Raw genomic sequence first — 57,671 nt, 5'->3', positions numbered from 1 at the left:
CTAGGGTCGATCCCCCCAAGGGCCGAGACAGGACTTCCTTGAAAAACCCTAGTCAAGATTGTTTCCAATTGGTCATCACAGGTATGGGCAGTGGCAAGATAACAGGCACCCTTCTCATGGCAAATATCAGTCAAGGCCGAATAACGGAGAGCTCTGGCAGCTTCTTCCGTACCAGAAGAACGAAGAAAGCCTGCTTGCTTCACCGAACCGTACCCCAAGTCCACCACTACCAGAGGGACCCCAAGTTTCTTGCAGTTCGTTTCATTCAGGGCTATCTCGACAGCTAATTCACTGTCACTGCGCAATCGATGGTTCACATACACGGCCAATAACGAATGCTTATCCCGTACAAAAGAAAGTGCGGCAAGCAAGGCAAGCGAATCACTGCCGCCAGAAAAGGCCACCACCATAAGATCTGCAGGGGAAATAGCTTGTTCCTGCAGGAAAAGCCGGATTTTATTGGAGATGGTTTCGTCGATTATAGGCAAAAGATACCTCCTCAAGACTTTTCCCTTCAATCAAATCAATCAGAGCATGTGAAGCAAGGGAAACCCCTTTGTTCAAAAGAGGGTCAGAATCCCGGGACAATACGTGATCCACCACGGAAATACCGGGACAGGGTCTTCCGATACCCACATATATACGTATAAAATCACTACCCTGGAATTCAGAGATTATGCTTTTCAGTCCATTGTGACCAGCCGAGGACCCTCCCCTGCGTATTCGAATCGTTCCAGCAGGCAAATCCATCTGATCACAGACTACTATCATATCCAAGGGTAAAACTCCTGGAAAGTCGGTAGCAATTTTTCCACTATCATTCATGTAAGTCAACGGTTCGACCAAGGTATAACGGACACCCCCAACATCAAGGCTAGCCTGACGGTATAAATGAAAACAGCGTTTCCTCAGGCTGACCTGAAAAAACGCTGCACATTGAGACACAACATCAAAACCGACATTGTGTCTGGTGTGTTCATACTTGGCCCCGGGATTACCTAGGCCAAGGACGAGCTTCATTTCTTTGCCTTGGGTTCCGGGGCAGGAGCTACAACCGCTTCTGGAGCAACGACCGCTTCAGTCACAACAGTAGCTACAGCCTCTTCCTTGATAGACTTGACAGAAGCAACAGTCATGGAAACGTCTTCGAGTACCTTCACTCCCTGAGGAAGTGCAATGTCTTTCAAATGCAGGACCTGATTCAACTTCAAGGCCGAAACATTTGCAGTAATGGTCTGGGGCAAATCCTTGGGCATACATTCAATTTCAATTTCATAGACAACCTGGTCAAGGACACCACCTTCACGAGCACCAACTGGATTCCCTTCCAAAGTAAGGGTAACCATGGTACGAAGCAGATGACCACGGGTAACTTCATAGAAATCAACATGCTTGATTTCACCGCGCATCAGGTTTTCCTGGTAATCTTTCATCAAACATTCATATTTCTTGGCCCCAACAGTGATTTCCAAAAGTGCGGTTTCCGAGAAATGACGCATCTTCATGGAAAATTCCTTGGCATTCAAGACAATATGTACAGGAACTTTCTTTCCATAGATAACGGCAGGGATAAAACCCTGACGAAGAAGACGGCGTGAACCGGCAGAACCAAAATCAGTCGAACGCTCACTAGCGGTAAGCTTTTTGTTATCAACCATACAATACTCCTTGCACTCTCATTGGAACTACCAAACTTTGGTATCCAATTACCATAATTTAGGGATATCGCAGGATACCCACCGGTAGACCATACTAACGTATCAACACACTGTGTTGCAAGTGTATACTATAAAAAAGGCAACCTATTTAAATATAGGTTGCCTCAAACTGGGAAGGAGGGATTCGAACCCCCGCATGCCGGCACCAAAAACCAGAGCCTTAACCGCTTGGCTACTTCCCAACGAACGATTCGACAGTATACGATAATTCAGCCTTTGTCTAGCGGTTATCGCTCTTCATTTGAAAGAACCACAGTATCTTCCTCATTAGCATAGGCATCCATAACCACTTTTTGCAGGTGATCACGGAAATCGCTACTGATAGGATGAGCAACATCCTTGAATTCACCATTGGCTAATTGACGGCTAGGCATAGCAATAAAATCGCCATCCTTTCCCTCGATAATCTTGATATTATGAACAACAAACTGATTGTCAAAAGTAACAGTTACATAGGCCTTTAGTTTTCCAACTTGATTAACTTTTCGAACACGTACTTCTGAGATGTCCACTTCAACCTCCAAAATGCAAGCAATCCCCATTCAGAGGAAAGCTTAATGCATCAATGCCGTAAGCCACATACGAACAGCAGAACCATAGCAACGATCAATTTTCTCTTTCAGGTTCAGGACCATATCCTTGTTTTCACTGACGAAAAACCAACATGCGCCACTTCCCGTCAAATCACCAAACCCTTCAAAGTCTACCGAAAGAGAATTCAATTCATCATAAAATTCAGTATATCGCGTTACGGACAAGAAATCATTATAAAATATCAATTTCCAATTCTGGCACTTTTCCGGCAAAGCCGAAAGCACCCTGGACAATGATTGACCATCAGGTACATACGTTGCATCCCTTCCCTCGTCGATTGCCCTATACGCTTCAGCTGTAGAGATGGCAAACTGGGTAGGCATCACAAGCAATACACTCTTTGAAGGGATATCCAAAGGTTCGATTAATTCCCCTTTACCCCTCACCAAGGCTGAATCACAGCCAGAAAGAAAAAACGAAACATCACTGCCAACACTTCTTCCAATGGCAAACAGTGTCTTGGAATCCAAGGCCTTAGGTCCCGCCAGCTCTTGTAAAACCATCAAAATAGTTGCGGCATCACTAGACCCGCCACCGAGTCCCGCCTTGACCGGTATAAATTTCTGGCAATCAACCACGAGAGACAACGGGACTCCACTCTGTTCAAACCAAAGCATTGCTGCCTTCGAGATACTATCTGATCCAGCCTTGCAATATTGTTCAAGCCCCCTGACTTCAATGGAAAAAGTAGGGCTCGCTTCCCAAGTCACCTTAAGCAAATCCCAGAATTCGATTTTCGTAAAAATCGATTCCAAGGCATGATACCCTGTAGCATCAGGCAACCCTACGGCAAGGTGTAAATTAATCTTTGCATAGGCCTTACGAAAAAGTTCTCTCTCCATTAGTTTATGGTAACAAACCACTGCAATATTGTCCAGTAAGATAACTGGTAAATATAGTCTATCAGTAGTATTTCATTAAGTATACTACACCCAGAGTTGATATAATGCCAAAAAACTCTACCACAAACCAATGTCAATTAATCTTGATTCTGTTTTTTCAGCCCATCCTTTATTTGCCATTGGGTTTCCAGGACTAGGATGGAGGATGGAATTGATGGAAAACCCTCTCTTTTGGGATTCAGCAATCTTTTCCAATTTTGCCTTGGCATAGTTTCCGATCCCTATCAAATAGGTAGGTTCCAAGATTGCCACCAGATCAAATAAATAACTATCGCAAATGGTTTCCAAGGCAAATCGTTCAATTTTTGGTAACTTATCAGGAGTTATGTTCTTTCCCGTAGGTCCCCTATCCATGAATACCAAGGGGCAATAATTCAATACGGCAATCTGGGAAAAACAACGCTCGGCACTCCCGTAATGATCGGAAAACAGGGACCACAAGCGCTTTCCACTAATCTCGCTTCGTTGAATGTCCATTCCCAGTATCGGTCGCTTGGGATGCTCAAAGGAAGGTTTTCCAACATTCCCTTCAATTTTCAGAAATGAACGAACCGCATTTATCTCTCCAAAAGGGATACCTGTCTGAGCCATTCCAAAAGGACCTGGATTCATTCCCAGAAATATTGCCTCAACCGGATGGCCCTGATAACGAAGGATATACTGCTCATGCAATTCCCAGGCATAATCCAGTGGATCATACACTATATAATCCTGGGAAAAACGCAAAGATTCCACTTGTGATCGTAATAACAGTGTACGGTTCCGTACCTTTTCTGCAAAATCCAACACATTCTCCTCCACTAGTCAGACAACCCAATATTAATTTATCATAGAAACACCATGACACAAAACGACCTTCCCCTCAAGGGAATTATTTTCGACAAGGACGGAACCCTCTTTGATTATGCCCAAGTCTGGGGAGAAGTACTCGTCGAATCAATTAGCGAGGCTTTCATCACTCTTGGCAAACCAGAAAAGGAATCAGCAAAAATTGCCATGCTACGCATGCTTGGAATAGACCATGAGGGAAAAGTCATTCCAAAAGGTCTTGTATTCACCCATAAAAAAGTAACAATAATTCTTAGATTCATACTTTTTTGTCTCAGATATAGAATAAATGCCCTTAAAGCCTTCAAGGCCTACCAAGACAATGTACGAAACAGTGAACCTCTTATCAAGGAAAAACTCAATACCATGGATTTTTCCATTCAACAAGAGTTATTCAGGTTGCTTAAGCAAAAAGAGTATCATATTGGGATCATCACGAGCGACACGACTTCCTCAACCCACCTGTTTCTCTCCATGATGGGACTCAAGGATCAAATTGACTTCATAAGTGCAAGAGACAGCGGATATAAAAGAAAACCAAATGCAGACTCTTTTCAGGTTTTTTGCTCCTTGTTCGGCTTGGACAACAGACAGGTTGCGGTGGTCGGCGATACAGGAACTGACATGAAGTTCGCAAAGAACTGCAAAGCTGGTTATCGCATCGCCCTGTTAAGCGGAAGCAATAATAAAAAATTACTCGAAAAGAAAAGTGATGTGCTCTATGATGACATTTCAGGACTTTTAACTGATAAAAGGTTATTCTTATCAGTATAGTATATATGTACTATATAACTAATCTTCATCTTTAAAACAAATTATAATTTCATTGACAATTTATGCCCTTTCTGTAAAAATCAAATGCGTTTACAGCGTTCAGCGTGAATAGTAGTTTTCTATCATGCTGATTCAAGGAGAATTTGAAGATGGAACACTCATGGGATGCACTTGAGAAATTCAGGGGTTCTTTTTTTAATGGACAATGGCCAACTATATTGGAAATGTTCATGATTAGCTTGAAGCAATTCCCCCAAAGGAACTGTTTTACTGTTTTTACTCCTGAACGGCAAACGCTTACCTACCAAGAGGTGTATGACCATTTTTCAAGGATCGGTTCCTATCTCATACAAGAGGGAGTCCGTAAAGGTGACAAGGTAGTCATCAATGGGAAAAATTCACCCCAATGGGCCATTGCCTATCTTGCTGCCATTTATACAGGTGCAATAGTGGTCCCCTTGGACAACCAGATGCATAATGATAGGGTTTCTACCCTCAGTACTTTCTGCGAAGCTTCGTTTTTCTTTGGGGATAGCTCAGTCATCGATGTTTTGCCTGCAGATACTCCTTGGATAACGAATCTCAAGGGAATGGCCACTCTTCTAGGCACAAGTACCCGTTGCCCCTCCATCCATGATGTCAAGGCGACAAAAGAGCAACCACCGGTTTCTTGCTCCTGTGAAGACGATGCGGCAATCCTCTTTACAAGTGGAACGACAGGAAACGAAAAAGGTGCAATACTTACCCATACCAATATCATCAGTGATGTGTATCAGGCTTGTGACAATATTTTCCTTCATTTGACGGAAGAGGACGTATTATACGCCCTTTTACCTCTCCATCATTCCTATTGCTGCACGGCTGTACTCCTCGAAAGCATACGACATGGTGCAGAGTGCGTATTTGGCCATGAAATTGCAGTATCAAAAATGGTTGTTGATCTTACGAGAGGCAAGGTTACCATCTTCATGGGCATCCCCCTTCTTTACAACAAAGTTCTTGCGGGGATGATGAAACAAGTAAAGAAAAAGGGTCCTCTCATAAATGGACTTGTTCATTCGATGATGTTCCTGAACGGAATCCTGAAAAAATACTTTCATCTGAATCCATTCAGAAAAATATTCAACAAACTGCTCCTCAGCAAAATTGGCCTGGATCACAACCGTATCCTCATTTGTGGAGCAGGCCCACTTTCCCCGAAAGTATTCAAGCAATACCAGCAGTTGGGATTGGATTTCATACAAGGGTACGGATTGACCGAAACAAGTCCTATACTCACCCTCAACCCCATCAGTCATTTTAAAATTGATTCCGTTGGCATGTGTTTCCCCCTTGTTGACATGAAGATAGCAAGCCCTAATGAAAAGGGAGTCGGGGAAATTCTGGTCAAGGGTCCCAATGTCACAAGAGGATATTACAAGGACAAGGAACATACAAAAGAGCTCTTCACCGAAGATGGGTACCTCAAGACTGGTGATATTGGGCGTCTCGACAAGGAAAAGTACCTGTATCTTATGGGAAGAGCAAAAAACCTCATTGTCACTGAGGGAGGAAAAAACGTATATCCTGAGGAGATCGAAGATTTATTCCAGTTGTATACCCAAGTCGAACAGATTTTGATTCGTGGCTATCAAGAAAAGAGAAACATTCCGGCAGAATGCATCGAAGCAGTCATCTATCCCAATGCAGAATATTTTACAAACAAGGAAGAAGACATACAAAGGAACCTTGAGGATGTAATCAAGGAAGTCAACCAGAAACTTTCCGGTTATAAAAAGATTACAAAATTGACAATCTTGAAAAAGCCGATGGCCATGACCAGCACCCAAAAGATACAAAGGGGAAAAGTCAAGTCCTGAAAATTGTGCATAGACTTTCGGGGGGGTACAATGATAGTATATGACCCATGAAAACCGTTATTTTAAATGCATTGATCGTCCCGATGACCTCCCCTGGTCTCTATTTCAAGGGCGATATAGGAATTGAAGGAAAGAAAATCGTTTTTGTGGGAAAGATTCCCCATACTTTTATCGCAGATACCACCATTGATGGCTCATCGTTCATCGCCATGCCTGCCTTGGTCAATGCCCATACTCACCTGAGCATGGGCCTTATGCGAAATTATAAGGATTTTGCGCCAAATCTTCAGGCTTGGCTCAATGAGATTTTCCCCATTGAATCCAAACTCAACGATTCTGACATACTTGCAGCTTCACGTCTGGGAGTCATTGAATCGATTGAAAGTGGAATAACCACCTTCAATGATATGTATTTTTCAAACTGGGCAACAGCTCAGGCCGTAAATGAAGGCAAAATACGTGCTTGCCTGGGTTTGACCCTATTTGGGGATCTTCAGGATTCAAAAACCAGAATGAAGGAGAATCCGGGAAAAGTCAAAAACCAGGTCGAGGCTTCCCAGGGAAGAATTCAACTTACAGTTGCACCCCATGCAATCTATACCTGCTCCGCAGACACATACAAATACGCACATGACTGGGCAAAAGACAATCAAATGCTCTTGCATACCCATTTAGCTGAAACCAAGATAGAATTCGACCAAAGCTTGGCGAATTTTGGAAAGACCCCTGTACAATACCTGCATTCACTGGGAGTTCTTTCCGATATCAAGAGTCTGCTTGCCCATTGCGTATATCTTACCGATGATGATATCACGATCCTTTCTGAATTTGATACTTCCATTGCCCATAACCCCTCGAGCAATTGCAAGCTTGCAAGTGGAATTGCTCCTATCGGCACCTATAGGAAACGCGGTATCAATGTCAGCTTGGGAACCGATGGTTCAAGTAGCAACAACAACCAGAATATGTTCGAGGAAATGCATATCGCGTCACTGCTAAGTACGGTTTCCAGTGGAGATTTTACCAATATGAGTCCCTATCAGGTGTTGGAAATGGCTACCAGCCATGGAGCCAAGGCCTTGGGGCTGGAGACAAAAATTGGAACCTTGGAAGTAGACAAAGAAGCAGATATTTTACTTATTGATACAAACAAAAGCCATCTTACCCCGCTCAATGACCCTTTTAGTGCCCTAGTGTTTTCTTGCCAGGCTGCAGATATAGATTCCGTATTCTGCCAAGGAAATCTTATCATGAAAAACAGAAAGGTACTTGGCTTCGATTTTGATGAAACGATTACACAAACGAAGGCCTGCTGGGCTGATATTCTTTCACGCTAGAGGAGCGAAAAAATGGACGAAACCTTCATTACTTTGGAATATAAAAATGACAAACTCTTGTTGATTGATCAACGAGTTCTGCCTACCACCTTTGCAATCTTCACCTGCAATACATACAAGGATGTCGAATTCGCAATTCGGGATATGGTAGTAAGAGGTGCTCCTGCCATCGGGGCTACGGCAGCCTACGGAGTGTATATGGCGGCCAGAGAGTTTGCCGAGATGGTTGATTTCGAGAATAAATTCAAGGCAGCTTGTGCATTCCTCGCCCTTGCGCGCCCTACCGCAGTAAATTTGAAATGGGCAATCGATCGCATGATCCATACCTATGAAAAAGCAAAAGACCTCCCTAGGGAACAATTGCTTGCACTTCTTAAAAAAGATGCCGACGACATTAGAAGCGAAGATATTGCAACAAACAAGGAAATGGGAAGAATCGGTAACGCTGTCGTCCCTCCCAATGCCACCATATTGACACATTGCAACACAGGAGCACTGGCAACTGCGGGCTGGGGAACTGCCCTGGGTGTAATTAAGACTGCTTTTTATGACAACAAGAACATCTTCGTCTATGCTGATGAGACAAGACCACGGTTCCAAGGGTCTCGTCTTACCGCTTGGGAGTTGATGCAAGCCAAGATACCTTCGAAGCTTATTCCAGATAGTGCTGCTGCAACGTTGATCAGGGATGGCAAGATAGATCTTGTCATTCTTGGAGGAGACCGGGTAGCCGCAAACGGGGATGTAGCGAACAAATTGGGAACCTTTGCTCTTTCTGTCATTTGCAAGGAATATGGAGTCCCCTTCTATAGCGTAGTACCGGTCTCTACCATCGATTTCTCAATAGCAAGCGGGCAAGAAATCCCTATTGAAGAACGTTCAAAGGAAGAAGTAACCCATCCGGGAGGAGTACAGGTTGCCCCCGATGGCATGGATGTCTACAACCCTTGCTTCGATGTTACACCACACCAAAACATCACCGGTATCATAACGGAAAGAGGTATTATAAGACCTCCCTACAAAGTGAATATCGAACGACTGAGAAAAGGCGAATCCTTACTATAGAAAAGTACGATGGCTGGTTTTCCAGCCATCTTTTTTTGACCTTTTTTTACTATTTTTGATATTGACATCATTTTAGGATATTCTCAAACACTTGCCTTCTATTTGCGCATCACCGCAAAATTCTTAATTTTTCTTTTATATTTAGCAATCCATCAATATTATCAACCCATTTTTATGTTTTACATAAATACTGTACCTAAAGTATGAAAAACATTATCATTCCTTCATAATTTTGTATAATCATACATTTTTATAGAAAAAAGAAGGAAAGAGGAGTTTTTTATGCATGAGGTAACCAAAAAGGTTTTGGATCATGTCACCCAAGTCGATCCTGGTCAGATTGAATTCATTCAGGCAGTCACATCATTCATGAATTCAATCGATAAATTGATCGATGATGTACCACAGATTGTATATCATAAGATCCTGGACAGAATTGTTGAACCTGAACGGGTTGTAATGTTCAGGGTTCCCTGGTTTGATGACCACGGTCAAATGCAACTTAACCGTGGTTTTCGAGTCCAAATGAACAGTGCGATTGGTCCTTACAAGGGAGGACTCAGGTTCCACTCATCAGTCAACCTTTCCATTCTAAAATTCCTGGCCTTCGAGCAGACGTTCAAAAACAGCCTGACAGGACTACCCATGGGGGGTGGAAAAGGTGGTAGTGATTTCAATCCGAAAGGAAAGAGCGACGGGGAGGTCATGCGCTTTTGTCAGAGTTTCATGACTGAACTGAGTCGCCACATCGGCGAGGATACCGATGTTCCTGCAGGAGACATCGGTGTTGGGGGAAGGGAAATCGGCTATTTATTTGGCCAGTACAAACGCATGAACAACAAGTTTGTAGGCATCTTGACAGGAAAGGGTATGTCTTTCGGGGGCTCCTTTATCAGGCCAGAAGCTACTGGGTATGGACTGGTTTATCTTTGCGCGGCCATGCTCGAAGCAAAGGGGAAAAGTCTTGAAGGAAAAACCTGCCTTGTCAGCGGCAGCGGAAACGTTGCCCAATATACCGTTGAAAAACTCAACCAAATGGGTGCAAAGATCATTTCCCTGAGCGATTCAAGCGGAGTATTGATTGATCCCTCCGGAATTGACTTGAAAAAACTGGACTATGTAAAAACCTTGAAGAATGTACGCAGGGGACGTATCGCCGAATATGCCCAACAGTATAAGGAAGCAACCTATATTCCCCATAATGGACAAAGGGAATCCAATCCACTTTGGGAAGTCAAGGCGGACTATGCCTTTCCCTCAGCTACCCAGAATGAAATCAATGCCAAGGATGCAAGAAACCTTGTAGCCAATGGGATACAACTTATTGGGGAAGGATCGAATATGCCCACAACCTTGGAAGCTGATGAGATTTTTGGGGATGCAGGAGTCCTGCAGGCTCCATCCAAGGCAGCAAACGCCGGAGGGGTGGCCGTTTCTGGCTTGGAAATGTGCCAGAACAGTGGACGAATTCAATGGTCGGCAAATATGGTCGACCAACAATTGCAGGGTATCATGAAAAACATCTATACCTCGATTGACACTGCGGCGGAAAAATACAGCACCAAGGACAATTTCATCGATGGTGCCAATATTGCCGGTTTCTTGAAGGTTTCCGATGCCATGATTGCCCAAGGATATGTCTAGACACACATCTTTCATTTTTCGAACCAAGCAGGCTCAGGCCTGCTTGTCTTTTTATCCAAGGTCTCTTTTCTGACAAACAGGCCTACAATACTAATGAAATATTTATATATTATAATATTCTCTTTATAACACTTTATAGTATATTATTTAGTAATTTTTACAGTTTATTAATCATTTTTTCCAATTTAAATCTTTTTAATATTCATTCTTTAAAGTTATTTGCAACATATAGCAATATATACTTTACATTTTTTTTACCAATTGTTATCGTAATCATATAACCCAACCAGGTTCAAGGAGTCAAAGACGATGGCAAGAATCATAGGAAGTCCCAGTCGCTATATCCAGCAATGTGGGGCATTTACACAGCTGGCTGCATTTACAGCTCCACTCGGGAAGAAATTACTTATCCTCATCTCGGCAAATGGCAAGAATCGAGTTGGACAAGCTATAGAAGAAAGTACAAAAGACACTGATACATCCATTACTTGGGTCACTTTCAATGGTGAATGTTCAAAAGCCGAAATAGCCAGGATACAAGCAATTGTCAAGGAAAAAGGATCCCAAGTAATAGTGGGAATCGGAGGAGGCAAGATCCTCGACACAGCAAAGGCTGTTGCCCATTATGAAACACTTCCGGTTGTCATAGCTCCTACAGCTGCTTCCACTGACGCACCTTGCAGTGCCTTGTCGGTATTGTACACAGAAGAAGGAGTTTTCGAGGAATATCTCTTCCTTCCATCTAATCCGAATATAGTTTTTATGGATAGCGATGTCATTGCCGCGGCTCCGGCCAGGCTTCTGATAAGTGGCATGGGCGATGCCTTGGCTACTTATTTTGAAGCAAGGGCCTGCAATGCTGCCAATGCAAAGAACTGCTTCGGCGGTAATGTATCGATCACCGCCATGGCACTTGCAAGGCTCTGCTATGATACACTGCTTGCTGATGGTCCCAAGGCAGTCATAGCTATGCAGAACCACATATGCACCCCTGCCGTAGAAAACATCATTGAAGCCAACACCTACCTTTCAGGCGTTGGCTTTGAAAGTGGAGGCCTTGCCGCGGCACATGCAATACACAATGGTTTCACGGCAATCGAGGAAACCCATAAGATGTATCATGGAGAGAAGGTTGCCTTCGGCACCATAGCTCAACTTGTACTGGAGAATGTCCCTACCAAGGAATTGGAGGAAGTCATCGGTTTCTGTCTTGAAGTCGGGCTCCCCGTTTGCCTGGAAGATCTGGGAATCAAGGAAATCAAGAAAGAACAACTGATGGAAGTCGCAACCCTTGCTTGCAGCGTGAATGACACCCTTCACAATATGCCCTTCCCTGTCTCCCCCAAAACCGTATATGCAGCCATCATGGCAGCTGATGCCTTTGGCCATTATTACAAGGATGAATGCGATTGCGAGTGTGATTGCTAGTATTTTACCCTATTGAAAACATGTATAAAGAGGTTGTTTCAAAGTCATGATACAGATCTGACATTGGAACAGCCTCCTTTTATATACCGTATTTGGCAGACACAATATTTACAGATTAAAATATGATAAGGTCAGGTTCTTCAAAGCCTGAAATTACCATAGCTTCGCTTACATGAATTTCAAAGATGTCCAGTCTATCCCCTATAGCCGCGATTGTTTCATCATAACCGGGAATTGCAGATATGAATAAATGTGCTACATCGTCAATGGTATGCTTGCTTTTTTGCACAGTGGCTTTGATCGAGCGAACATGAGGATGCCCTCAGTTGGAACAGATGTAAATGCTATTATATTGTTTCGGGCGAACTCCCTTACCTTACGATTATCGCGATCAGATGCAAAATACAAAATATCAGGCTTCTCCGGATTAAAACAAAAGTTGACAATCCTAACGTTTGGGATATTTTCTGTTGCTGTTGCCAACGCTATTTTGTTAGTGCTTGCCAATACCTCTTGATACTTATTAATGCCATTCATTCAAAGGACCTCCTGTCTATTTGTTTTTATTGTATCACTTATTGTTGCCAGCATTATGGCAACAATATAAAATAAATAAAAAAAAGAAAGGCTGTTACCGTATGAAAATTGACAGACTCGTAAGTATTATCATGGTCCTATTGGAGAAAGAAAGAATTGGAGCGCAAGCGTTATCCGAAATGTTTGAAGTTTCGCTTCGGACGATCTATCGGGATATAGAAACAATCAATCTATCAGGCATACCAATCCGTTCTACTCCGGGCTGGGGTGGAGGTTTTGAAATACTGAGCGAATACAAGGTTGATAGAACAGTTTTTTCCAGCTCTGATCTTGCAACAATACTTATGGGACTTGGCAGTATTTCAACGATGCTGACTGGTGAAGAAATTGTGAATACTCTCGCCAAAGTCAAAAGTATCATCCCTACTGAACAGGCAAAAGAAATAGAATTAAAATCAAGTCAGATTAGTATTGATTTATCGCCATGGAGAGGTAATGCAAATATTCATACATATCTGGGACTAATAAAAACTGCATTGCAAAAGCAAAGATTGTTGTCATTCAATTATTCAGACCGTTATAACAATATCAGCACACGAACAATCGAACCGTATCAACTTGTACTGAAGGATAATCATTGGTACATTCATGGCTATTGCCTTGAAAAGCAAGACTTCCGTTTATTCAAGCTGTCTCGCATCTCCAACCTTGAAATGTTGACGGATAGATTTATACAAAAGGATTTTAACAAACAGCTTTCCGAATTTTCGGACACAATGACACAAAAGCAAAAGAATATAAAACTGCGTATTCATAAATCCATTATGGACAGGGTACTGGAATATTGCAGTTATGACCATTTTTCGCAAGATAGCAACGAGCATTATATCGTTGAATTTCCTTTTATTGATGATGAATTTGGTTACAATATTGTTTTTGGATTTGGAGATAAATGTGAGTGTTTGGCACCTGAAAATATTAGAGCAGGAATTAAACAACGAGTACAAAATATGTCTGATATATACGCAAATGAATTTTAACACGTAAATTGCATCAAGTGCAGGATCCTTTGTTTTCGCTAACCAGCAAGCAGTATAAGGGTTTTGACACTTGCACATTTTTTAAAAAGCTCTCTTCGGACAACGCTTGAAAATTGCTTTGCACTTCATCGCGATTCTTCTCGTTCCTATCTGATCATTACTTGTTGTCAATGAACTGGTTGCAGAATCCCCGGAAGAAGAACTTCTGGGCTTACGGATACACCGTTGTAAAAAAGGAAGTATGCCTAGAGGTTTGAGTACTTTTTCAACGGATTGTTTTTTATTGAACGATTTTCAAAAAACTCCTTTTAGGAATTTAACTATGCGATATGAGGATTTTACAGTATTATATAAACAAGGAGTTAACCATGAAAGAGCAACAATTCTATATCTGTAAGCATTGTGGAAACATTGTCGCAAAAGTAGAGGACCATGGTCCTGCGATTTCTTGCTGTGGTGAAGAAATGATCCTGATTGAAGCCAATACAGTTGATGCGGCAAAAGAAAAACATTTGCCTGCCGTAACTGTTGAAGGAGATAAAATTATCGTCAATGTAGGTTCTGTAGACCATCCAATGACAAAGGAACACCATATCAGCTGGGTATATCTCCAGACAGAACATGGTGGACAAAGAAAGAACCTTGCCATTGATGGCAAACCTCATGTAACGTTTACTGTTGACAGTGATAAGCCAGTTGCCGTATATGCGTATTGCAACTTGCATGGACTTTGGGAAACGAAACTTTAATCCTTGATCAAGGCTTCAACCAACTGGGCCTCATAACCCAGTAATTCTGGATCGCTGATATTCCTCGCTTTGCGGGGAATATTTATTTTTAGAAGCATCTCCGGTTTTTCGCTCTTTCCCAGACAGCAGATCCCATCGCCTACCAGAACAGCTTCCATAGGATCATGGGTAACAAAAATTGTCGTGCGAGGACTTTCATTCCATAGGGCAACAAAAGAATTAAGCAAATTATACCGTAGTTTGATATCCAGGCTCTGAAAAGGCTCATCCATAAGGACAAGATGGGAAGGATGGGCAAAGGAACGGGCAATGGCAACCCTCTGACGCATTCCTCCGGATAACTGACTGGGATAATACCCGATATACTCATGCAACCCTACCAAGTCCAGATAATGCATGGCTAATGAAGCTCTCTCACTTGCATGAGGATAGGCCGAATGAAGAGCTAGCTCCACATTTGAGAATACCGTACATTGAGGCAAGAGACGCGGCTCCTGAAACAAATAACTTACAGACCCAACCTCGGTAGCCTCTTTCAGTACTTCTCCCTCATCAGGAAGCAGAAGTCCTGAGGCCATTTGCAATAAAGTGGTTTTTCCCTTACCGGAAGGACCTACAATGGCCATGATCGTATTGGGCTTTATATCCAAGGAAAAATGGTTGAATACACAATTTTCCCCATAATTCTTCGTTACTTCCCTATATCGCATGGCAACCTCCGAACATCCTGGTATTTCTTCAATTTCCCCAGCAGGATTACCAAACCATCAAAGGCAATATCACCCAAGGCTGTCAGTAAAATTGCAATCAAAGTCCAGGAAAGTACATTCTCTGTTTCAAGTTGGACTTGGGCCAAGTGCATCTGGGCTCCAACGCCATAGCGAGGGACAGTCAGTACCTCGGCAGCAATGACTACTTTCCACACCATTGAAAGAGTGGTACGAGCTCCGGTGACGAAGGAAGGAACCAAGGAGGGAATAACAAAGTAGCGAATCTTCAAGGATGGAGAGAAGTCATAGAGATCGCACATTTGCTCCAAATTCTTGTCCATATGCAAGAAACCTTGCTCGATTTGGACAAACATCACCGGAAATCCCATGAGGAAGGCTGAAAAAAGGGGAACGACCCCGCTGCTGAACCAGATAAATGCCAGCAGTATGATACTCATGACAGGAACAGCTTTCAAAACAGTCACCACAGGTTTGGCAACCATGGAAAAAAAAGGGCTTCTTCCTGCAAGAATGCCAAGAACCGTTGCACTGATCAATATAATAAAAAAACTCTCCAAGGCCCTTGCTACGGTATACCCAACATGCAAGGGAAATGGAGAGGCTTTTGCCAAAGTGAACAAGGCAGAGACGACTGGACCAACTTCGGGAAGCAAAATCTGGCTATCAAGCACCATCGCTCCCAATTGCCATACCAATAGCAAAACCAAGGAGGTACAAAATACAACCAGATGTCGCTTCGTCCGATAGTTCATCGGCTACCTACTACAGATATAGGTCGTCAGAAGGCATGGAACCTCCTATGGAAGCAGGACTGAAGGAATACAGGGATTTGAAATATGCCTGCACCTGCGGTTTTGCTTCCTGTGAAGAAACATAGACCAGATTACAATAGGGAATGGCCGGAGTAGCCAAGGCAGCCTTCATGATTCCGATCTTCTCAATAGCCTGCCCTGCTTCTGCAGGATTGGCATTTACCCATGCAACCGAAGCCTTGTAGGCGTCAAGTATTGACTGGGTGGCAAGTGGGTAAGCCTGGACAAATTTGTCAGTCACGACAAACACGGACATCGGGTAATTATCGACACCCGCAACCTTGGAATACAATTCCTGAATATCAGCAACAATTTTAATCTTGGGATTCTTGGCCATTACCATCGAAACAAAAGGCTGGGGCAGCATTGCAAGGGAAATCTTTCCGGCGATAAGCATCTGGGCTATCTGGATGGGAGAAGCAACAGAATAATCAAGGACTACATCCTTTCCTGCCTCAAGCCCCGCCTTCATGAGCAGAAGTTTTGCAAGTTGATCAGGGGTACTCCCGACATCAGGTATATTCACACTCTTCCCCAACAAACCAGTATAGTCAGACACGGAGCCATCACTGCAAAGAACGCTGAGCATCCCATTACCGACAACTGCGGCAATCTTGACCTTGACACCCTTGTTATACATGTTTGCGGCAACATTGGTTGGAAGACAGGCAAAATCAAGCTCGCCATTGGCTAGACGGGCAATGACTTCATTGGGAGAAGGATAAACTGTCAGGTTTGCCACGACAGAATCATTTATCTTGCCTTCGTCAAAAGAAAGAGCTACGGAAGAAAATCCTGTCGGACCTGCCATTACCGCAATATTTGCCTGTACAGGCTCATTTGCAAGACGCTGCTCATACATAGGTTGGGCACTGGCTACCGTCAAGGCAACCAATGCAATAGTTAAGAACCCTACTACTTTTTTCATTACTCAACTCCCTTTTGCTTACTATCGAATTATTTTATGATAATTCGGTAATAGCGTTTCTTTCCGGCCCTGAGGAGCAACTCATCATGCTCATCAAGGTAGGAACTATCGACAAGGGCTTTCACGTCCTCAATCTTAACATCGTTTATCCAGGCCCCACCACCTTGAACCAATCGTCTTGCATCACTGTTGGTTGCGGCCAAGTCAGTGCTTGCAAACAGCTCAAGTACGGGAACACCCTTCTCAAGTTCAGACCGAAGCATCTCTCTTGAAGGCATACCGTCACGGCTCTCTACACTATGAGCTGTCCCACCAAACATCGCAGTGGCAGCAGTGCGGGCCTTTTCGGCCTCTTCTTCGCCATGGATGATTTTAGTCTGCTCATAGGCAAGTCTTTCTTTCGCCTCGTTGATATTGACCCCTGCTTTCTCATATCCAGCAATTTCCTCGAGAGGAAGGAAGGTAAAAAGCTTAAGGAATCGTATTACATCCGCATCATTTACGTTACGCCAGTATTGATAGAAGTCGTAAGGGGAAAAGAGCGTTGGATCAAGGAAAACCGCACCCTTTTCGCTCTTGCCCATCTTGTGTCCATCAGCTCGGGTGATCAGGTTGAAGGTAAGGCCATAGCACTCGGCCCCTTCGACCTTTCGGATCAACTCAATTCCTGCAACAATATTTCCCCATTGGTCGTCCCCTCCAATCTGGAGACGACAACCTTCGTTTCTATACAGAGTCAAGAAGTCAAAGGATTGCAACAACTGATAATTGAACTCAATGAACGAAAGACCTCTTTCAAGCCGTTGTTTATACGACTCAAACGTAAGCATACGGTTTACCGAGAAATGACGACCGATATCCCGAAGGAAATCAATATAATTCAGGGAAGAAAGCCAATCGGCATTATTGCGCATCACAGCTTTTCCCATACCATCTTCAGGATTCTCACTGAAATCGAGTACAGTACCGAGCTGGGCCTTCAGGGAAATACAGTTCTGGGCAACCTGCTCTGGGGTGAGCATCTTTCTCAGCTCAGTCTTTCCTGAAGGATCCCCGATCATTGCAGTACCACCACCAACCAACGCAACCGGATTATGACCAGCCAACTGAAGATGATGCATGGCAAAAAAAGGAACCATATGACCTATATGAAGAGATTTCCCTGTAGGGTCGACTCCGGCATAAAACGATACTTTCTCTTTGTCCATGAGGTCACTGAGTGCTTCAAGATCAGTACATTGCTTGACAAAGCCCCGATCGACCAAGGTTTGGAGAGCCTGATTCATTCTAATTCCCCCTAGATACGTTTGTAATCTTTCGTTGCCTGATTGATGGCGGCAACAAGATCAGTGATAGCTACGCGTTGCTGTTCCATGGAATCACGGAAACGTAACGTTACGGTATTGTCCTTGAGCGTATCATAGTCAACAGTCACGCAATAAGGAGTTCCGATCTCGTCCATTCTGCGATATCGTCGTCCGATTGCACCGCTTTGGTCAAAGAAAGTCGAGAAATCTTCACGCAACTGGTGCTCAAGGGTATTGGCAAACTCACCGATGCCATCTTTTTTCACCAAGGGCAAAACAGCAACAGTTATAGGAGCAAGCCGTGGATGGAAATGGAGCACTGTGCGGATATCGCCACCTTCCAGTTCCTGTTCATCATACGCATCGCTGAGAGCCATCAAGACATTTCTGGTCAAACCAGCGGAAGTCTCTACGACATAGGGGATGAATCGCTCATTGGTTTCCGGATCGAGGTAATTCATCTCCTTGCCACTGAAAGTCTGGTGCTGGGTAAGATCATAGTCGGTTCTGCTGTGCACGCCTTCCAACTCCTGCCACCCCATGGGGAAGAGGAACTGGATATCATAGGCATCCTTTGCATAGAAAGCAAGTTCATCAGGACCGTGCTGGTGCCAGCGCAGGTTTTCCATCTTTATTCCCATCTTGCCATAGAAAGCCATTCTTTGTTCCCTCCAATAGGGGAACCATTCTTCATCGGTACCAGGTTTGCAGAACCATTGCATCTCCATCTGTTCAAATTCACATGAACGGAAAATGAAGTTTTTGGTAGTAATCTCATTACGAAAGGATTTTCCGATCTGGGCAATACCAAAGGGAATCTTCACCCTGCTCGACTGCACGACATTCTTGAAGTCGACATAGATGCCCTGGGCCGTCTCGGGACGGAGATACAGCGTGGAGCCTGCGTCGGCATTGGCGCCGATATGGGTTGAGAACATTAAATTGAAATTCCGGGGTTCAGTAAAACTACCCTTGGCACCACAGGTAGGACAGGCACCATTGAGATCAATCTGATCTGCCCTGAAACGAGCCTTGCATTGCTTGCAATCGACCATTGGGTCAGTGAAGTTCGAAACGTGACCGCTCGCTTCCCATACCCGGGGGTGCATAAGGATGGAGGCATCGAGACCGACAATACCGTCATGGAGCTGGGTCATTTCCTTCCACCAGAAATCACGGATATTATTCTTCAGCTGGACACCAAGCGGACCGTAATCATAAGCACCGTTCAAGCCACCATAAATCTCGCTTGACTGGAAAATAAAACCACGACGCTTACATAGGGATACAATCTTGTCCATTGTCACTTCTGCCATCTTACCGTACCTCACTTTTCAGTATTGCCAATGCATTTTCAATTCTTGCAAACGTTTTGTCCTGCCCAAGCAGGTGGATTGAATCAAACAAAGGAAGGCTCACCGAACTACCGGTGATGGCCACCCTGATAGGCATAAACACACCATTGACCTTGATTTCCAGCAGACCTGCCAAATCGGCTATCTCTGTCTCGAGGATAGTATCTTCCCTTCCCTCTTCAAGGCCACTTCGAAGAAGCGCATAGGCCTGATCCAAAGCTTTGTAGGTCGTGGGAATATCCACCCCTTTACCACAGAAAACCTGGGCTCCGGCATAAACCGGCTCCTCAAACAAGAACCGTGACAAATCCACGACATCAGAAAGAACTTTCAATCGTTCCTTCACTACGGGAACCAAGGTTGCCAGCAATTGTGCATGGCTATCGTCCAACGGCAAGGTTACAAAGCCCGCTTTCTCCAAATAAGGCAATAATAGAGGTAAAAGCTCTGCATCACTCTTTTGCCTGATATATTGGCCATTGAACCAGTCAAGTTTCTTGTAGTCAAATATTCCGGGAGCCTTATTTATCTTCTCCAGACAAAAGACCTGTTCCAATTCTTCCTTGCTAAAGAATTCCCGCTGTCCATCATAGGACCATCCAACCAGACTGACATAGTTCATGAGAGCTTCGGGTAGATACCCTTTCTCCCTGAAATCCCGAACAGAGGTCGAACCATGCCGCTTGGAAAGCTTCTGGCCATCCTTGCCCATTACCATCGGAAGATGGCAATACACAGGAGGATCCCAACCAAACGCTTCATAGAGCAAAATATGCAAGGGCGCTGAAGGAATCCATTCCTGGGCCCTCATGATATGGGTAATGCCCATCAAGTGGTCATCAATTACATTTGCAAGATGATAGGTAGGAAACCCATCGCTTTTAAGCAAGATTGGATCAGGACTTACGTCCCTGTTTCTGCGGGTTATATCGCCCATCAGGACATCATGGAACGTAGTCTTGCCTTCCATGGGTACCTTGAGACGAATGACCGGCCTAATACCTTGCTTTATATATTCAGCACGTTGCTCATCGGTAAGATTGCGACAATGTCGGTCATAACCTTGCTGTTCGCTCTTTGACACTTGTTGCTCATTACGTACTTGCTCAAGTCTTTCACTGGAACAAAAACAGTAATAGGCTTTCCCATCGGCAACCAACTGTTCGGCATATTTTCGATATAGCTCAAACCGTTCGCTCTGGACATATGGACCACAAGGGCCACCTACCACAGGACCTTCGTCCCAGGCAATGCCCAACCAGGAAAGTGTATCATACAAATCCTGGAGAGACTCGTCGCTATACCGATCTCTGTCGGTATCCTCAACACGCAAAATGAACTTTCCCCCGTTTGCTCGGGCAAAGAAATAATTGAACAAAGCCGTCCTAACACCACCGATATGTTGCAAACCGGTTGGGGAAGGGGCATAACGAACTCGGACTTCCATCAGGATTTACTCCTCTCAATGGTACTGTTGTACCGTAAAAACAGGATTATAGCAACAACGGAGTATCTGGCTTGAAGAGGTTTTGGCAATCATATATTCTAGAAAAAATGAAAACCAAACCAACCTCTTCCCTGTTACTGACCTTTATATTGGTATTTCTGACTTGTACCATTATGTCGTGCACAAGAATCACTCCTTACCAAGGAAAGAACTCTCCTTTTGCAGAGGACCTGACGACCATTGTAAACACACTCGAAGCAAAACATCCCAACCCCTATTCCCAAATCAACAGACAAGAGTTCAGGGCCTTGGCTACCTCGTTGGGTGATACCTACAGTGAAACAGACAGCGCAACGCAATACTTTGCAATGCGAAGCCTCCTTTCAAAACTAGGAGATAGCCACACCAATATCGGGATGTCACAAAAACTACAGGAAAACCTGGAAATTTTCCCGGTAGGTTTTTCCAGATTTGACGGACATTATTATCTTGGTGCCATCGATAAAACCAACGAAGCTCATCTCGGAGAGGAAATTGCTTCCATAAATGGCTACCCTATGGAAAAGATTGAAACAGAGCTTTCCCTTCTCGTAAGTCATGACAACGAGGCTTGGCTTTATAAATCGGTCGTAAATCTCATGAATCTTCCCTTGGCACTTATTTTTGCAGGTCTTGCGAAACAAGGAGAACCGCTTTTGCTGAAAACAAAGGAAGGCACCAATCTTTCCGTACAAGCAATTTTAAGCAAAGACCTTCAAAAGGATAGCTTTGCGACCCTGAAATCACAAAACGTGCCCTTAACCTACCCCGATGGAAAAGCGTATCGATATTTCTCAATCGACAAGAACACCCTGTTTGTGCAATATAACTCCTGCACCGATGACAAGGATTATCCAATCAAGCAATTCATCGCTGAGGTCACAAACTTTCTCAAAACAGAGAAACCTGCCAACGTATTATTTGACCTACGGTTCAATGGTGGAGGGAACTCGGCACTGTTGGAACCACTGATAGATACAATTGCCACACTTCAGAAAAAACAAACCTGCAATCTGTATGTACTCATTGCAGGAGGCACCTTTTCTTCGGCCCTCATGAATGCCGTCCAATTCAAGCAAAGGACTGATTGCACCCTTGTAGGAACACCCACCGGCGGAAGCGTGAATCATTTTGGGGAGTTGAAGACTAAAAAACTCGAAAACAGTGGCAATACCCTCTATTATTCTACAAGGCACTTTGTCATGGATAAAAAATTGAAGGGTTCACTCCAACCAGACATCCTGATCGAGCAAACCCTTGCAGATTATATAACAGGAAAAGATTCAGTCGTTGCTTCACTCACCCACTAGCCAATCTACAACAGCTTTCATCGCCTCATCCTGTGCTGCCTTGTCTTTATCATAGGGGAGCAAATGAGTTGCTGTAGGAATATGAAGATGCTTGTTCTTGCCGAGAGGCTTTTGCACAACCAACAGAGAAGCTTCCTGAGGAATGGCATTATCCAGACCGCCACTTACTGAGAGCGTGTCAGCTTTCAAGTGTTCGATACAGGCGACGGCTTGTCTTCTCACTCGTTCAAGCTCCCATACACCCGAGGGGAACGTGAAGGACCAATACTCACTTCCAAGAAAAGCATCATCATCCTCATCACCCTCGTAGTAGAAACTATACAAGGGATCTCTCTTCCATTCCTTTTTCATTCTTTTTACAAAATGGCGGAGAAATCGCACCTGCAATACAGGAAGGGACGGAATGACAAGCGCCGGGGCAAGAAGAGCCAATCGTTTGGCATCAAAGGCATCAGCGAGGATAGTTGCGATAGCCCCTCCCATGGAATGGCCTACAAGATACACTTGCCCGTACATATCCTTCAATTGGGAATAGGCATCGTACGCGGTACCAATCCAATCCTCTGCCTTACTTTTCAGAAAGTCCTCGCCGGTCGTCCCATGTCCGGGATATCGAACGGCATAGACGTCAAAGCCGACTTCATAGAGGTCTCTGCCTGGCCTTACCAGCTCTCCTGGATATCCCGTATAGCCATGGCAGCAAAGCACAGCTTTTGCAGCTTTCGTCTTGTGTACCATCTTCCAGGGACGTGCACACTTACGAACGGAACCTTTGTCCTGATAATGATTTTTTGTCCAATCAGGAACCTCATAGTTTATCGACATACTTCATCGCTCCTTACCAAGGCTGCTTAAGCAGATTCAGCAAATCAATCCTGCTACGCACCTTTGTCTTGGAAAAAATATTGGCCACATGATTATTTACCGTATTTGCACTGATGCTCAGTTCGCTGGCAATCTCTTTGTTTGTCAAACCCTTGCTGATAAGTTGTATGATTCCGAACTCCCGTTCAGTAATGTGATAGGATTCAAGATCCAAAAGAGTCAAGTCCTTATGTGCATGGAGTATTTCTCTATTTTTCCCGATAAATTCCATAAATAAAAATGTCAGGATGGTTATGGAAAAGGCCAAAAAATAAATACCATACATCAAGGGCTTGATCGGTGGATAGAATAGGGACAATATAATGGCAGGCAACATCGTCGCACTGACAATGATAGTTGCAATGCAGGTAGCCCGTGCACGTTTATCCTCGACGGAATTGAGATTTTTCAACATGACGATCAAACAGAACCCCACGACAAATACGAATATCAAAATCGCGATATCAGAGAGGATCTTCAGTGCAAAAATGGAATTGAGCACTCCACAGGTAAAATATACGGCAGCCAGGCAAAAGAACAGGGCTTTATAAGGATTTCTCCAAGGCTGGGCTATCACCCACGTAGTAAAATACGGAATAAACACCGTCAAGAAGGTTACATCTGCTATGATTACGCCCCCGATGACATAACCAACAACCATGGATGCCGTACCTGAAAGAAAGAGTTGCGAGATAAGTTGCAAGGCCAAGAGCATCATGCATCCCAAAAGGGATGCATGGCACACAATAAAATACTTGGTCCAAGTATGAGGACTTTGAATACAATATACGATTGCCAAGGCCAAGGTCATGCAACCCAAGGCAAAAGCAAGCATATAGATAAGAAGCGTTACACCATTCACACTTTCCTCAGCTTTTTTTCATGCCGAGTTGCTTTTGGTTATGAGTAAGATCGGCAAGTCCGCAAACATCGGTTATATCGTTGAATAAGGTTATAAGGTTGGTAGCCGCCAAACCAAGCTTACCTTCAACCAGACTGTTATAATCGCTCGCGTTGACTGCAGCCTTGGCTTTGTAGGGATAGAGCTTCAGATGCAAGTTCAAGCCATCGGTCAATAAATAGTTGGCATCATCCGAAAATCCTCCCAAAGGACTGACCAAAGCCTTGTTGATAACACTGGCATCAGAGACAAATCCCCGAGGAGATTGCAAATGCAGCAGATACCACAGGGGGAATGAAGGATTTGTCCAAGCAAGCTTGACCTTCTTCTTGGTGGCAAACGGAATCAACTCCTTTACCTGAGTAGGTGAAATTTCCAGGTTGGAGAGGCCAAAAAGCACCCATACACTGGAGAAATTACCACTGTTTCGCATATGAGAGGCAATGGTAATCAAATTTGAAAGATCCTTGAAGGTTTCAACCCATTGCACGGTCATGTTGGAAAATCGACAATCCTTACGCATTTGCGAGAAATAGAGGGCCTCTGCTTCCGTTGCAGTTACGATGAGGATAGTCCTGCGCGGCTCGTCCTTGATTCTTTTTCGTGCCATGGTCAGACCTCCTTGTCCTTGTCTTCGTCAACGAAGCAAAATTCCGAAAGAATAGGCAGGGCTCCGAAGGATCCATTCATATACTGTGATTGTGTACGATCCTTGCTTCGTGAATATTTAAAGTTCGCCAAACTGAAATAGACCGTAGCGCTTTCACTATCCTTTTCGGCGAAATAAACACCATCACGTCTCAATAGTCCTGGACGCAAAAGAGAAGGATTGCAGTCAACGGCTAGCATCTGGGAACCATACCCCGTATTGCAGCTTTCAAAGATTTCCACGATATGGGCAAGAACATATGGATGCAAGAGCATTCCAAAATCATCAATTACCAACGTACGTGGCTTGATAAAACTTTCAAAGAAAGCAACTCCCATGAGACACAGACGCCTGAGACTCAAACTTTCCAAAGAGAAAAAAGATGCATAATGCTGGGTTACATTGGTATGAACAAAAATCAATCTGTCATCTTTTATCCGGATATCACGAATATCGGTGATATCGACACTCCAAAGGAAATTGATAAGTTGGGTCACCCACTGGGGATGCTCACTCAATTGCTGAATCAGGTATTTCTCTGAAACATTGGAGACTCCCATCGGCAACAAATGCAACGATTGTTCGATCCAAGTATAGAGGGGACCAGTGGTCTCACTTCCTTTGTTCCGGGAAGCGGCCAGATAGGTGTGTTTTTCGTCAACTTTATGTACGAGACGCTTTTTCTCACCTCGATACATTTTGCCCCAACGATATTTATAGGTGAGTTCACCTACTTCCCCAAGCAATGGAGCTTCCTCAAGTTTACGTTCAAACATCAGCTTCTTGGATCTGCCCAAAATATAATAGAGGGATTCCTCATGTATCTTCTCCCGATCCGCAACCAAGGTATACTGGGCAATCTCGGCATCCTTGAGCTCATCACCCCGATCAAGCAAGACCCTGATGATTATCGTAGCAGGTTGGCCCTTCGTTTCAGAATAGGCAAACGAAGTACCGGCAAGCATCAACAATGGATTCTCGGTACCCTCGGGAGCAAGCACGACACCTTTCAAAACTTCAAGAGCTCTGACAAACGTGCTTTTTCCTGCACCATTAGGCCCCACAATCGCAGCAGTCTTTATCAACCTTAACTTGGCGTTGACTTCGACCACCTTTGATTCAGAAAACCTATTGTCCTTGATAGCCTCAAACGAAATTGTTTGGGGGGACTTCACGGACTTGAAGTTCGCAATGGTCATATCCAGTAGCATAAGCCACCTCCTTAATCACCCCCATGGGGTAAATATCCATACTCTATATCAAAGACCCATTTGTTCCATTTTTCGGTACACCAAAGGCCAATTTCCCAGAGCTTCCATCAATCGAATCGGAAGGGTTTCATCCCCATGATTATCCGTAGCAATCAAATCAACAAGACCTGCTTGCAAATACGGCAAGGCCTTACCACTCTCCACTGCCTCAACGTTCACTTGAATCAGGCAACCAAGTTTCTGAAACTGTGCAATCACCGGGTCTTCGGGAGTAAGCCATACATATCGTTCAATATGCGCTATGATCAAGGTATAACCAGAATTGGCAAGCACTCCAAGTCTTGGCAAAAGATTGCCAGGAGGAAGACTAAGACCAAATTCCACTAAAAAAAACCGGCGATCAATGGCAATACCCTTCAAAACTTCCTGGGTCCCTACAAACAATTCACTTCCAAGATAGGTTTTCATACCCTTTTCGCTTGCAAGAGCGGAAGCCCATTGAAACGTATCTCTTATCATGGCAATGTTTGTCGTAACATAGGGGTTGTAAACATGTGGGGTAAAGGCAATGGAATTCACCCCACTTTCCTGATACAAACCCAGCATTCGCTCAAAACTTTCCCGCGGAACATAACCATCATCGATTGCAGGCAACAGATGACAATGCAAGTCACAAATTCCCATTGTGCATAACTCCTACCTGAGATTATATCCAGAATAGTCAAATAGGGGAAGAAAAAAGATAACTAACTTACAAATTAGGCTATCATTCATGTTTGATAGCCTAAAATTCAATAAGTGGTTGGGGTTTATGCCCCTCGGTGGTCATATGGTGCTTTATTTCTTGGATTTCACTGACCATGTCAGCAATCGAAAGCAATTTTTCAGGAGCATCCCTTCCTGTAATTACCAGATGAGGAAAGTCTTTCTTGCCTTTATGATCTTCCAACCAAAGACAAATCTGCTCAGTATCAAGATAACCCAAGGAGAGTGTATAGGTGAATTCATCCAGGATAATCATATCGAAGGCTCCCGTTGATATCCACCGCTTGACTTGCTCCCAACCTTTGAAAGCAAGCTGTGCATTCTTTTCGTTATTGTCCCCTATCCAGGTAAATCCACATCCATAGTTCTTCCAGGTAACACCTAAAACCTGTGCAGTATGATATTCACCTGAATCGAGTTTCGCAGGATCATCCTTGATGAATTGGACAACAGCACACCTTGCCCCATGTCCAAGTGCTCTCATCAACTGCCCCATGGCAGCAGTGGTTTTTCCTTTTCCATTCCCTGTATATACCAAAATCAAGGGTTTTCCTGTTCCTTGCATATATTACTCCATAGTAATCAGTTGGGTTTTTGTTATGTAGGTATCTTGTGAGGAGGAATCTCCTGAGATCTGTTTTTCAGCTTGTCCTTGCTGCGCCAAGGCAGTCTTCATTCTGACAAGTTGCGTATAGCAATCTTGATTATGACTGTAATCATATACTTCCTGCATCAAGTCAATGGAATCGTGCAAATTTCCCAAAGCCTCCAGGACAAGAGCTCCATTATAGCCACTGGGTACATGACGATCCTGGTCCCAAAGATTAAGGAACAAGCCATAAGCTGCCTGCAAGGATCCTGACTCAACCAACTTGTAGCCATTCTTTGCAAAGTTATTTTTTGGTTTATTGGACATAAGCGTAAGATACGAAACTTCCAACGAGGGCGCCATCAAGGTTTTGATACCAGACTGGAACGATGAGAGCATCTTGTCGAACAAGGGCACGAAAGATGGGGCAAACCCATAGGAATATGAACGTTCATCAGAATAGGAAGGAGAGTTGGATTTTGCGGGATTATCAACATATATACGCCTTCCTATCAACGTATCGTCGGAATTTTTGGAAGTATAGGAACGAGCTACGACAATTTGCTTGGTATTGATATCCATCAAGGTGAGACTGAAAGTTACCGTGGCATCCTGCCTGAGGTAATAATGCCGCTCAACTATTCTTTCATGGGAAACCATCTTGGTTGCATCATTCGGGTCCACTTCGGTCACCCATTTGCTTACATCCCTGGAATAGATGTTTTCCTGGCAATCCATGTAGCTGATGGAACTGGTCAGGATTGCATTGACTCCCTTGGCCTTCAAAAGAGATATGGCATCGTCGCCACCCTGTCCAATTGCAATATAGGCATCGGTGATCTTAGGATTGAGAATAGTAAAATAACCAGTTTCTCCCAAGGAGGAGACCAAGTCATTGGTAGCCATTGCGGCTACTTTTTCAGAGAGGTCTGAATGGTACCCTGAAGTCAAGGTATATAGATTATCCGCACTCCCTCGCACCCAGGAAGTCAAGGAAAAGTCTGGAGAAAATTTATAGGTACCAGTAGAGGCAACGGCAATAGTCCGGTAATTGCTCAGATCAACCTCACCTGGGATGAGATGCTTTACGGTCAGAGTGGTCACACAAGAGGTCAATAAGGCAGCCAATGCAATTATGCCAAAGAACGCTGCAATCTTTTTTTTCATTTTCATTTCCCTTTCTTTATTTATATGTATCGCGCGAATATGCATATTCAGAGGCAACAGCAATGGCACGAGCCATTCCCTGGGGATCAGCTATTCCCTTTCCAGCAATATCGAAGGCAGTTCCATGATCAACACTGGTTCTCAAAAATGGAAGGGACCAGGTAATGGAAACCGTCTGGTTGAAATCCAAGGTCTTGGCCGCAATATGTCCCTGGTCATGATACAGTGAAATTACCGCCCGGTACCGGCCCATCCTGGTTTGGTAAAAAACTGAATCGGCACCAATGGGCCCCTCTATGGCCACTCCCATTTCCCTGGCCTTTTCCACGGCGGGGGCAATTGCCTCCTGTTCCTCGTTGCCGAACAAACCATGCTCCCCACAATGTGGGTTCAAACCTGCAATTGCAAGGGGAAGATTATTATTGAAAGCAAGGGAAGAGGTGCTGATTTCATTGCACTGCAGGATTGTCTTGAGTATCGTTTCATAGGTTACGGCCTTGCATGCTTCAATAAGAGAGAGATGACGGGAGTGAAAGAATATCTTCATCCCCAAGGTATCAAACATTGTTACAGCCTGCGCAGATCCACTGAGGGCCGACAATATTTCCGTATATCCTATATACGGAACTTTGGCAAGCTTGAGTGCCTCCTTATGCAAGGGAGGGGTTACAATGGCCTGTCCCAGACCAGACATTATCAAGGATACACATTTTTCAACCGACCGATAGGCAGCCCGTCCGCAATCTGCACTGATCGTTCCAAAGGAAAAAGAGGAAAGATCAACAAGAGGCAGGGAATAGAGGATGGTCCTGTCCTGTCTTTGCATTGCAACTTCCAGGGCCAAATCGGAGGTAATGATGGAATCAAAAGCAAAAGAAAGCCCGAGGCGTGATGCAGTAAGCTCCAGAAGCGGTCTATCTGCGACGAAAATCAGTGCAACATTCTCGGGAAAATCCAGTTGGGCCAAAACCTTCAAAACTATTTCCGGTCCGACACCCGCAGGGTCTCCCATTGGTACCAAGAAGTACATAAGTGGTTTACTCATAGATGCATCATACCAACGCTCACAAGGGCTGTCCAGTAAGTATGCATCAACGAACTGTTGTAAACCAATTGACAAGTGATATGGCTTCTTTTATGTTGTTAGTTGTAGTAGCAGTTGATTGGGGAGGAGTACTTGCATGGCTAAATACCGTGACGACGATGAAGATCTTGAGGATGAAGAAAATCGTTATTTCAATAACCTTGAAGACGATGAGGATGAATTTCTTGGTGATGAAATAGATGCACCGGAAGTAATTGGATTTACCGATGACGACGATGATATCCTTGAAGACGAGGAAGACGATGAACTCCTCGACGATGGATTTATGGTTGATGGAGATGAATCCTTTGAAGATGAATTCTTCGACGACGATGAATTTGATGATTCAGACGAAGAATTATAAAAAAGTTTTCTTGACAAGCCTCAATTAGCAGTTTGTACGTAGTTACGCAGCCTCCTCATTCAAGGGGGCTGTTTTATTTTTCATACCATCATATTCTTGAAAACCAAAAATCCATAAAAATTATGTTTCTATACAAAGATACTTGCCATTCATGATGTTTCTGTTTATAGTAACATCATCATAAGGAGCCTTTCCATGAAAAAAACGCTGTTACTCGCACTTCTTTTATTACCGGCAATGCTTTTTGCCCAACCAAATACCGAGGCAAAGCCAATCACTACAAATATCGGAATTTCCAAGATGGTATCACATCCTGCCCTGGATGCCATTGAACAAGGTATACAGGACTATCTGGCAACCACAGGTCTTCCCATAACCTATGATAAACAAAACTGCAATGCAGAAATATCCACTGCTGTAGCCATTGCACAGAAATTCAAAAGTGACAACAAGGATCTGGTAATTGGAATCGCAACTCCCCCGGCCCAGGCCTTGGCCCAGGTTTTTAAGGATATCCCGGTTGTTTTCGGGGCTATCACCGATCCTCTTGCAGCAGGATTGGTTGCCAACTATGACAAGACAGAAGATACCAATGTTTGTGGTATTTCCGACTTGAATCCTGTAAAGTTGCAATTGGAGACCTATTTCTCCATCGTGAAACCGAAAAGACTAGGTATGATCTATACCAGCAGCGAAGCCAACGGGGTGGCAATGATGGAATTGGCAAAAAAAATCTGCGAGGAAGACGGAGTACAATTCGTCGCAGCGGCAATCAGCAATTCGAGTGAAGTAAAAATGGCTGCCTTATCCATCGTAGATCGCGTTGATGCCATGTATATCGCCATAGACAACACCGTGGTAAGTGCAATTACCAGTGTCAGTGAAGTTTGCCTAAAAGAAGGAGTACCACTTTTCAATACTGATACGACGAGCAGTGAAAAAATTGATTTCCTCATGAGCTGGGGCTTTAATTACTACACGGTCGGAGTAGAGACCGGCAAGGTGGTGGAAAGGATCATAAAGGGAGAGAAACCCAAGGATATCGGAGCCATCTTCTTCAATGATCCTACCCAATTTGAACTCTGGTTCAATCTTGACAATGCCAAGAAACTGGGAATAACCATTAGCGATGACCTCCTTGCCAAGGCTTCTGTCCTCATCCAGGACGGTGAGAAACATCAAGTCGCCAAATGAAATTCTAACTGGATAGGAAACAGGAAAACCGCCAAATAGCGGTTTTTTCTGTATTCCCACTGTTATTCAAGAAAGTGAAATCTGTCTTCTTTCTTTGGCACTCTTGTAAATTGCCTCGATGATCCTCACAGATTTCTTGGCCTCTTCTCCTGAGATATCCGGCTCACTTCCAGTTTCCAGCGCAAGAGCAAAATTCTCAAACAAGGTACAATGCCCACTGGGATCCAATCCACTGGGTTTGCTGGCATCGATATTCGAGCCATTCTTTTTGCCAAATTGCTCACGGATACTACTATCTTCTTCCTGTTCTTCCAGGAATTTCCAGGCAAGAAGGCTATCTTCTTCCAGAATGGCACTTCCCAGGGAACCACAAATCTCAATGCGCTTGAGAAAACCCGGATAGGAGCCAGTGGTTCCCTCAATTATGCCCAAAGCTCCGTTTGCAAACCGCAGCGTCGCTACAGCAGTGTCCTCAACCTCAATCCGTTCATGAGTCAGGGTAGCAATGGAACCAGAAACTTCTGAAACTGCGCCTCCAAACCATTGAAGCAAATCAACCGCATGTATCCCCTGGTTCATAAAAACTCCGCCCCCATCATATTGCCAGGTACCACGCCAAGCTCCACTATCATAATAGGCTTGACTCCTGAACCATTTGAACTGGGCATCCATAAGAGTAATTTTACCGAAACGGCCCTCATCAATTGCCTTTTTCAGTACTTTGGCAGCTCCGTAATAACGTGATTGAAAAATACCTTCGACCTTGACGCCCTCGCGTCTGGCCGCTTCAATTATCTGGTCACATCGCAGGGTAGTGACTTCCAGCGGTTTTTCCACAATGACATGCTTATGGTGTTTTATGGCAGCAAGGGTTGCTTCAAGATGCATACCGGAAGGAGTTGCCACAACCACTACATCAAGGTTCGGATCCGAAAGAAATTGGTCAAGATCAGAATAGGCCTTGATCCCATATTCCATGCAGAATTTCTCGGCACGGTCCTGATTCGCATGGTAACCTGATACCAGTGTACAATTTTTTGCCTTTGCAATTGCCTGTGCATGCGTAACAGCAATCGACCCTAAGCCAATAATTCCAAATCCATAAGAATGCTTCGTCTCCATCCAAATCCCCTTCCTTAATTACACTATAATAGCCAAGGCAAAGGTCTTTTGCAAATAGTACTGGACAATACTCAATGCAAAACCAGGAAAACCACCAGTCTTATCATGCATAAGCAATGAATTATTATTCATTGTGTTGCATAAACGATTTACAAATGGTAAATTAGCGATTATAGTTTCGCAAAACGAAAGGATTCCACGATTGGAGGAAAATCACATGAAACACTCAGTTCGCACTACAATCCTGTTGCTTGCCATGATCGTAGCCCTGGTTCTGCCGGCCTTTGCAAACGGTACTGTTGAAGCCCCTGCTTCCGGTACTCCTTCTTATAAGATAGGCGTTTCCAAACTTTTGGCCCACCCTGCCCTTGATGCAGCAGAAAAAGGTATGCAAGATTATCTTGCAACTACCGGCCTTGACGTTTCCTACGACCTTCAGAACGCAAACGGAGACATTTCGACAGCGGCTTCCATTGCCCAGAAATTCAAGAGCGACAAAGTCGATGTAGCCGTCGGTATTGCCACTCCTTCTGCCCAGGCTTTGGCAAACGTATTCGATACTACGCCTGTCGTCTATAGTGCCGTAACAGATCCTGTTGAAGCAGGACTTGTTGCAGACAACATCTGCGGTGTCTCTGACAGCAACCCTGTTGAAGCCCAGATAAAACTCTTGGTTCAGATCACCGGGGCTAAAACTGTCGGAAACATCTATGCTTCCGGCGAAGCAAACGGTGTCGTACTGATGGAAATGGCTAAAAAAGCCTGCGAAAACCTTGGGGTTGAATTTGTCAGTGCCGCTATCAGCAATTCCAGTGAAGTCAAAATGGCTACGCAATCGATCATCGGACGGGTTGATGCAATCTATGTGGCAACCGACAATGCGGTTATCAGCGCACTTGCTTCGGTCGACGATGTTTGTACCAAGGCCGGAAAGACTCTTCTCTGTGCCGATCCTTCTGGAATAGATGGCCTTAACTGCATGATCGCCTGGGGATTCAACTATTACAGCATCGGTGTTGCAACCGGAAAAGTCGTAGAAAAAGCAATCAAGGGTGAGAGTCCGAAATCAATCGGTACAGTATATCTTACCGATCCTGCTGATTTTGAATTGTGGTTTAACCTTGATACCGCCAAGAAGCTTGGATATACTATTCCCCAGTCACTGCAAGACACTGCAGCGGTGCTTATCAAAGACGGCAAGAAAATCATCCAGAAATAAATTGGTATTTTCAATCACCGCCGGTCCATAAGCCCGGCGGTTTTTCTGTTTAAGGGGTTTTACATGATAGAAGGAATTTTCGTAGATGGTTTGATTTTTTCCTTGATGGCCATCGGCATTCTGATTTCTTTTCGCATCCTGGACATTGCAGATCTCACCTGTGATGGTTCCGTTGCGACCGGGGCTGCTGTTACAACCATGTTCATCATACATGGCTGGCCAATTTACCTTGCCTTGTTTTTCTCATTCCTGGCAGGAGTCCTTGCAGGTATGGTCACCGCGGCCATTCATAACAAACTCAAGATTCCAGGGCTTCTTGCCGGTATTCTCACCATGACGATGCTCTATTCCATCAATTTACGTATTCTTGGAAACAAGGCAAACATTCCCTTGCTCAGAGTAGAGACCATGTATACGAAACTTCCTCATATCTTTTCTTTTATTCCTTCAGAATGGGCTTCGCTTCTCGGAACCTTGCTGGTAGTCCTTTTCGTAAAAGTTCTCATCGATATCTTTTTCAGGACAGACCTCGGAGTTGCCTTGGGAGCCTTGGGCGGCAATGAGCAGATGGTTATCAGCCAAGGCATCAACCCCAAAGTCCTCAAATTGCTGGGTCTTGGACTTTCCAATGGCCTGATTGCCCTTTCCGGAGGCTTGCTTGCCCAGTATCAAGGGTTTGCCGATGCCAATCTTGGACAGGGAATGGTCGTCCAGGGATTGGCAGCCATCATGCTGGGAGAATTTCTTTTTTCCACCAACAGAATTTCCCTGTTGACCCTCAGGGCAATACTTGGTGCAATCATGTACAAGGCCCTCATGTTCTTTGGCCGTAAATACGGATATCTCATCCATATCACTCCCAATGATTTCAAGCTTCTTACTGGCATTCTGGTCATTTCATCGCTATTCATCGCCCAAACCAGAACTGTGGCTTCTTCCAAGGGGGCAAAGAAAAAGGCAATTGCACGCAGGGTTGCCAGACAGGAAGCCGAAACCAAGGAGGCAAACTAATGCTTGATATTACGAACATGACCAAGGTTTTCTATCCGGGAACCGTAAATGAAAAACTTGCCCTTGACGACGTGAACCTCCATGTCAATAAAGGTGATATCATATGCGTCGTTGGATCGAATGGTTCAGGGAAAAGCACTCTTTTCAATCTAATCTGCGGTACCTTTCCCGTTACCAGCGGAGAAATCATCCTTGACGGGAAGAATGTAACGAACAGCCCTGAATACAAACGAGCCATGACCATTGGACGAATCTTTCAGGATCCAACAAAAGGCACTGCGGCAAACATGTCCATCGAGGATAATATGATCACTGCCGCTACAAAAGGTATGAAGAGTTTCAAGATAAGCTTGAACAATGATCGCAGGGAAGAGTTCAAGAAACTGCTTGAACCGATAGGGATGCAAGACAGGCTCAAGGATAATGTAGGATTGCTTTCAGGAGGCCAACGACAAGCCCTCACTCTCCTCATGACCGTCATGAGCAAGCCCAAAATGCTCCTGCTGGACGAACATACAGCTGCCCTGGATCCCCGGAATGCCCAGATTGTCATGAATCTTACGGAAAAATTCATCCACGAATATGGACTTACAGCACTGATGGTAACCCACAACATGCAATTTGCCATCGACTTTGGCAATAGACTGATCATGATGGATGAAGGAACCATAATTTTGGATGTCAGCGGTGAGGAAAAGAAAAAACTCACTGTCGCAAAATTGGTAAAATTGTTCAAGGATATCAAAAAGAAGGATTTTACCAATGATGAAGGACTGCTTACCACAGAGTAAGGCCCTGAAAGAATCTACAATTGTGGCAAGGGGAGTCAAACCCCTTGCCTTTTTTGTAAACGCTCCCTAAGATGACCGAAAGGAAAATTGTTTCGTGAAATCACATACTACCTCCTTTATCGGAGAACCTTTATTTACCCCTGCCTATCTAGCAAAACTTATCGTGCCTCTTATCATCGAGCAATTCCTTGCCGTTACCATTGGTATGGCAGATACTGTCATGGTTGCCTCCTCAGGCGAAGCTGCAGTAAGTGCCATAAGCCTTGTTGACTCCATAACGCTCCTTATCGTCCAGGTATTTGCGTCCTTTGCAACAGGAGGAGCAGTAGTATCAAGTCAGTATCTGGGGCAAAAGGATAATGCCTCGGCAAATATTGCCGCCAAGCAACTGCTCATACTTTCCATCATGGTGTCCTTGGTACTCATGACAATATGTCTCCCTCTTCGCTCAAATATAATCAAGGTGATATTCGGTTCCATAGATGCGGATGTCATGGATAATTCCGTTGTCTATTTCCTCTTTATATTGATATCCATCCCCTTTTTGGCAATTTACAACTCCTGTGCCGCTTTGTTCCGATCCATGGGAAACAGTAAGGTGTCTTTGGCCGTAAGTGTACTCATGAATATCATCAATATCGGCGGAAATGGTTATTTCATCTTTGGATTGGGTCTGGGAGTCGTCGGTGCAGGCTTGGCAACCATGTTAAGCAGAATCATAGGGGCTCTGGTGATGCTCGTACTGATCAGCAACAGGAAAAATAGTATTTTCGTCTATAAACTCTGGAAATTCGAATGGCACTTCGAGATGATCAAGAGAATACTCAGAATCGGTGTTCCCAATGGAATAGAAGGAAGCGTTTTTCAAATTGGAAAGCTTTTGGTACAGGGAATCACCGCATCCTTTGGTACTGTCTCCCTTGCCGCAAATGCCATTGCCAACTCAGTCGGTTCCTTCGCCAATATTCCTGGAAATGCCCTTGGATTGGCGTCCATAACCGTCATCGGTCAATGCGTAGGGGGTAAACAATATGACCAAGCTGTCCATTATTCAAAGAAACTCCTGGGTTTTACCTATTTTGCAATGGGCATTATTGTTGTGCCAGTCTTCTTTTTTGCTCCTCAGATTGTCAGTATATTCAATCTATCCGCTGAGGCGACAGTCTTGGCAAGCAGCGTCATCAAAACTTGTATGGTCGCCTCTATACTGATCTGGCCAACAGCCTTTACCGTCCCCAATTTTCTCAGAGCCGCAGGGGATGCGAAATATACCATGATCGTTTCCATGTTCAGCATGTGGATATTCCGCGTAGGCATGAGTTATTTGCTCGCCCTCTATATGGGAATGGGGCTCATGGGGGTTTGGTATGGCATGTATATTGATTGGATATTCCGTTCCATCTGTTTCATTATCCGTTTTGTACGGGGAAAATGGAAAACAAAAAGAGTCATATAAGCCTCTCAGACGAATAATTCTCATGGTATTCTTCTCGTGGCTGCCGGTAATAAAGTAAAAATTACCACAAAATCATAGAAAATAAATCAAATATCTTATTTACAAATATAAAAACTCGTTCAATACTATTTATGGATGTGCTCGAGCACGAATACATATTCACCACAATATGTGATTATTCTACTCCTATGGTCTACATTCTCGTGTCACATGCTCACTTACAAAGCAAACTTGGAGAAATCCAGTAAATAAGGAGTGATGTATGAGAAAAGTATTGAGTGTATTGTTGATTTTGTTGGTTGCAACTTCAGCAATGTTCGCAGCAGGCAACACGGAAACAACTTCTTCTGTAGCAAAGATTGGTGTCTCGATGCCAACCCAGAGTCTCCAAAGATGGAATCAAGACGGATCGAATATGAAGGCCCAACTTGAGAAGGCAGGATATAAAGTTGATCTGCAATATGCAGGGGACAACGATATCCCAACCCAGGTAGCCCAAATTGAAAACATGATTACTACCAATTGCAAAGTTTTGGTCATTGCTGCAATCGATGGATCTGCCTTGACGGAAGTCCTGAAGACTGCCAAGCAAAAGGGAATCTCAGTTATCGCCTATGACCGTCTTATCATGAATAGCGATGCTGTTTCCTACTATGCGACCTTTGACAACTACAAAGTTGGAACCATCCAGGGAACATTCATTCGGGATGCCCTAAAGCTTGATTCCGCAAAAGGCCCCTTCTACATTGAATTGTTCACAGGATCTCCTGATGACAACAATGTCAACTTCTTCTTTGGTGGAGCCATGTCCATTCTAGAACCCTATATCAAGAGCGGCAAGCTCATCGTTCGCTCTGGCCAAACTTCCAAGGCACAATGTGCAACCCCCAACTGGTCAACCGAAGAGTCCCAGAAGAGAATGGAAAATTTGATTACTGCCAATGGATACGGACCAAAGGGCAACAAGCTCGATGCAGTGCTTTCCTCCAATGACTCCGTAGCCAATGGAATAACCAATGCTCTTGTAGCAGCCGGTTATACCAAGGACAACTTCCCGATTCTTACCGGTCAGGACTGTGATAAACCCGCAGTGAAGAATATGCTCCAAGGCTTGCAGAGCATGTCAATTTTCAAGGATACCCGTACTTTGGCCAGCAAAGTCGTGGACATGGTCAATGCAATCGTCAAAGGCTCTACCGTTGAAATCAATGACAACAAGACCTATGACAATGGAACGGGAATCATCCCCTCCTATCTCTGTGATCCTGTCTTTGCAACCTTGGACAACTACAAGGCGCTCTTGATCGACAGCGGTTATTACAAGGAATCTGATCTCGCAATCAACTAGAACTATCGCAATTCCTATTTTTATTCCAGGCGGGTACGCAAATACCCGCCTGCTACTTCTCTTGGGTGGAGGATTCAATTGGAAAATACCTTATTGGAAATGAGACAGATAACCAAACGATTTCCGGGAGTCATAGCGCTCAATGATGTCAGCCTACACATAACGGAAGGAGAAATCCATGCCATCGTAGGAGAAAACGGAGCAGGGAAATCGACCTTGATGAATGTCCTCAGCGGGATCTATCCGGCAGGAACATACAGCGGGCAAATTATCCTTGACGGTGAGGAATGTTCTTTCCACACGATCAAGGAGAGTGAAAACAAGGGAATTGTTATCATTCACCAGGAACTTGCCTTGGTCCCCTATTTAACCATCGGGGAAAACATGTTTCTTGGAAATGAGCAAGGCAAGTACATGAAGATTGATTGGGACCATACCTACTCCAAGGCAGATGAATTACTCAGAATGGTAGGTTTGAAAGAATCCTCGAGAATTCCCATAAAGGATATTGGGGTGGGCAAGCAACAGCTCGTAGAGATAGCCAAGGCCCTGGCAAAGAATGTAAAGATACTCATTCTTGATGAACCGACAGCTTCCTTGAACGATTCGGATGCGTTGAAATTGCTGGACCTTCTTTTGGAGTTCAAGAAAAATGGCATGACCTCCATCCTCATCTCGCATAAGTTGAACGAAGTATCTTATATCGCTGATAAAATCACCGTGATTCGAGACGGTGAGGTAATAACGACCCTGGATAAAAAACAACACGCCTTCAATGAAAATGAAATAATCAGCGCAATGGTCGGTAGAAGTCTTACCGATCGATTCCCGAAACGAATACCGAATATTGGTCCGGTAAGTTTTGAAGTCAAGAACTGGAATGTCTTCCATCCTATTTATGAGGGCAGAAAAGTTTGTGAAGATATTTCCATCACCATGCATAGGGGCGAAGTTGTAGGTATCAGCGGTTTGATGGGCGCTGGACGTACTGAATTTGCCATGAGCCTTTTCGGTCACAGCTATGGACGTGATATTACCGGACAGACCTTTATCGAGGGAAAAGAGGTCTTCCTGCATTCTGTCAAAACTGCAATTGAAAATAAGATTGCCTATGTTACAGAGGACAGAAAAGGCAATGGTCTCATATTGTCCAAATCCATCATGGAGAATACTACCCTTGCCAATCTCAAGGCAATCAGCAGTCATCAGATAATTGACAGGGATAAGGAATTCCACGTTTCCAAGGACGTGAGTGAAAAACTCCATACAAAATGCTCTTCGGTGAGGGAAAACGTGAATGATCTTTCCGGAGGAAACCAGCAGAAAGTCTTGCTCGGAAAATGGATTTTTGCTGAACCTGATATACTGATTCTCGATGAACCGACAAGAGGCATTGATGTCGGCGCCAAGTATGAAATCTACGGCATCATCAATCAATTGGTAGAGGAAGGAAAATCTGTTTTGATGATTTCTTCCGAATTGCCGGAGATACTGGGCATGTGCGATAGGATTTATGTCATGAACGAGGGCCGCATGGTAGGAGAACTACTTCAAAAGGATGCCACCCAGGAAGCAATCATGAAGTGTATTTTGCAATCAAACAAAGGAGCGAACCAAGAATGATCAATACAGGCCTCGTAAAAAACTCCATGAAGAAAAACTCAATGCTCATCGCCTTGATAGCAACCATGCTTTTCTTTCAGGTTCTCATTGTCAGTCAAGGCAGGGGATCTCTTTTTGCCCCGGCAAATATTTCCAATATCATCAGCCAGAATTCATATGTCGTAATACTGGCTTCCGGCATGTTGCTTTGCATACTCACAGGTGGAAACATTGATCTTTCCGTCGGTTCCATCGTAGCCTTGGTAGGAGCTGTTGCGGGAACTCTTGTAGTCAACCTGCATCTCAATATCTTCCTTTCCATCATCATCTGTCTGATAGTAGGAATCTTGATCGGGGCTTGGCAGGGATTCTGGATTGCCTATGTCAGGATACCGCCCTTTATTGTCACCCTGGCAGGTATGTTGCTTTGGAGAGGTGTTGCCTTGCTCATCCTCAACGGACTGACCATTTCTCCTTTTCCAGAGAGTTATCAAAAATACTTTACGACCTATCTTCCCGCAACAGATAACCCCGAGACTATTTTTGCCGTTACGTTTATAACAGGAATAATCATTTGCCTCATATACGTAGCCTATGCTGTCTTCGACAGGTTCAACAAGAAACGAAAGGGATATCAGACAGATCATCTGGGTCTTACGATTACCCGTTTGGTTTTCATCTCCTTGGCCGTGATGTTTGTATTCACCTTGCTTGGAAAACATAAGGGAATTCCTGTAGTACTGATCCAATTGGCCGTAATCGTGCTGGCCTATAGTTATTATACCTCAAGTACAGTTCCAGGACGGCATCTGTATGCAATAGGTGGCAATGAAAAGGCAGCAAAGTTATCAGGTATAAACACTGATAGAGTTCTCTTCTCTGCATATACCAATATGGGATTTCTTTCAGCAGTTGCCGCCTTGGTCTGTGTTGCCCGATTCAACTCGGCTGCACCAACGGCCGGTACCAACTATGAATTGGATGCCATTGGAGCTTGCTTCATAGGTGGGGCATCGGCCTATGGCGGAACAGGGACTGTAGGGGGAGCCGTTATCGGAGCAATCTTCATGGGAGTACTGAACAATGGAATGTCAATAGTGGGTATCGATTCCAACTGGCAAAAAGCAGTCAAGGGAATCGTTGTATTGGGAGCTGTTGTCTTTGATGTACTGAGCAAAAAGCGAGTTAAATCAAATTAAAGAGATTGCCTTGGGGACGACCTTTCGGTACACTTTTTGAAAAGGAAATTCAATTGGCAGTAACAATAAAGGATATAGCCCGGGAAGCAGGTGTCTCAAGGGGAACCGTAGATCGGGTTTTACACAACAGGACAGGCGTAAAACCCGAAGTGGCAATCAAAGTCAGGGAAATTGCCGAACGTCTTGGTTTTTTCCCTAACAAGGCAGGAAAAGCCTTGGCTGCGCTCAAGCAACCAATGACCTTTGGTTGCCTCTTGCCCTCCATAGGAAACCCTTTCTTCGATGACCTCATCGATGGACTCAGAATGGCAGAAAGGGAACTTTCTGATTTTGGGGTTTCCGTTGACATCATGCAAGTAAAGTCCTTTGATACGGAAGTGCATGTCCGGACAATCAATGCCTTGAAAGAGAAAAACTATACGGCGCTTTGTATCACTTCAGTCGATGTCCCTGAAGTAAAGCAAGCGATTGAAGCCACCATTGCAAAAGGAATCCCTGTTGTTTGCGTAAATACCGATATCCCTGACAGTGGTAGGCTTTGTTATATTGGGCCGGATTACTACCATGGGGGAAAAACGGCAGCGGGGTTACTTTCCATGATTTGCAAGGAAAAGGCATCCTTGCTCATTTTGACAGGCTCTTTTCATATTCATGGACACAATGAACGAATCAAGGGATTCTTGGAAGGTCTGGAAGAAAGGAAACTTCCCTTTGAAGTCATACAAACTCAAGAAAGCCTGGATGACAATGAACATGCTTATGCAATAACCTTGGAAATATTAGAAAAGAATCCTCAGATCAACTGCATCTACGTAGTAGCGGCAGGAGTGGAGGGAGCTTGTAGGGCAGTCATTGCGTTGAATAAGGAATCCTCGGTTAAAGTGGTCACCTTCGATGATATTCCCACCACAAAAATGCTGGTCAAACAAAAAATCATTTCCTTCACCCTCTGCCAAGAACCGATTCAACAAGGCTATAGAGCAATACAGAAACTCTTTTCCTATATGATGGGAAATCAAAGAACGCCACTCTCGGATTCGATTACCAATACGATAATCAAAATCCGGGAGAATATCGAAGACTAAAGGTCTTTCTTTTGCCAGAGCTTTTCAAGGGAATAGAAATCCCTAAGCTCTGAGCTCATGAGGTGGACAACGATACTGCCACAGTCAATCAATTCCCAACCATCTCCCTGAGGGTTTTTGTGACGGTTGTTTACTTCAAGGCCCAGACTATTGAGCTCACTCCACAATTCATGGGCGACACCCTTGAGGTGGCCTACACTGTTTACTGTTGCAATTACAAAGCAATCTGACCACGAGCATTCTCCGCTTACATCAATAATATTGATATCCTTGCATTTGTGGTCCTCAAGAAACTGGCCAATGATATTTGCATTGGAACTAGTCAAATCAGTCATGATATATTTCTCCTTAGGTCAAGAAGCAAGGCTTCTGCCAGCCATTGCCTGATATACAGGCCAAGCGCTTCCCAATCCGTCTTTGCATCTATTGTGATAAACTGGCCTAAATCATAGGCATGGCAGTATTTCACATCCAAAATCCGATCCAGAATGGAATCCAGACCACTGAGCCTTTGCAGTGTATCGGGCAAGGCTGTTTTCCTCAAGACTCTTGCGCTGCCAACCAACGCATCCAATCGAATCTGGTCAGTAACCATCCCTTTCGATACACCAAGGGTTTCTACTGCCAAGATTTCTGTCAACTCCCTTAAGCGGGCTAAATTTTCCCTATTTGTACCAAACATCCCATCGGAAGGAAAACCTACCAAAGTCTGGACTGCCGATTGTCTGTCCAACCCTACATACTGCGCATAACCATCAACCAAGTCAGGAGGAATCGAAAGGACAATCAGGGATGATCCTTTTTCCAGGAGAACAATAGCCTCCGAACCAAACATTCCATATTTTACATGCACACTTTCCCCATTACAACTTATAAAGAGGAAACTGAGAATACATACAAAAAAGAAACCTTGGCTGCGAAGCTTTCTCAAAGCTCCCCTCCCTCCCTCAAAAATTTCCTCAAGGCCACGGAAGTAAAAGCGGAGCTCTTGCCTTTGCTTTCAAAATAAGCGTCCTGGTTATCGAGCAATCCGCTACACACCTCTTCCAGACTCTTTTTTGCCAACAAGGAATCCCGTTGGTCCCCACTAAGATGGGTTCTTCCCGGTTCCAGAAAATCTGCAATAAAAAGGATCAGCCCCATTCTTCCCATATATATACTTCCGAGCGTATGGTATCGAACGGCAAGGCACAAGGACGGGCTATAGCGTTGTTTGAGTATATCTGCAGCCACTGGACCATGAAGCAACATGGGAATCAGTTTCTCTTCTGGTTCCAGAACCAATTGATGTTCCTTGCTATAGCCTTGAAGCTTCGCATCAGGCCACTCACGTGCAATATCATGCAGCAATCCACACTCATAGCATTCATCAAGTGATATATCCTCATTGAATTGCTGAGCAAGATTGACACAGGTTTGAGCTGTCCCCAGACTATGGAGATAGCGTCGTTCGCTCATACGTGAACGAACTTCCTGCTCAAGAGCGATAAAGTTTGTTTTGCTGAACATAATCAGCAACCTCCTCGCACATCAAGGAACGTATCTCTTCTCCAAGAAGCTCATCGCCTGATAAATTTGCACAAGCCATACGAATTTCTGAAGAAGAATCATCATACACGGCATTGTCTACAAATTCCAAATCCAGGGAAGAATCCTTGAATTCAGGGGCAGAGGCATCCCGACGAATAACCACAAAGGAGACAAGCTCCTTCAAGGCGTCAAATTCATGCCATTTGTGCAACCCCGGTAAAAGGTCATCTCCCATGACAAAACCGAGCCGTCCCTTGATGCTGTACTGCAGATACAGATGTTTGACTGTGTCATAGGTATAGGAAACCCCACCCCTTTTCAATTCACAGTCATCGACCAACAGTTCACATTCAGGATCCTCGGGATAGAGCCGTCTATAGGCATCAAACCCAAGACGCAGCATGGCAAGCCGGTCTTCAGCATTTGCCAGTCTTGCTCCACGCTTAAAATTATTCAAGGCAACAGGAACAAAAATGAAGCGACGGTAGTTCGTTGAATTCAACACCGTGTGCACCAAATGAAGATGCCCCAGGTGAACGGGATCAAAACTTCCCCCGACCATGGCTGTAGGAACTACCGAAACCATTACCATTCTCCTCCTATTGCTCGAAAGGTTCTTCAGGATACTCTGCATCATGATCGATAACAGAGGAAAAACCACCAACGGTACTTGCCTTGAGAACCTGGAGCGCAGGATTCTCTGCATCTCCTACCATCTTGATAAAGGCCTGCTTTACTTCCTCTACCCCTTGTTCATAGTACACGCAAAGTCCAAGGATTTCTTTATCCGGATATTTTGCTTGCAACTGCTTCAAGTGTTCGGGGGCATCGGGCTCATCCATTTTGGTACCGATGAGAACCTGCTTCTTTTCCAAGAGCATGGGTTCAAAGGATTGAAGCTCCTGGCACAACACCTCATAGGCTTCAAGATAGCGATCATCACTCAAATCTATGAGAAACGCCAATCCTGTCGTACGACTGATATGCCGGAGAAACTTAATTCCCATTCCGGCGCCTTGGCTGGCTCCCTCTATAAGTCCGGGAATATCAGCAAGTACTATATCATGATCCCCATACCGGAACATACCAAGCTGAGGAATTTTTGTCGTGAAAGGATATCCTGCAACTTTTGTCCGGGCATTGGTCAACATATTGAGCAAGGAAGATTTACCTGCATTGGGAAAGCCGACAAAGCCGATATCGGCAATGACTAAAAGCTCCACCCCTACACGCATTTCCGAGCCTTTTTCCCCTGGCTGGGCAAAACGAGGAGTTTGTCTGGTTGAACTCTTGAAATGAAAGTTCCCCTGACCCCCGCGGCCTCCTATAAGGAACGTCCAACTATCAAGTCCCGTAAGGTCCTTGATTATCTCTCCCGTCTGGGCATTTTTGATAACAGTACCCGGAGGAACGGGAATTTCGATATTCACGCCATCCCTACCGTAACATTTTGCTCCTGAACCATTCCTACCGTTTTCTGCCCGGTAAGATCGAACCATCTTGAGATGCCCCAAAGTTCTGAGATTATTTTTTACGACAAAGACGACATCCCCGCCACGGCCACCATCACCACCGTCCGGGCCTCCCTTGGGGATATATTTTTCCCGTCGGAAAGAAACACAACCGTTGCCCCCGTTTCCGGAGGCAACATCAATATAGGTCTCATCTGAAAATCCAAACATGCGTTAGTTTTCTCTGGCCTGGGGCCATTTTCGTTGAATAACTACTACTCGGTTACGATGCTGATGTACTTACGATTGTTCCGTACATGAAACAAGACAGTACCTGCAGCCTTTGCAAAAATAGTATAATCAGAACCCACACCGGCATTCTGACCAGGATGAAATACTGTTCCGTGCTGGCGAACAATAATTTCACCTGCTTTTACGACTTGGCCACCGAATCGTTTTACACCCAAGCGCTGTGAGTTGGAATCGCGACCATTGCGGGAGCTTCCGCCACCTTTCTTATGTGCCATTTTCCTTACTCCTTATGCAATGATTTGATCAATTGTGATCAACGAATACCGCTCACGATGACCTTGGGTCCTGCGATATCCTTTACGTTTTTCATATTTGAAAACTCTGATCTTGACACCTTTTTTATCACCAACATAGGTTGCTTTAACCTTTGCGTCAGCAATATAGGGAGTGCCAAACTTTGCACTGTTCTCATCGACAACGGCGAGGACAGTTGCGTACTCGAGTGAAGAACCTTCTTCCATCTTGCTGATCAAATCAACTTGAATGGTTTCGCCTTCAACTGCTTTGTACTGCTTTCCGAGAATCTCTACAAGTGCGTACATGCCGATATTCATCCTTAAAATTAGTTTGTGCTCAGTTCTTATACCATATATCAAAGAAACAAAACAAGAAATTAATGATATAAATGCTTTAAAATGAAAGAAAAGCATCTTGAAAACCTACCTACCGATAGGTTAGTATTAATGCATGCATACTACTGAAATGAAAAAACAACTTACCGTATCATTGTTAAAAATGGCTTCAGAGAAGGGCTTGGATACCGTTTCGCTCTCGAATCTGGCAAAAGAAAACAAGATTACCAAGGCATCCATTTTCCATCATTTTGCCAATCGGGAAGCTCTGGTTTCCCATCTGTTTGATTACTGCTCAAAACTTGCCTATACCCAACAAGTAACCATACCACTTGGAGGAACCGCTGAAGAAGTACTGCTCAGAGCCATGGATCACTGGCATGAAATGTATACCACGGAACCACTTTGTTGGTTCTATAGAATCGTAGAATCTGAAAAACTCACCCACAGTGAAGCTGGGGCAATAAGCAAAACCCTGGGGGAAATGGTCGACGGGCAAAGCAGAATCCTTTTGGAGACCCTTTCGGATTCAAGAAGGCTTGCCATTGAAGAACTCGATTTGGCTGTCCTGACATTCAGTTCCACAGTACAAAACTTCCTGTCCAAGGCAATGGTCGGAAATGATCCCGATATACCTTGGCAGGAAGAACGATTCATTGCAAGATTCTGTAAACTCTATGCAATGGAGTAGGTTTACATCGATTCGAGAAAGGGAATTCCAATAAGAGTGAAAGCATTCTGGAGAACCTGCAACACCATTCTGGACAACTCAATTCTGGCTCTGACAAGACTCTTGTCGCCTGCCTTGAGAACAGGATTGTCGTGATACCACTTGCTGAAGAGCCTTGACACTTCATACAAATACGTACAAATGGAGGAGGGATCCAATTCAGCCCCTGCTTTCTCGACAATCTGAGGATAGATGGCAAGCTGTTTGATGAGCTCCCGCTCATCACTCAAGGTGAGCATACTGCTATCAAACCCGATACCTTCGTACTGTTCTCTCTCTGCTTCGAATTTGTTGAGCATACTGAAAATCCTTGCTCCCATATATTGGAGATACGGTCCTGTATTTCCTGCAAAAGAGATGGACTCCGCTGGATTGAAAACCATGTCCTTGGTCGGAATGACCTGGAGCAAATAGTAATTCAAGGCCCCCAAGGCGATGTTTGAGGCAGTCTTGGCAACATCCCCGACCATCTCCTCACGTTGCTTCTCATGTATCTCAAAAGCGGCCAATTCACTTAGCTGACTGACCAATTCATCAGCATCGACAACAGTACCCTCACGGCTTTTCATCTTGCCATCGGGGAGATTCACCATTCCGTAGGAAAGATGATGAAGATCCTTCGCCCATTCATACCCAAGAAGCCCAAGTACATAGAACAACACCTTGAAGTGATATTGCTGTTCACTGGCAACTACATACACCAAGGAATCGAACGGCCAATCCTGATGACGCATAATCGCGGTACCGACATCCTGGGTCATATACAGGCTTGTGCCATCCTTTCTGAGCAAGACTTTCTTATCAAGATTTATCGGGGCCAAATCAACCCACACCGAACCATCCTCTTCCTTATAGAACACCCCATCTGCAAGGCCTTTGAGAATTTCATCCTTGCCGAATTTATATGTGTTCGATTCATAATAGAAGGCATCGAAACTGATTCCCATGGTCTTGTAGCTGTCGGCGAGACCTTCAAGAGTCCAGGTATTCATGGTTTCCCAAAGTGCCATAACCTCTGAATCGCCCTCTTCCCACTTGCGAAGCATGGCCTGGGCCTGATCCTCGGCGGTAGGATCTTCCTTGATGCCCAATTGGCAAACTGAACATAGTACTTCCCTACAAAATGATCACCCTCTTAGCCCGGTGGACGCAGGAGTCTCTCCATTGCCAAATTTTTGGTAGGCAAGCATTGATTTACAGATATGCACCCCGCGGTTATTGATCAGGTTTACTTTCCTGACCTCTGCCCCGTTGGCTTTGAGAATGGCAGAGATACTCTGGCCAATGCTATCATTGCGCATATGCCCCAAATGAAGGGGCTTGTTGGTATTCGGGCAACTGAACTCGACGGTCACTCGCTTACCCTCCATCGTTGCATTGGTACCATAGGCATCTTTCTGCACTGAAATCTCATTGGACAACTCCCTGGCAAGGGCAGACATATCAATTCGAATATTGAGATACGGCCCGGCAACGATTATATCTCCCAAGGGGAGATTTGAAAGTTTCTCCAACCGAAGCTTGAGCTCAGAAGCAAGTTTCGGGGCTGCCATCCCCAAGAGCTTGGCATAGGCAAAAAGGGGAAAGGCAATATCACCCATTTCCGGTTTGGGAGGAGTCTGGACGGCAAGAGGAGCAAGGACAACCTTGTCCCCAAGTAATTCATGGGTATATATTCCGATTTGCTCTTCTACAAGAGCTTTCCATAACTGACGTACTTTAACTAACATACTATTTTCCTTATCCGAGAAGTCGGTAAACTATACTATAACAAAACTCATACATCAAGCCGGATGCTGATCTCCCCTGTTCCCAGGGTCTCCCTGCTGCTATCCTGATATTCGACGGTCAAATGGGCCTGGTTGTCTATTTCCACACCCTTTGCCAACCGTTTTTGTTTCTGGTTGATGACCAGTATCTTCTTTCCCAGGATAATCGAACTACGACGATATTCCTCAAGGAACGAATTGTCGGGAAGTATGTCGCTCAAGGCCAATACGCCATGAACTATCTCGGCAGCCAGGACGTTCGGATCCACACCATCAGGAACCTGGGAAAACCCATCGTACAGAGAGGTGACTATCATTTGCAACTGTGGATCAAAAGCGGTAGAAGGTGTCGAGAAATTCACCCCTATTCCAACGACCAACGAAGAGAGAGTCCCTGATTCAACATCAATGACTCCTTCAGTAAGTATTCCACAAACCTTCTTGTTTTTGTAAAACAAGTCATTGACCCATTTGATGCCCAACTCAAGATTGCACACTTTTTTGACTGCCCTGCTTACGGCAACCGCCGCTGCACTGGTGACCAACAAGGCATCTTCTGTCTTGCAACGAGGGCGGAGGATCACACTTATATACATTCCGCCCTTGGGACTGGCAAAGGTTCTTCCCAACCTTCCCCTCCCCTCGCTCTGGAAAGCAGAGATGACAGCAGTCCCATGCACTGCCCCTTCTCCAGCGAGCTGTTTTGCATATCGATTGGTGGAATCAATGACTCCGAAAAAATGCAGGGGATGAGGGGAAAGCAACGATTCAAGCTGCGTTTTATCCAATAATTCCGACGTGGGCACCAATCGATACCCTTTATTCGTAACAGCATCGATACAGTACCCTTCATCCCGTAGGGTCTCAATGGCTTTCCATATCGCGCTTCGGCTTATCGAAAGGTTACTGGCAATCAATTGGCCCGAAACATACGTATCCTCATGGTCATAAAGATAGGATAGGACATCTTGAACGGTATTCATGGGAAAATGATAGCGAAACAAAGCTGGCAAGGCAAGTAGATTGTCAACCTAAAACTAGGTTTACAAGTAGAAATCGATATATGATAGGGTCATTCTCATGAACAATAGAAAAACCATTTGTGACATCACTTTTCAGTGCCCTCATGATTGTCGGGGCCTATCTACGTTTCCCCTTGCCTCCCGTACCCATTACCTTGCAGACAATGTTTGTACTTTCTTGCAGGAATGCTCGGGGGAAGAAAACTAGGGAACTTTTTCAACAGCTATCTATCTTTTGCTCGGAGCAATCGGCTTGCCCGTCTTTACTTCGGGGGGCGGTCTGGGAAGCTTGTTGGGACTCTACGGGAGGCTACTTGATCAGGAGTGCTTCCGGCAGCCTTGCTTGCGGGAATCGGCAGCGACCTAGGAACCAAGGCCGGTACGAAACACTCCTATGCAAGTCGGCTGTTTCTTGGGTGGATTGGCCGGGACACTCGCAATTTATCTTATCGGGGTACCATTCTTGAAGTATAACCTGAACCTGGGTTGGGGTGCGGCCCTTAAGGCAGGAATGCTTCCGTTCCTGATCGGCGATGGCATCAAATTGGTGGTAGCCATAACGGTTGCCAAAAGTTTTTCAGGACGTATCAGGACCTTTCTGGCACCCCAACAAACTGAATAAGAAAAAATAGGGGTGGCAACTATTGAAATATCCATATGAAGAACCGTATGGTATAGCCATGAAAATATGTAAAGAGCAAAGCTTTGATGCAAGTGAATACGTACAGACATTCCTGGGAACTTTTGACAGGATTTCAGGGACTGCCAACTTTCATGGGATGAAGCTGCTTCCCCAAATGCTAATTATCGGAGAAATCGCAAACGACCTGATGGAACTGATGTTCCCGGGACGTTGCGGCCACGACAAACCCTCTGAGAGTTTGGAAGAGATACTCGCCCGACAACTGGACAAATTTTGCTCTCAGTTGAAAACACAAATACTACTCGCCTATAAATATGAAAACCCTGATATGGATGAATGCTTGTTGGTTGAAAAGACTGATCAAAACCTCAGGCAACTCTGCCTTCTGCTACCATCCATCCGGCTAGCACTCAAGCAAGATGCCCAGGCCGGGTTTGACGGAGATCCAGCAGCCAGGACCGTAGGGGAAGTAATCCTTTCCTACCCTTGCATCAAGACACTCACGATTCATAGGGTTGCACATGAACTATTTCGCATGGGAATACCGCTTATCCCTCGAATGTTCAATGAATATGCCCACAAGGAAACGGGCATCGACATTCACCCGGGTGCCGAAATCGGACCATCCTTCTTCATTGATCATGGAACAGGTACGGTAATAGGGGAAACTTCTGTCATCGGAAAAAATGTCAAGCTCTACCAAGGAGTAACTCTGGGGGCCTTGAGCTTTCCCAAGGATGCTTGCGGGATGTTGGTAAGGGGAACCAAACGTCATCCTACCCTGGAAGACAACGTCACCATCTATTCAAATGCCACTATCCTCGGGGATATAACCGTAGGGGAAAATGCCGTGATAGGGTCGAACGTCTGGATCAAGGAAAACGTCCCACCTGATACCATGGTTGTGCTGCAGGAACCCAAAATCACGTTCCGTGACCTGAAATCAAAAAAACGTCAGTGAATTCTTTGCATATCAAGCGTGTCATTGAGAAGAACCATATTTACATGGTCTTCCCAGTTTCCGTTGATATACAGATAGTTTTTCGATAGTCCCTCGTTACAGAAATTCAGGGAAGAAGCCAAAGCCAGACTTGCCTCGTTGCGAGGCATGATATTCGCTTCCACCCGGTGAAGCAATAGGGTGTCGAAGGCATAGGAAAGCACACTGGATACTGCCTCCTTGCCATACCCCTGCCTTTGCAGGGAAGTATCAATGCTATATCCCAGGGTACAGGAACGAAACACTCCCAATACGATTTCATTGAGGTTGACCGTGCCCACCAGGGCTCCCCCATTTTTTTTTGTAAATACCAGCGGAAGCTTTCGTTTCTGTTCATACAATCTGTGTTGCTTCTCGCATACATAGAGAAAATTGGCCAAGGTGAAATAGCTATCGTTCCGGGCAATGGAATACTGCCGGAAGGTCTCCCTGTTCCTCAATTCATAGGCCAGCAACTGCCTTGCTCCTGTCTGATCAAGGACAAAAGCAGAAAGATGCTCGGTTTCGAAGAGCTTATGCATGGCACAAAACAGCTGGTTTTGCCGTTTTTTCTGTAATCTTGCCAAACGTACCTTTCAACAAGAGCCCTTCCTTGGAAAAAGGAGGAGCTTCCAACACCTTCACGTCAATATAATTGCCAGTAAGTCCAGACCAGTAGCCACCCTTGCGGTTCTGTAGGATTACCTCGGTCTCCTTGCCACTCTGCCTGGCCAGGTATTCTGCATGAAGTCGCTGCGACAACTGTCGCAGGCGCAAGGCCCGTTCATCCCTGAGGCTTTCCGGCACTTTGTCATGGGCAAGATACAAGGCAGTGTCAGGCCTCGGCGAAAAAGGAAATACATGCATCTGGGCAAATTTCTGATTTTCAAAATACCTGAAGGTCTCCTCAAACTCAGCATCACCCTCTGCAGGAAGGCCGGTAATTACATCGGCTGCCAAAAAAGGATCATCCTTTACTTGCCTGAGACGTTCCAAAATCGAGGTAAGGTGTTCCACGCTATAATGCCGGTTTACCCGTATAAGAACCTTGTCACTGGCACTCTGCACAGGAATATGGAAATGAGGTTGCATCCTATAATCTTGTAGGGTATCGAGCAAACGATCATCGATATGGTCTGGCTCCAGGGAACTGAGACGAAGCCGGATGGAAGGCCCCAGCTTAACCAGCAATTTTTCCAGCAAACCACCCAATCCATCCTTTCGGTGGTCGTACATGGTCAGATTCACACCAGTAAGCATAATCTCGCTGAAACCAGCTTCCTCGAGCGCAAGAGCTCGTTCGACAACGGTATCGGAGTCGAGGGAAAGGGCCTTGCCCCTTGCAATATGGACCCTGCAATAGGCACAGGCATTGTCACAACCATCCTGCACTTTCAGATAAGCTCTGCTGTGGTAGGAAAAAGAGGCGGCATCATAGTCAAATACGGAAGCCTTTCCATCAGAGAAGGACAAACACCCCGAGCGAAGGTCGAATCCTGAGAGAAAGGATGTGTTGAGGTGTTTTGCCAACTTCAACAAATGGGCCTTCTTTTCAAGGGGCACAACGATGACATTTTCAGAAAGTGATGCCAGCTCTTCTTCATTTACCTGGGCATAGCATCCTGTTGCAACGGTAACTCCCATGGCGGCGAACTTGCGAATCATTCTCCTCGCCTTCTGCTCTGCCTTGCTTGTCACCGTACAGGTATTTACAATATACAACTCTGCAGGGATCTCTTCACCGACAATGGTAAACCCTTCCTGTGCAAAAGAATCGGCAATAGCCTCACTTTCGCATTGGTTGAGCCTGCAACCCAACGTATATACACAAACGTTCATGTTCTCATCTCCTGTTCCTTGAGTACCTGCATTACGGTGTCCAAGGAACCTTTCAACCCCATGCGCATTTGTTTTGCATAGGGATTGAATCGTTGCAAGTCGTAAAAAAGTTGCAAGGGGTCATTACAGGTCTGCTCTACGATAGACATCAAGGTCTTGTACCCGGTAGTTGCCAATTGGGTATCCTGAAGATTGAGCTCAGAGAGCGTCCGCCCGATAAAATGCGTAATACCCTGGGACCAGGCAGCTTCCCGGTCATGTTGGTCACACGTCATCTCTATGACTTGCAGTTTCCAATTCTTGAATTCCTCTACCCAGAAGAGAAAATCTTCCTTAGGGCAATTACCCGGACAAAGGACCATCGGAAGGCCTTGCACTCCATTTTTTCCTGAGTCAGGACCAAACATCGGATGGGCTGGAATGGTTCTGATAGAAGAAGGGAGCAACTCCCGCATTTTTTTTGCCGGATAGAGTTTGACAGAACAGGTATCGAACACAAGGGTAGCCGGTCCGATACGACTGGCTGTTTTTTCCAGGACCTCAGCGAAAGCGCTGATGGAGACGCAGAAAAAAAGCACATCACAGCCAAGGACCTCATCTTCGGTCCCCAATTGCACCCCTTGCGGTGGTTGTTTTGCACTTCGTCCGTATCCTGTTACCCGAAATCCATGGTTTGCAAGTTCCCGTGCCCAGAAAGCCCCAAAACGGCCAAGGCCGTAGACTCCGATACTCATTGTTCTGTCCATGGCGGGTATTGTACTGAAAACAAGGCCACCTAGCAAGAAGAGCGTTGCAACCATTTGGCCAGAAACAAAAAGAATAAGGCAATTGCCATGACCACTGAGAGTAAAAGCAGTCCCCATACCAGAGAATAACGTTGCGAAATAGCTCCGACTGCCAAAGGAACGATAAGTTTGCCAATGACGGAACTGATCATGTGAAGATTTGCTACCTGATCTATATCCTCGGACCAACTCATGATCTCAAGAATCTGACTGGAGGGATTTATGGCCCCGAAGGAAAAACCAACCAGGACCATGGTCAGGTAAGCATAATACAGGGTATTGCTAAAAGCGAGGAATCCCAAAGAAAGGGATGCAAGGAAACAAAGCACCTTCAAGGGGAGAAACGGACTGTTTACTTTCTTGAGTACCGGCATGATAAAAATACGGCTTGTGGAACTCCCGACATAATATAGGGAGAACGCAAGGGCAACCTGGGTACTGCTTGCTCCCAATTGTCTTTGGAAAAACAACAGGGGATAGACACTGCAACAGAATTCAACTGAGCTGTAAAATATAAGAAACAAGAAAAATGGCAGGAAATCCCTTTTTCTCAGCAAGGAAAAGCTATCCAGAAAAGGTACTTTCCTTTTGGGAGGTTTCATCAAGGCAGGAATTGCCCTGGCCTTGGGCATGGACAATAAGAACAAGAAGGTCATCAACAGAAAGATTCCCGACATCTGGTAATAACCAATGAACCATCGGGGTCCCTTTATCATCGCTATGTAGACACCACTGGCTACACTGGCCAAGCTATAGATCAAATGGGTCAACGGGATGTTTACCGTTCGTCGTTTTGGGTCGCAGAGCACCATGACGCTATAGCTGCAACTCCAATAATAATACCCTAAAAGTGAGTTTATCATGAACGCAATTCCAAACGAGTAAAGGGAACGAGAAAATCCCATGCCCAAAAATCCGAGCCCTGCCCCTATGATCCCGAAAATCATCACCCTATAGGAACCCAGGCGTTTAACGAGGGAAGGAAGCAACAAGAAGGATATGAAGGTGCCAATCTGGCTCACGCTCATGATGGTACTGAGCTGAGTCAAATCAATGGAACAGGTTTGCTGGATATCGGCACTCATGGTGCCAAAAAGGTTTCCGGCAAATGCAAAGACAACTATCATGCCAAACAGAAGGTTTCGGATTGCCATGGCCCAAAGCCTATCATACAAAACAAGGAGATTACAGCATCCCACGACACTTTTCCAAGAAGGTTAATAGTGGTATTCTTCAAACAAGTAAAATACATTTCCTGCCAAGGAGCAAAACAATGAAATTCGCAGAAAAAATGAAAGCACAGGCAGTCGCGGCAAACAAGAATCTTGTGCTTGCAGAAGGGACGGAGCCGAGAACCATTCAGGCCGCCCGCAAGATTATCGATGAGAAAATTGCAAGATCAGTCACGCTTGTCGGTAAGATAGAAGCTGTCAAGGCAGCAGCAAAGACCCTGGGAACCTCACTTGAGGGCATCATCATCGAAGACCCTGAGACGAGCGAAAACCGAAAGGCCTTCGGTAAGGAATATTACGAACTACGCAAACACAAGGGCATGACCGAAGAGGAAGCCTTTGAAGGAATAACCCAGCCCTTGCGTTGGGGTGCAATGATGGTACACCTCGGGAAAGCCGATGCAATGGTTGCCGGAGCAGAAAACACAACGGGCAATGTCCTGCTGGCAGCCTTTACCATCATCAAGTGCAAACCTGGCATCAAGTATGCTTCTTCTTGCTTTGTAATGGCCACGGACAAGACTGAACTCGGCGCCAATGGCTCCTTTATCTTTGCCGACTGTGCAACCATCCCGAATCCAACAGCAGAACAGCTTGCAGAAATTGCCGAAGCTTCGGCAAATTCCTGTGCAACCTTCCTTCAGGCTGAACCAAAGGTCGCCATGCTCTCCTATTCCTCGAAGGGATCGGCAAAGGGTGATTTGGTCGACAAAGTTGTCAATGCCACCAACCTCGTCAAGGCAAAATGCCCTGATTTGGCTATCGATGGCGAGTTGCAACTTGATGCTGCTATCATCGGCAGCGTAGCAAAGAGCAAAGCTCCTGGTTCAACAGTAGCCGGAAGTGCAAACACCTTGATCTTCCCCGACCTCCAGGCTGGCAACATCGGCTACAAACTTGTACAAAGACTTGCCGGGGCTGAGGCCTATGGCCCAATCCTTCAGGGATTTGCAAAACCTGTAAGCGATCTCTCCCGTGGTTGTTCCGTGGAAGATATCGTAGTTACAGCCTCAATAACCTTGGCACAGGCAGCAACCCTCTAAAAAACAAGCAAATTTCCCTAAAAAAACGAGGTTCCCAAGAGCCTCGTTTTTTTCATGTGATTTCTGTTGCCACTCAATTTACTTTTCGTTACGATTAGTCAGCTTTTCAAGGAGAAAGCTCCCATGCAAGCTTCCAAACGGAATAGGGATCTGCTTGACCCTTCACTTCCCGTACGTTCTGTAATCTGGTATCTGGCCTGGCCAACCATCGTTGAGCAAATTCTCCAAGTCACCGTAACCTATGTCGATTCCGCCATGGTAGGGTCCCTCGGTGCCGAAGCTACTGCGGCAATCTCAATCAACAATTCCATGATTTGGCTGATAAATGGCTGGATGAACGCCATAGCAATCGGATTCGCTGTCTTGATGGCACGCAACCTCGGATCAGGGAATACACAGAAAGCAAAAGAAACCGTCAAACAAGCCTTGACGGCTTCACTGGGTTACGGCTGTATTCTCACCCTCTTACTTTCTGTCGTAGCCAGTTACCTGCCAGTCTGGATGGGGGCTACTCCAGAGGTAAGCCCCCTGGCCTATCAATACATGAAATATATTGCAATCGGATATATACCCAATCTCATGATGATTGTAATCGGGGCTTTGCTAAGAAGCAGCGGCGATTCCAGGACTCCCCTATATCTGAATGCACTCAATAATCTTGTCAACATCATGCTGAACCTGTTCTTCATTTTCCCTTCGGTAACGATTGGGAGTCATTCGTTCAAGGGACTGGATATGGGGGTAAGCGGGGCATCCCTGGCCACGACCCTCGCCTGTTCCTTTACGGCACTTCTCTTGCTTGTCTCACTTTTTACCCAGGAGAAAGGAATCAAGATATCCTTGAAAGGAAGCTGGAAATACAATGGGCATATCCAGGCGCAAGCTTTGAGATTGGGAATACCTATGGCCCTTGAACGTACCACCCTCTCCTTTGGGCAACTTGCCTTGACCAGGATGGTAAGCAGTTTGGGAACAGCAGCCTTGGCTGCCCACTATATTGCAAACACAGCAGAATCAATTACCTATCTTCCCCCATCAGGAGTCGCTACGGCAGCCACGACCCTCGTAGCTCAATCGCTGGGAAAGGGGGATGCTCCCTTGGCCAAGAAGTTTGCGGATAATTGTGTAATTGCAGGAACCTTGTTGATGAGCACCATGGCAGTGTTCATGTATATCTTTGCCCCCCAGCTCATACATTTTTTCTCCCCTGATCCGGGAGTAATAGCCCTGGGAACAAAGGTGCTTCGGATCGAGGCTTTTGCAGAACCAGCCTTCGGTCTATCCTTATTGGTCTTCGGGGTGCTCAGGGGAGCCGGGGATATGAAAGGCCCGTTTGCAATATCGCTGGCCGGAATGTGGATACTCAGACTCCCCCTTGCCTGGATTCTTCTGAAAACAACCAACCTAGGATTACAAGGAATATGGATTGCCATGATGAGTGACCTTATCCTCAGGGGAATTATCAGTTTTTTTCGGTATCGAAGCGGAGTTTGGCAGAAAATCTGGAAATAGCCTCACTGAGAGCAAGAAACTGTGGCCAATCCAGTTGCTCGGCACGCTTGGAAGGAATGATGTTGCTTTCAAGAAGCACTGCATCAATACCCTCGCGTCCTATGCTTGAGCCTACTTTTCCTGACAGCAGGTTATTTTTCACTGTCTTTCTACGTTGGGCAAACAAATCGCGAATGACCAACACAAAAGAGGGTCGCAAGGAAGCATCGACCAAAGGGACAGCTCTC

The 57,671-nt window shown here is 45.0% G+C and carries 56 protein-coding genes, 1 tRNA gene and 4 pseudogenes (1 of these 61 running past the window's edge); 24 read left to right on the top strand and 37 right to left on the bottom strand.

All coding sequences use genetic code 11. The features are described from left to right. The 7 genes from tilS to ACHZBG_RS03025 form a co-directional block, all read right to left on the bottom strand. On the bottom strand, window positions 1–488 hold the 5' portion of the coding sequence (tilS, locus tag ACHZBG_RS03055) for a tRNA lysidine(34) synthetase TilS (protein ID WP_320127973.1). It extends 943 nt beyond the left edge of the window; only the first 488 of its 1,431 coding nucleotides appear in the window; its start codon is at window positions 486–488; its stop codon lies off the left edge, out of view. Next, window positions 457–1,020: an aminoacyl-tRNA hydrolase gene (pth, locus tag ACHZBG_RS03050; RefSeq protein ID WP_320127972.1), complete on the bottom strand. Its 564-nt coding sequence runs from the start codon at window positions 1,018–1,020 to the stop codon at window positions 457–459. The genes tilS and pth overlap by 32 nt, the downstream gene beginning before the upstream one ends. Next, window positions 1,017–1,658, bottom strand: coding sequence for a 50S ribosomal protein L25 (locus ACHZBG_RS03045; RefSeq protein WP_320127971.1), 642 nt, complete (start codon window positions 1,656–1,658; stop codon window positions 1,017–1,019). The genes pth and ACHZBG_RS03045 overlap by 4 nt, the downstream gene beginning before the upstream one ends. Window positions 1,659–1,827: 169 nt before the next feature. Then, window positions 1,828–1,900: transfer RNA gene (locus ACHZBG_RS03040), tRNA-Gln, on the bottom strand. A gap of 45 nt (window positions 1,901–1,945) precedes the next feature. Further along, window positions 1,946–2,230, bottom strand: a complete 285-nt coding sequence (spoVG, locus tag ACHZBG_RS03035; RefSeq protein WP_320127970.1) for a septation regulator SpoVG — start codon at window positions 2,228–2,230, stop codon at window positions 1,946–1,948. A 42-nt stretch (window positions 2,231–2,272) separates the two neighbouring features. Next, window positions 2,273–3,154, bottom strand: coding sequence for a hypothetical protein (locus ACHZBG_RS03030; protein ID WP_320127969.1), 882 nt, complete (start codon window positions 3,152–3,154; stop codon window positions 2,273–2,275). A 117-nt stretch (window positions 3,155–3,271) separates the two neighbouring features. Beyond that, window positions 3,272–4,003 carry a uracil-DNA glycosylase family protein gene (locus ACHZBG_RS03025; protein ID WP_320127968.1) on the bottom strand — a complete coding sequence of 244 codons (732 nt, stop codon included), beginning with the start codon at window positions 4,001–4,003 and terminating at the stop codon, window positions 3,272–3,274. A gap of 51 nt (window positions 4,004–4,054) precedes the next feature. Between ACHZBG_RS03025 and ACHZBG_RS03020 the strand changes: the two genes are divergently transcribed. From ACHZBG_RS03020 to ACHZBG_RS02995, 6 genes are all read left to right on the top strand, one after another. After that, window positions 4,055–4,816, top strand: a complete 762-nt coding sequence (locus tag ACHZBG_RS03020; protein WP_320127967.1) for an HAD-IA family hydrolase — start codon at window positions 4,055–4,057, stop codon at window positions 4,814–4,816. A gap of 149 nt (window positions 4,817–4,965) precedes the next feature. Next, window positions 4,966–6,675, top strand: a complete 1,710-nt coding sequence (locus ACHZBG_RS03015; protein WP_320127966.1) for an AMP-binding protein — start codon at window positions 4,966–4,968, stop codon at window positions 6,673–6,675. A gap of 47 nt (window positions 6,676–6,722) precedes the next feature. Continuing rightward, entirely contained in the window at window positions 6,723–8,012 is a 1,290-nt protein-coding gene (locus ACHZBG_RS03010) for an amidohydrolase (RefSeq protein WP_320127965.1), read from the top strand. Between the two features lie 12 nt (window positions 8,013–8,024). After that, complete coding sequence (mtnA, locus tag ACHZBG_RS03005; protein ID WP_320127964.1) at window positions 8,025–9,077, top strand: S-methyl-5-thioribose-1-phosphate isomerase; 1,053 nt, start codon at window positions 8,025–8,027, stop codon at window positions 9,075–9,077. 282 nt (window positions 9,078–9,359) lie between these two features. Next, a complete protein-coding gene (gene gdhA, locus ACHZBG_RS03000; protein ID WP_320127963.1) occupies window positions 9,360–10,721 on the top strand; it encodes an NADP-specific glutamate dehydrogenase in 1,362 nt (453 codons plus the stop codon). Window positions 10,722–11,030: 309 nt separating this feature from the next. Beyond that, window positions 11,031–12,149 carry a glycerol dehydrogenase gene (locus tag ACHZBG_RS02995; RefSeq protein ID WP_320127962.1) on the top strand — a complete coding sequence of 373 codons (1,119 nt, stop codon included), beginning with the start codon at window positions 11,031–11,033 and terminating at the stop codon, window positions 12,147–12,149. Between the two features lie 115 nt (window positions 12,150–12,264). Here the strand turns inward: ACHZBG_RS02995 and ACHZBG_RS02990 are convergent. After that, window positions 12,265–12,686, bottom strand: a pseudogene (locus ACHZBG_RS02990) (pyridoxamine 5'-phosphate oxidase family protein). A gap of 101 nt (window positions 12,687–12,787) precedes the next feature. On the opposite strand from ACHZBG_RS02990, the gene ACHZBG_RS02985 reads away from it, so the two are divergent. Together ACHZBG_RS02985 and ACHZBG_RS02980 are read left to right on the top strand one after the other, a co-directional pair. After that, complete coding sequence (locus ACHZBG_RS02985; protein ID WP_320127960.1) at window positions 12,788–13,726, top strand: YafY family protein; 939 nt, start codon at window positions 12,788–12,790, stop codon at window positions 13,724–13,726. A gap of 368 nt (window positions 13,727–14,094) precedes the next feature. Next, window positions 14,095–14,475 carry a desulfoferrodoxin family protein gene (locus tag ACHZBG_RS02980; protein ID WP_320127959.1) on the top strand — a complete coding sequence of 127 codons (381 nt, stop codon included), beginning with the start codon at window positions 14,095–14,097 and terminating at the stop codon, window positions 14,473–14,475. Here ACHZBG_RS02980 and ACHZBG_RS02975 read toward each other — a convergent pair. From ACHZBG_RS02975 to gltX, 6 genes are read right to left on the bottom strand one after another with little or no spacing between them, the layout of a single operon-like run. Beyond that, window positions 14,472–15,185 carry an ABC transporter ATP-binding protein gene (locus ACHZBG_RS02975; protein ID WP_320127958.1) on the bottom strand — a complete coding sequence of 238 codons (714 nt, stop codon included), beginning with the start codon at window positions 15,183–15,185 and terminating at the stop codon, window positions 14,472–14,474. The two genes, ACHZBG_RS02980 and ACHZBG_RS02975, sit on opposite strands and share 4 nt — an antisense overlap. Further along, window positions 15,167–15,958, bottom strand: a complete 792-nt coding sequence (locus tag ACHZBG_RS02970) for an ABC transporter permease subunit (RefSeq protein WP_320127957.1) — start codon at window positions 15,956–15,958, stop codon at window positions 15,167–15,169. The genes ACHZBG_RS02975 and ACHZBG_RS02970 overlap by 19 nt, the downstream gene beginning before the upstream one ends. Before the next feature lie 10 nt (window positions 15,959–15,968). Beyond that, the gene (locus ACHZBG_RS02965) at window positions 15,969–16,946 is read right to left on the bottom strand and encodes an ABC transporter substrate-binding protein (protein WP_320127956.1); all 978 of its coding nucleotides are present in this window, start codon (window positions 16,944–16,946) and stop codon (window positions 15,969–15,971) included. 29 nt (window positions 16,947–16,975) lie between these two features. Beyond that, window positions 16,976–18,232 carry a tyrosine--tRNA ligase gene (gene tyrS, locus ACHZBG_RS02960; protein ID WP_320127955.1) on the bottom strand — a complete coding sequence of 419 codons (1,257 nt, stop codon included), beginning with the start codon at window positions 18,230–18,232 and terminating at the stop codon, window positions 16,976–16,978. 11 nt (window positions 18,233–18,243) lie between these two features. Then, on the bottom strand, window positions 18,244–19,569 hold the full coding sequence (locus ACHZBG_RS02955) for a glycine--tRNA ligase (protein ID WP_320127954.1): 1,326 nt from the start codon (window positions 19,567–19,569) through the stop codon (window positions 18,244–18,246). Window position 19,570: 1 nt separating this feature from the next. Beyond that, window positions 19,571–21,055, bottom strand: a complete 1,485-nt coding sequence (gene gltX, locus ACHZBG_RS02950) for a glutamate--tRNA ligase (RefSeq protein ID WP_320127953.1) — start codon at window positions 21,053–21,055, stop codon at window positions 19,571–19,573. A gap of 107 nt (window positions 21,056–21,162) precedes the next feature. On the opposite strand from gltX, the gene ACHZBG_RS02945 reads away from it, so the two are divergent. Further along, complete coding sequence (locus tag ACHZBG_RS02945) at window positions 21,163–22,404, top strand: hypothetical protein (protein ID WP_320127952.1); 1,242 nt, start codon at window positions 21,163–21,165, stop codon at window positions 22,402–22,404. On the opposite strand, the gene ACHZBG_RS02940 is transcribed toward ACHZBG_RS02945, so the two are convergent. From ACHZBG_RS02940 to ACHZBG_RS02905, 8 genes are all read right to left on the bottom strand, one after another. After that, on the bottom strand, window positions 22,390–23,229 hold the full coding sequence (locus ACHZBG_RS02940) for an alpha/beta fold hydrolase (protein WP_320127951.1): 840 nt from the start codon (window positions 23,227–23,229) through the stop codon (window positions 22,390–22,392). The genes ACHZBG_RS02945 and ACHZBG_RS02940 overlap by 15 nt on opposite strands. Window positions 23,230–23,242: 13 nt before the next feature. After that, on the bottom strand, window positions 23,243–24,130 hold the full coding sequence (locus ACHZBG_RS02935; RefSeq protein WP_320127950.1) for a helix-turn-helix transcriptional regulator: 888 nt from the start codon (window positions 24,128–24,130) through the stop codon (window positions 23,243–23,245). 7 nt (window positions 24,131–24,137) lie between these two features. Then, entirely contained in the window at window positions 24,138–24,779 is a 642-nt protein-coding gene (locus ACHZBG_RS02930; RefSeq protein WP_320127949.1) for an RloB domain-containing protein, read from the bottom strand. Between the two features lie 2 nt (window positions 24,780–24,781). Next, complete coding sequence (locus ACHZBG_RS02925) at window positions 24,782–26,029, bottom strand: AAA family ATPase (RefSeq protein WP_320127948.1); 1,248 nt, start codon at window positions 26,027–26,029, stop codon at window positions 24,782–24,784. Between the two features lie 48 nt (window positions 26,030–26,077). Next, window positions 26,078–26,713, bottom strand: a complete 636-nt coding sequence (locus tag ACHZBG_RS02920; RefSeq protein WP_320127947.1) for a CpsB/CapC family capsule biosynthesis tyrosine phosphatase — start codon at window positions 26,711–26,713, stop codon at window positions 26,078–26,080. Window positions 26,714–26,813: 100 nt separating this feature from the next. Then, on the bottom strand, window positions 26,814–27,359 hold the full coding sequence (locus ACHZBG_RS02915) for a cob(I)yrinic acid a,c-diamide adenosyltransferase (protein ID WP_320127946.1): 546 nt from the start codon (window positions 27,357–27,359) through the stop codon (window positions 26,814–26,816). Window positions 27,360–27,362: 3 nt separating this feature from the next. Beyond that, window positions 27,363–28,550 (bottom strand): hypothetical protein, encoded by a 1,188-nt coding sequence (locus ACHZBG_RS02910; protein ID WP_320127945.1) that lies wholly within the window; start codon window positions 28,548–28,550, stop codon window positions 27,363–27,365. A gap of 16 nt (window positions 28,551–28,566) precedes the next feature. After that, the gene (locus ACHZBG_RS02905; protein WP_320127944.1) at window positions 28,567–29,595 is read right to left on the bottom strand and encodes a 4-hydroxythreonine-4-phosphate dehydrogenase PdxA; all 1,029 of its coding nucleotides are present in this window, start codon (window positions 29,593–29,595) and stop codon (window positions 28,567–28,569) included. Window positions 29,596–29,731: 136 nt separating this feature from the next. Between ACHZBG_RS02905 and ACHZBG_RS02900 the strand changes: the two genes are divergently transcribed. Further along, window positions 29,732–29,998, top strand: a complete 267-nt coding sequence (locus ACHZBG_RS02900; protein WP_320127943.1) for a hypothetical protein — start codon at window positions 29,732–29,734, stop codon at window positions 29,996–29,998. A gap of 195 nt (window positions 29,999–30,193) precedes the next feature. Beyond that, on the top strand, window positions 30,194–31,192 hold the full coding sequence (locus ACHZBG_RS02895) for an ABC transporter substrate-binding protein (protein ID WP_320127942.1): 999 nt from the start codon (window positions 30,194–30,196) through the stop codon (window positions 31,190–31,192). A 66-nt stretch (window positions 31,193–31,258) separates the two neighbouring features. Here ACHZBG_RS02895 and ACHZBG_RS02890 read toward each other — a convergent pair whose 3' ends face one another. Beyond that, window positions 31,259–32,314 carry a Gfo/Idh/MocA family oxidoreductase gene (locus ACHZBG_RS02890; RefSeq protein ID WP_320127941.1) on the bottom strand — a complete coding sequence of 352 codons (1,056 nt, stop codon included), beginning with the start codon at window positions 32,312–32,314 and terminating at the stop codon, window positions 31,259–31,261. Window positions 32,315–32,531: 217 nt separating this feature from the next. Here ACHZBG_RS02890 and ACHZBG_RS02885 point away from each other — a divergent pair, with 217 nt between their 5' ends. From ACHZBG_RS02885 to ACHZBG_RS02850, 8 genes are all read left to right on the top strand, one after another. Continuing rightward, window positions 32,532–33,533 (top strand): ABC transporter substrate-binding protein, encoded by a 1,002-nt coding sequence (locus ACHZBG_RS02885; RefSeq protein WP_320127940.1) that lies wholly within the window; start codon window positions 32,532–32,534, stop codon window positions 33,531–33,533. A 63-nt stretch (window positions 33,534–33,596) separates the two neighbouring features. Beyond that, window positions 33,597–34,544, top strand: coding sequence for an ABC transporter permease (locus ACHZBG_RS02880; RefSeq protein WP_320127939.1), 948 nt, complete (start codon window positions 33,597–33,599; stop codon window positions 34,542–34,544). Continuing rightward, window positions 34,544–35,335, top strand: a complete 792-nt coding sequence (locus ACHZBG_RS02875) for an ATP-binding cassette domain-containing protein (RefSeq protein ID WP_320127938.1) — start codon at window positions 34,544–34,546, stop codon at window positions 35,333–35,335. Before ACHZBG_RS02880 ends, ACHZBG_RS02875 begins: the two co-directional genes overlap by 1 nt. A 94-nt stretch (window positions 35,336–35,429) precedes the next feature. Further along, on the top strand, window positions 35,430–36,791 hold the full coding sequence (locus ACHZBG_RS02870; protein ID WP_320127937.1) for an MATE family efflux transporter: 1,362 nt from the start codon (window positions 35,430–35,432) through the stop codon (window positions 36,789–36,791). A 262-nt stretch (window positions 36,792–37,053) separates the two neighbouring features. Then, window positions 37,054–38,139: a multiple monosaccharide ABC transporter substrate-binding protein gene (gene chvE / locus ACHZBG_RS02865; RefSeq protein WP_320127936.1), complete on the top strand. Its 1,086-nt coding sequence runs from the start codon at window positions 37,054–37,056 to the stop codon at window positions 38,137–38,139. Window positions 38,140–38,217: 78 nt separating this feature from the next. Then, entirely contained in the window at window positions 38,218–39,762 is a 1,545-nt protein-coding gene (locus ACHZBG_RS02860; RefSeq protein WP_320127935.1) for a sugar ABC transporter ATP-binding protein, read from the top strand. Beyond that, entirely contained in the window at window positions 39,759–40,940 is a 1,182-nt protein-coding gene (gene mmsB, locus ACHZBG_RS02855; protein WP_320127934.1) for a multiple monosaccharide ABC transporter permease, read from the top strand. Before ACHZBG_RS02860 ends, mmsB begins: the two co-directional genes overlap by 4 nt. A gap of 53 nt (window positions 40,941–40,993) precedes the next feature. After that, on the top strand, window positions 40,994–42,025 hold the full coding sequence (locus tag ACHZBG_RS02850) for a LacI family DNA-binding transcriptional regulator (RefSeq protein WP_320127933.1): 1,032 nt from the start codon (window positions 40,994–40,996) through the stop codon (window positions 42,023–42,025). Here ACHZBG_RS02850 and rsfS read toward each other — a convergent pair. From rsfS to rplU, 7 genes are all read right to left on the bottom strand, one after another. Next, window positions 42,022–42,360 (bottom strand): ribosome silencing factor, encoded by a 339-nt coding sequence (gene rsfS, locus ACHZBG_RS02845; RefSeq protein ID WP_320127932.1) that lies wholly within the window; start codon window positions 42,358–42,360, stop codon window positions 42,022–42,024. The genes ACHZBG_RS02850 and rsfS overlap by 4 nt on opposite strands. Next, window positions 42,357–42,878 carry a hypothetical protein gene (locus ACHZBG_RS02840; RefSeq protein WP_320127931.1) on the bottom strand — a complete coding sequence of 174 codons (522 nt, stop codon included), beginning with the start codon at window positions 42,876–42,878 and terminating at the stop codon, window positions 42,357–42,359. Before ACHZBG_RS02840 ends, rsfS begins: the two co-directional genes overlap by 4 nt. 74 nt (window positions 42,879–42,952) lie before the next feature. Further along, the gene (gene yqeK / locus ACHZBG_RS02835; RefSeq protein ID WP_320127930.1) at window positions 42,953–43,534 is read right to left on the bottom strand and encodes a bis(5'-nucleosyl)-tetraphosphatase (symmetrical) YqeK; all 582 of its coding nucleotides are present in this window, start codon (window positions 43,532–43,534) and stop codon (window positions 42,953–42,955) included. Further along, window positions 43,503–44,141, bottom strand: coding sequence for a nicotinate (nicotinamide) nucleotide adenylyltransferase (gene nadD, locus ACHZBG_RS02830; RefSeq protein ID WP_320127929.1), 639 nt, complete (start codon window positions 44,139–44,141; stop codon window positions 43,503–43,505). The genes yqeK and nadD overlap by 32 nt, the downstream gene beginning before the upstream one ends. 13 nt (window positions 44,142–44,154) lie before the next feature. Then, complete coding sequence (gene cgtA / locus ACHZBG_RS02825; RefSeq protein WP_320127928.1) at window positions 44,155–45,237, bottom strand: Obg family GTPase CgtA; 1,083 nt, start codon at window positions 45,235–45,237, stop codon at window positions 44,155–44,157. A gap of 44 nt (window positions 45,238–45,281) precedes the next feature. After that, window positions 45,282–45,533 carry a 50S ribosomal protein L27 gene (rpmA, locus tag ACHZBG_RS02820; RefSeq protein WP_320127927.1) on the bottom strand — a complete coding sequence of 84 codons (252 nt, stop codon included), beginning with the start codon at window positions 45,531–45,533 and terminating at the stop codon, window positions 45,282–45,284. Window positions 45,534–45,545: 12 nt separating this feature from the next. After that, window positions 45,546–45,860 carry a 50S ribosomal protein L21 gene (gene rplU, locus ACHZBG_RS02815; RefSeq protein WP_320127926.1) on the bottom strand — a complete coding sequence of 105 codons (315 nt, stop codon included), beginning with the start codon at window positions 45,858–45,860 and terminating at the stop codon, window positions 45,546–45,548. Between the two features lie 145 nt (window positions 45,861–46,005). Here rplU and ACHZBG_RS02810 point away from each other — a divergent pair, with 145 nt between their 5' ends. Next, window positions 46,006–46,581 (top strand): TetR/AcrR family transcriptional regulator, encoded by a 576-nt coding sequence (locus ACHZBG_RS02810; RefSeq protein WP_320127925.1) that lies wholly within the window; start codon window positions 46,006–46,008, stop codon window positions 46,579–46,581. Between the two features lie 2 nt (window positions 46,582–46,583). On the opposite strand, the pseudogene argS reads toward ACHZBG_RS02810, so the two are convergent. Both argS and ACHZBG_RS02800 read right to left on the bottom strand, forming a co-directional pair. Further along, window positions 46,584–48,350 (bottom strand): annotated as a pseudogene (argS, locus tag ACHZBG_RS02805) (arginine--tRNA ligase). Window positions 48,351–48,397: 47 nt separating this feature from the next. Further along, the gene (locus ACHZBG_RS02800; RefSeq protein WP_320127924.1) at window positions 48,398–49,372 is read right to left on the bottom strand and encodes a biotin--[acetyl-CoA-carboxylase] ligase; all 975 of its coding nucleotides are present in this window, start codon (window positions 49,370–49,372) and stop codon (window positions 48,398–48,400) included. 274 nt (window positions 49,373–49,646) lie between these two features. Here ACHZBG_RS02800 and ACHZBG_RS02795 point away from each other — a divergent pair. Both ACHZBG_RS02795 and epsC read left to right on the top strand, forming a co-directional pair. Continuing rightward, window positions 49,647–50,033, top strand: a pseudogene (locus ACHZBG_RS02795) (biotin transporter BioY). A gap of 58 nt (window positions 50,034–50,091) precedes the next feature. Beyond that, window positions 50,092–51,015 (top strand): serine O-acetyltransferase EpsC, encoded by a 924-nt coding sequence (gene epsC / locus ACHZBG_RS02790; RefSeq protein ID WP_320127923.1) that lies wholly within the window; start codon window positions 50,092–50,094, stop codon window positions 51,013–51,015. On the opposite strand, the gene ACHZBG_RS02785 is transcribed toward epsC, so the two are convergent. The 4 genes from ACHZBG_RS02785 to ACHZBG_RS02770 are packed head-to-tail and all read right to left on the bottom strand — an operon-like array spanning window position 51,009 to window position 54,811. Then, a complete protein-coding gene (locus tag ACHZBG_RS02785; RefSeq protein WP_320127922.1) occupies window positions 51,009–51,575 on the bottom strand; it encodes a GNAT family protein in 567 nt (188 codons plus the stop codon). The genes epsC and ACHZBG_RS02785 overlap by 7 nt on opposite strands. Further along, a complete protein-coding gene (gene mtaB / locus ACHZBG_RS02780; RefSeq protein ID WP_320127921.1) occupies window positions 51,568–52,872 on the bottom strand; it encodes a tRNA (N(6)-L-threonylcarbamoyladenosine(37)-C(2))-methylthiotransferase MtaB in 1,305 nt (434 codons plus the stop codon). The genes ACHZBG_RS02785 and mtaB overlap by 8 nt, the downstream gene beginning before the upstream one ends. Next, window positions 52,869–53,618, bottom strand: coding sequence for a prephenate dehydrogenase/arogenate dehydrogenase family protein (locus ACHZBG_RS02775; RefSeq protein WP_320127920.1), 750 nt, complete (start codon window positions 53,616–53,618; stop codon window positions 52,869–52,871). Before ACHZBG_RS02775 ends, mtaB begins: the two co-directional genes overlap by 4 nt. A 29-nt stretch (window positions 53,619–53,647) precedes the next feature. After that, window positions 53,648–54,811, bottom strand: a complete 1,164-nt coding sequence (locus tag ACHZBG_RS02770) for an MFS transporter (protein ID WP_320127919.1) — start codon at window positions 54,809–54,811, stop codon at window positions 53,648–53,650. A gap of 119 nt (window positions 54,812–54,930) precedes the next feature. On the opposite strand from ACHZBG_RS02770, the gene pta reads away from it, so the two are divergent. Both pta and ACHZBG_RS02760 read left to right on the top strand, forming a co-directional pair. Continuing rightward, window positions 54,931–55,932, top strand: a complete 1,002-nt coding sequence (gene pta / locus ACHZBG_RS02765) for a phosphate acetyltransferase (RefSeq protein WP_320127918.1) — start codon at window positions 54,931–54,933, stop codon at window positions 55,930–55,932. A 123-nt stretch (window positions 55,933–56,055) separates the two neighbouring features. After that, complete coding sequence (locus tag ACHZBG_RS02760; protein WP_320127917.1) at window positions 56,056–57,444, top strand: MATE family efflux transporter; 1,389 nt, start codon at window positions 56,056–56,058, stop codon at window positions 57,442–57,444. On the opposite strand, the pseudogene ACHZBG_RS02755 reads toward ACHZBG_RS02760, so the two are convergent. Then, window positions 57,395–57,671 (bottom strand): annotated as a pseudogene (locus ACHZBG_RS02755) (ribosomal RNA small subunit methyltransferase A); the annotation flags it as partial. The gene ACHZBG_RS02760 and the pseudogene ACHZBG_RS02755 overlap by 50 nt on opposite strands.

It is taken from the genome of uncultured Sphaerochaeta sp. (genome assembly GCF_963676625.2).
In the GTDB taxonomy this organism is placed as follows: Bacteria; Spirochaetota; Spirochaetia; order Sphaerochaetales; family Sphaerochaetaceae; genus Sphaerochaeta.
The sequence above is the reverse complement of the archived record's forward strand: the minus strand, read 5'-3'. Positions and strand labels throughout refer to the sequence as shown.

Excerpts from the sequence above, each read along its gene's own strand:
- ACHZBG_RS02880 (WP_320127939.1), top strand. The coding sequence starts at position 33,597 with ATGATAGAAGGAATTTTCGTAGATGGTTTGATTTTTTCCTTGATGGCC.
- ACHZBG_RS02760 (WP_320127917.1), top strand. The coding sequence starts at position 56,056 with ATGCAAGCTTCCAAACGGAATAGGGATCTGCTTGACCCTTCACTTCCC.
- ACHZBG_RS02945 (WP_320127952.1), top strand. The coding sequence starts at position 21,163 with ATGAAAACCAAACCAACCTCTTCCCTGTTACTGACCTTTATATTGGTA.
- tyrS (WP_320127955.1), bottom strand. The coding sequence starts at position 18,232 with ATGAATCAGGCTCTCCAAACCTTGGTCGATCGGGGCTTTGTCAAGCAA.
- ACHZBG_RS03015 (WP_320127966.1), top strand. The coding sequence starts at position 4,966 with ATGGAACACTCATGGGATGCACTTGAGAAATTCAGGGGTTCTTTTTTT.
- ACHZBG_RS02875 (WP_320127938.1), top strand. The coding sequence starts at position 34,544 with ATGCTTGATATTACGAACATGACCAAGGTTTTCTATCCGGGAACCGTA.
- ACHZBG_RS02970 (WP_320127957.1), bottom strand. The coding sequence starts at position 15,958 with ATGAACTATCGGACGAAGCGACATCTGGTTGTATTTTGTACCTCCTTG.
- nadD (WP_320127929.1), bottom strand. The coding sequence starts at position 44,141 with ATGGTTTCGGTAGTTCCTACAGCCATGGTCGGGGGAAGTTTTGATCCC.
- ACHZBG_RS02975 (WP_320127958.1), bottom strand. The coding sequence starts at position 15,185 with ATGCGATATAGGGAAGTAACGAAGAATTATGGGGAAAATTGTGTATTC.
- ACHZBG_RS02925 (WP_320127948.1), bottom strand. The coding sequence starts at position 26,029 with ATGCTACTGGATATGACCATTGCGAACTTCAAGTCCGTGAAGTCCCCC.
- ACHZBG_RS02940 (WP_320127951.1), bottom strand. The coding sequence starts at position 23,229 with ATGTCGATAAACTATGAGGTTCCTGATTGGACAAAAAATCATTATCAG.
- ACHZBG_RS02775 (WP_320127920.1), bottom strand. The coding sequence starts at position 53,618 with ATGGACAGAACAATGAGTATCGGAGTCTACGGCCTTGGCCGTTTTGGG.
- ACHZBG_RS02980 (WP_320127959.1), top strand. The coding sequence starts at position 14,095 with ATGAAAGAGCAACAATTCTATATCTGTAAGCATTGTGGAAACATTGTC.
- mtnA (WP_320127964.1), top strand. The coding sequence starts at position 8,025 with ATGGACGAAACCTTCATTACTTTGGAATATAAAAATGACAAACTCTTG.
- ACHZBG_RS02955 (WP_320127954.1), bottom strand. The coding sequence starts at position 19,569 with ATGGCAGAAGTGACAATGGACAAGATTGTATCCCTATGTAAGCGTCGT.
- ACHZBG_RS02885 (WP_320127940.1), top strand. The coding sequence starts at position 32,532 with ATGAAACACTCAGTTCGCACTACAATCCTGTTGCTTGCCATGATCGTA.
- pta (WP_320127918.1), top strand. The coding sequence starts at position 54,931 with ATGAAATTCGCAGAAAAAATGAAAGCACAGGCAGTCGCGGCAAACAAG.
- rplU (WP_320127926.1), bottom strand. The coding sequence starts at position 45,860 with ATGTACGCACTTGTAGAGATTCTCGGAAAGCAGTACAAAGCAGTTGAA.
- ACHZBG_RS02930 (WP_320127949.1), bottom strand. The coding sequence starts at position 24,779 with ATGGCACGAAAAAGAATCAAGGACGAGCCGCGCAGGACTATCCTCATC.
- ACHZBG_RS02785 (WP_320127922.1), bottom strand. The coding sequence starts at position 51,575 with ATGCATAAGCTCTTCGAAACCGAGCATCTTTCTGCTTTTGTCCTTGAT.
- ACHZBG_RS02985 (WP_320127960.1), top strand. The coding sequence starts at position 12,788 with ATGAAAATTGACAGACTCGTAAGTATTATCATGGTCCTATTGGAGAAA.
- ACHZBG_RS02770 (WP_320127919.1), bottom strand. The coding sequence starts at position 54,811 with ATGGCAATCCGAAACCTTCTGTTTGGCATGATAGTTGTCTTTGCATTT.
- ACHZBG_RS02920 (WP_320127947.1), bottom strand. The coding sequence starts at position 26,713 with ATGGGAATTTGTGACTTGCATTGTCATCTGTTGCCTGCAATCGATGAT.
- mmsB (WP_320127934.1), top strand. The coding sequence starts at position 39,759 with ATGATCAATACAGGCCTCGTAAAAAACTCCATGAAGAAAAACTCAATG.
- ACHZBG_RS02895 (WP_320127942.1), top strand. The coding sequence starts at position 30,194 with ATGAAAAAAACGCTGTTACTCGCACTTCTTTTATTACCGGCAATGCTT.
- ACHZBG_RS02810 (WP_320127925.1), top strand. The coding sequence starts at position 46,006 with ATGCATACTACTGAAATGAAAAAACAACTTACCGTATCATTGTTAAAA.
- mtaB (WP_320127921.1), bottom strand. The coding sequence starts at position 52,872 with ATGAACGTTTGTGTATATACGTTGGGTTGCAGGCTCAACCAATGCGAA.
- ACHZBG_RS02910 (WP_320127945.1), bottom strand. The coding sequence starts at position 28,550 with ATGAAAAAAAAGATTGCAGCGTTCTTTGGCATAATTGCATTGGCTGCC.
- yqeK (WP_320127930.1), bottom strand. The coding sequence starts at position 43,534 with ATGTTCAGCAAAACAAACTTTATCGCTCTTGAGCAGGAAGTTCGTTCA.
- ACHZBG_RS02900 (WP_320127943.1), top strand. The coding sequence starts at position 29,732 with ATGGCTAAATACCGTGACGACGATGAAGATCTTGAGGATGAAGAAAAT.
- ACHZBG_RS02995 (WP_320127962.1), top strand. The coding sequence starts at position 11,031 with ATGGCAAGAATCATAGGAAGTCCCAGTCGCTATATCCAGCAATGTGGG.
- pth (WP_320127972.1), bottom strand. The coding sequence starts at position 1,020 with ATGAAGCTCGTCCTTGGCCTAGGTAATCCCGGGGCCAAGTATGAACAC.
- ACHZBG_RS02965 (WP_320127956.1), bottom strand. The coding sequence starts at position 16,946 with ATGAAAAAAGTAGTAGGGTTCTTAACTATTGCATTGGTTGCCTTGACG.
- ACHZBG_RS03030 (WP_320127969.1), bottom strand. The coding sequence starts at position 3,154 with ATGGAGAGAGAACTTTTTCGTAAGGCCTATGCAAAGATTAATTTACAC.
- rpmA (WP_320127927.1), bottom strand. The coding sequence starts at position 45,533 with ATGGCACATAAGAAAGGTGGCGGAAGCTCCCGCAATGGTCGCGATTCC.
- ACHZBG_RS03045 (WP_320127971.1), bottom strand. The coding sequence starts at position 1,658 with ATGGTTGATAACAAAAAGCTTACCGCTAGTGAGCGTTCGACTGATTTT.
- gdhA (WP_320127963.1), top strand. The coding sequence starts at position 9,360 with ATGCATGAGGTAACCAAAAAGGTTTTGGATCATGTCACCCAAGTCGAT.
- chvE (WP_320127936.1), top strand. The coding sequence starts at position 37,054 with ATGAGAAAAGTATTGAGTGTATTGTTGATTTTGTTGGTTGCAACTTCA.
- ACHZBG_RS03010 (WP_320127965.1), top strand. The coding sequence starts at position 6,723 with ATGAAAACCGTTATTTTAAATGCATTGATCGTCCCGATGACCTCCCCT.
- gltX (WP_320127953.1), bottom strand. The coding sequence starts at position 21,055 with ATGGAAGTCCGAGTTCGTTATGCCCCTTCCCCAACCGGTTTGCAACAT.
- cgtA (WP_320127928.1), bottom strand. The coding sequence starts at position 45,237 with ATGTTTGGATTTTCAGATGAGACCTATATTGATGTTGCCTCCGGAAAC.
- ACHZBG_RS03020 (WP_320127967.1), top strand. The coding sequence starts at position 4,055 with ATGACACAAAACGACCTTCCCCTCAAGGGAATTATTTTCGACAAGGAC.
- ACHZBG_RS02915 (WP_320127946.1), bottom strand. The coding sequence starts at position 27,359 with ATGCAAGGAACAGGAAAACCCTTGATTTTGGTATATACAGGGAATGGA.
- rsfS (WP_320127932.1), bottom strand. The coding sequence starts at position 42,360 with ATGACTGATTTGACTAGTTCCAATGCAAATATCATTGGCCAGTTTCTT.
- ACHZBG_RS02890 (WP_320127941.1), bottom strand. The coding sequence starts at position 32,314 with ATGGAGACGAAGCATTCTTATGGATTTGGAATTATTGGCTTAGGGTCG.
- ACHZBG_RS02800 (WP_320127924.1), bottom strand. The coding sequence starts at position 49,372 with ATGAATACCGTTCAAGATGTCCTATCCTATCTTTATGACCATGAGGAT.
- ACHZBG_RS02905 (WP_320127944.1), bottom strand. The coding sequence starts at position 29,595 with ATGAGTAAACCACTTATGTACTTCTTGGTACCAATGGGAGACCCTGCG.
- epsC (WP_320127923.1), top strand. The coding sequence starts at position 50,092 with ATGAAAATATGTAAAGAGCAAAGCTTTGATGCAAGTGAATACGTACAG.